The sequence below is a fragment of the Streptomyces kurssanovii genome (assembly GCF_040677245.1).
Taxonomy (GTDB): Bacteria; Actinomycetota; Actinomycetes; order Streptomycetales; family Streptomycetaceae; genus Streptomyces; species Streptomyces kurssanovii.
Genome location: NZ_JBFAQK010000021.1, coordinates 57672 through 115342 on the forward strand (window position 1 = coordinate 57672; position 57671 = coordinate 115342).

Annotated in this window: 46 protein-coding genes (2 of these 46 cut by a window edge); 20 read left to right on the forward strand and 26 right to left on the reverse strand. The window is 72.2% G+C overall.

The annotated features are described in order from the left end of the window. The 4 genes from AB0K36_RS17280 to AB0K36_RS17295 all read right to left on the reverse strand — a co-directional run. A protein-coding gene (locus tag AB0K36_RS17280) for a glycoside hydrolase 5 family protein (protein ID WP_364594582.1) crosses the window boundary here: on the reverse strand, positions 1 to 1171 show its 5' portion. It extends 116 nt beyond the left edge of the window; 1171 of the gene's 1287 nt are visible here — the first part of the coding sequence; the start codon lies at positions 1169 to 1171; its stop codon lies off the left edge, out of view. A gap of 121 nt (positions 1172 to 1292) precedes the next feature. Beyond that, a complete protein-coding gene (locus AB0K36_RS17285; RefSeq protein ID WP_364594585.1) occupies positions 1293 to 2153 on the reverse strand; it encodes a carbohydrate ABC transporter permease in 861 nt (286 codons plus the stop codon). Further along, positions 2150 to 3133 carry a carbohydrate ABC transporter permease gene (locus tag AB0K36_RS17290; RefSeq protein ID WP_364594588.1) on the reverse strand — a complete coding sequence of 328 codons (984 nt, stop codon included), beginning with the start codon at positions 3131 to 3133 and terminating at the stop codon, positions 2150 to 2152. The genes AB0K36_RS17285 and AB0K36_RS17290 overlap by 4 nt, the downstream gene beginning before the upstream one ends. A 12-nt stretch (positions 3134 to 3145) precedes the next feature. Beyond that, on the reverse strand, positions 3146 to 4429 hold the full coding sequence (locus AB0K36_RS17295; protein WP_364594591.1) for an ABC transporter substrate-binding protein: 1284 nt from the start codon (positions 4427 to 4429) through the stop codon (positions 3146 to 3148). Between the two features lie 404 nt (positions 4430 to 4833). On the opposite strand from AB0K36_RS17295, the gene AB0K36_RS17300 reads away from it, so the two are divergent. The 6 genes from AB0K36_RS17300 (at position 4834) to AB0K36_RS17325 (ending at position 10460) form a co-directional block, all read left to right on the forward strand. Further along, on the forward strand, positions 4834 to 5835 hold the full coding sequence (locus AB0K36_RS17300) for a LacI family DNA-binding transcriptional regulator (RefSeq protein WP_364594705.1): 1002 nt from the start codon (positions 4834 to 4836) through the stop codon (positions 5833 to 5835). Positions 5836 to 5856: 21 nt separating this feature from the next. Then, on the forward strand, positions 5857 to 6849 hold the full coding sequence (locus tag AB0K36_RS17305; RefSeq protein ID WP_364594594.1) for an aldo/keto reductase: 993 nt from the start codon (positions 5857 to 5859) through the stop codon (positions 6847 to 6849). A gap of 135 nt (positions 6850 to 6984) precedes the next feature. Beyond that, entirely contained in the window at positions 6985 to 8109 is a 1125-nt protein-coding gene (locus tag AB0K36_RS17310) for a sensor histidine kinase (protein ID WP_364594597.1), read from the forward strand. After that, entirely contained in the window at positions 8106 to 8774 is a 669-nt protein-coding gene (locus AB0K36_RS17315) for a response regulator (RefSeq protein WP_364594600.1), read from the forward strand. Before AB0K36_RS17310 ends, AB0K36_RS17315 begins: the two co-directional genes overlap by 4 nt. Before the next feature lie 159 nt (positions 8775 to 8933). Next, positions 8934 to 9998 carry a non-homologous end joining protein Ku gene (ku, locus tag AB0K36_RS17320; protein WP_364594603.1) on the forward strand — a complete coding sequence of 355 codons (1065 nt, stop codon included), beginning with the start codon at positions 8934 to 8936 and terminating at the stop codon, positions 9996 to 9998. Positions 9999 to 10067: 69 nt separating this feature from the next. Beyond that, entirely contained in the window at positions 10068 to 10460 is a 393-nt protein-coding gene (locus tag AB0K36_RS17325) for a DUF6479 family protein (RefSeq protein ID WP_364594606.1), read from the forward strand. Between the two features lie 29 nt (positions 10461 to 10489). Here the strand turns inward: AB0K36_RS17325 and AB0K36_RS17330 are convergent, their stop codons facing one another. Genes AB0K36_RS17330 through AB0K36_RS17340 form a run of 3 tightly spaced genes read right to left on the reverse strand, consistent with a single transcriptional unit; the run spans position 10490 to position 11673 of the window. Next, complete coding sequence (locus AB0K36_RS17330) at positions 10490 to 11113, reverse strand: DUF6328 family protein (protein ID WP_364594609.1); 624 nt, start codon at positions 11111 to 11113, stop codon at positions 10490 to 10492. A gap of 13 nt (positions 11114 to 11126) precedes the next feature. Continuing rightward, positions 11127 to 11486 carry a DUF3040 domain-containing protein gene (locus AB0K36_RS17335; protein ID WP_364594612.1) on the reverse strand — a complete coding sequence of 120 codons (360 nt, stop codon included), beginning with the start codon at positions 11484 to 11486 and terminating at the stop codon, positions 11127 to 11129. 34 nt (positions 11487 to 11520) lie between these two features. Then, the gene (locus AB0K36_RS17340) at positions 11521 to 11673 is read right to left on the reverse strand and encodes a hypothetical protein (RefSeq protein WP_364594615.1); all 153 of its coding nucleotides are present in this window, start codon (positions 11671 to 11673) and stop codon (positions 11521 to 11523) included. A 148-nt stretch (positions 11674 to 11821) separates the two neighbouring features. Between AB0K36_RS17340 and AB0K36_RS17345 the strand changes: the two genes are divergently transcribed. From AB0K36_RS17345 to AB0K36_RS17360, 4 genes are all read left to right on the forward strand, one after another. Further along, on the forward strand, positions 11822 to 13399 hold the full coding sequence (locus AB0K36_RS17345; RefSeq protein ID WP_364594618.1) for an FAD-dependent oxidoreductase: 1578 nt from the start codon (positions 11822 to 11824) through the stop codon (positions 13397 to 13399). Positions 13400 to 13478: 79 nt separating this feature from the next. Further along, positions 13479 to 14045 carry a (2Fe-2S)-binding protein gene (locus tag AB0K36_RS17350; protein WP_364594621.1) on the forward strand — a complete coding sequence of 189 codons (567 nt, stop codon included), beginning with the start codon at positions 13479 to 13481 and terminating at the stop codon, positions 14043 to 14045. After that, positions 14042 to 15049: an FAD binding domain-containing protein gene (locus tag AB0K36_RS17355; RefSeq protein WP_364594624.1), complete on the forward strand. Its 1008-nt coding sequence runs from the start codon at positions 14042 to 14044 to the stop codon at positions 15047 to 15049. The genes AB0K36_RS17350 and AB0K36_RS17355 overlap by 4 nt, the downstream gene beginning before the upstream one ends. Then, the gene (locus AB0K36_RS17360) at positions 15046 to 17166 is read left to right on the forward strand and encodes a xanthine dehydrogenase family protein molybdopterin-binding subunit (RefSeq protein ID WP_364594627.1); all 2121 of its coding nucleotides are present in this window, start codon (positions 15046 to 15048) and stop codon (positions 17164 to 17166) included. Before AB0K36_RS17355 ends, AB0K36_RS17360 begins: the two co-directional genes overlap by 4 nt. Here AB0K36_RS17360 and AB0K36_RS17365 read toward each other — a convergent pair. Further along, on the reverse strand, positions 17153 to 17920 hold the full coding sequence (locus AB0K36_RS17365; protein WP_364594630.1) for a uracil-DNA glycosylase: 768 nt from the start codon (positions 17918 to 17920) through the stop codon (positions 17153 to 17155). The genes AB0K36_RS17360 and AB0K36_RS17365 overlap by 14 nt on opposite strands. A gap of 107 nt (positions 17921 to 18027) precedes the next feature. Further along, positions 18028 to 20598 carry a SpoIIE family protein phosphatase gene (locus AB0K36_RS17370; protein ID WP_435877878.1) on the reverse strand — a complete coding sequence of 857 codons (2571 nt, stop codon included), beginning with the start codon at positions 20596 to 20598 and terminating at the stop codon, positions 18028 to 18030. 109 nt (positions 20599 to 20707) lie between these two features. Between AB0K36_RS17370 and AB0K36_RS17375 the strand changes: the two genes are divergently transcribed. Both AB0K36_RS17375 and AB0K36_RS17380 read left to right on the forward strand, forming a co-directional pair. Continuing rightward, a complete protein-coding gene (locus tag AB0K36_RS17375; RefSeq protein ID WP_364594633.1) occupies positions 20708 to 21631 on the forward strand; it encodes a MurR/RpiR family transcriptional regulator in 924 nt (307 codons plus the stop codon). Between the two features lie 329 nt (positions 21632 to 21960). Next, on the forward strand, positions 21961 to 22347 hold the full coding sequence (locus tag AB0K36_RS17380) for a hypothetical protein (RefSeq protein WP_364594635.1): 387 nt from the start codon (positions 21961 to 21963) through the stop codon (positions 22345 to 22347). Between the two features lie 30 nt (positions 22348 to 22377). Here AB0K36_RS17380 and AB0K36_RS17385 read toward each other — a convergent pair whose 3' ends face one another. The 6 genes from AB0K36_RS17385 to zwf form a co-directional block, all read right to left on the reverse strand. After that, positions 22378 to 25230 carry an NHLP bacteriocin export ABC transporter permease/ATPase subunit gene (locus tag AB0K36_RS17385; RefSeq protein ID WP_364594638.1) on the reverse strand — a complete coding sequence of 951 codons (2853 nt, stop codon included), beginning with the start codon at positions 25228 to 25230 and terminating at the stop codon, positions 22378 to 22380. A gap of 1 nt (position 25231) precedes the next feature. Continuing rightward, positions 25232 to 27349 (reverse strand): NHLP family bacteriocin export ABC transporter peptidase/permease/ATPase subunit, encoded by a 2118-nt coding sequence (locus AB0K36_RS17390; protein ID WP_435877880.1) that lies wholly within the window; start codon positions 27347 to 27349, stop codon positions 25232 to 25234. A 188-nt stretch (positions 27350 to 27537) separates the two neighbouring features. Further along, complete coding sequence (locus tag AB0K36_RS17395; RefSeq protein WP_364594642.1) at positions 27538 to 28344, reverse strand: HlyD family efflux transporter periplasmic adaptor subunit; 807 nt, start codon at positions 28342 to 28344, stop codon at positions 27538 to 27540. Positions 28345 to 28535: 191 nt separating this feature from the next. Beyond that, a complete protein-coding gene (locus AB0K36_RS17400; RefSeq protein WP_037775423.1) occupies positions 28536 to 28754 on the reverse strand; it encodes a hypothetical protein in 219 nt (72 codons plus the stop codon). A 538-nt stretch (positions 28755 to 29292) separates the two neighbouring features. Beyond that, entirely contained in the window at positions 29293 to 30240 is a 948-nt protein-coding gene (gene opcA / locus AB0K36_RS17405; RefSeq protein ID WP_364594644.1) for a glucose-6-phosphate dehydrogenase assembly protein OpcA, read from the reverse strand. After that, positions 30237 to 31772, reverse strand: a complete 1536-nt coding sequence (gene zwf / locus AB0K36_RS17410) for a glucose-6-phosphate dehydrogenase (RefSeq protein ID WP_364594711.1) — start codon at positions 31770 to 31772, stop codon at positions 30237 to 30239. The genes opcA and zwf overlap by 4 nt, the downstream gene beginning before the upstream one ends. A gap of 288 nt (positions 31773 to 32060) precedes the next feature. Here zwf and AB0K36_RS17415 point away from each other — a divergent pair, with 288 nt between their 5' ends. Beyond that, the gene (locus AB0K36_RS17415; protein ID WP_364594647.1) at positions 32061 to 33179 is read left to right on the forward strand and encodes an endo-1,4-beta-xylanase; all 1119 of its coding nucleotides are present in this window, start codon (positions 32061 to 32063) and stop codon (positions 33177 to 33179) included. A gap of 40 nt (positions 33180 to 33219) precedes the next feature. After that, entirely contained in the window at positions 33220 to 36411 is a 3192-nt protein-coding gene (locus AB0K36_RS17420; protein WP_364594649.1) for a glycosyl hydrolase 115 family protein, read from the forward strand. 61 nt (positions 36412 to 36472) lie between these two features. On the opposite strand, the gene AB0K36_RS17425 is transcribed toward AB0K36_RS17420, so the two are convergent. Genes AB0K36_RS17425 through AB0K36_RS17440 form a run of 4 tightly spaced genes read right to left on the reverse strand, consistent with a single transcriptional unit; the run spans position 36473 to position 41995 of the window. Next, positions 36473 to 38869, reverse strand: a complete 2397-nt coding sequence (locus tag AB0K36_RS17425) for a beta-xylosidase/alpha-l-arabinosidase (protein WP_364594652.1) — start codon at positions 38867 to 38869, stop codon at positions 36473 to 36475. Between the two features lie 51 nt (positions 38870 to 38920). Further along, positions 38921 to 39787, reverse strand: coding sequence for a carbohydrate ABC transporter permease (locus AB0K36_RS17430; protein ID WP_364594655.1), 867 nt, complete (start codon positions 39785 to 39787; stop codon positions 38921 to 38923). A gap of 4 nt (positions 39788 to 39791) precedes the next feature. Continuing rightward, complete coding sequence (locus AB0K36_RS17435; RefSeq protein WP_364594658.1) at positions 39792 to 40751, reverse strand: carbohydrate ABC transporter permease; 960 nt, start codon at positions 40749 to 40751, stop codon at positions 39792 to 39794. A 2-nt stretch (positions 40752 to 40753) separates the two neighbouring features. Beyond that, positions 40754 to 41995 (reverse strand): ABC transporter substrate-binding protein, encoded by a 1242-nt coding sequence (locus AB0K36_RS17440; RefSeq protein WP_364594714.1) that lies wholly within the window; start codon positions 41993 to 41995, stop codon positions 40754 to 40756. Positions 41996 to 42214: 219 nt separating this feature from the next. On the opposite strand from AB0K36_RS17440, the gene AB0K36_RS17445 reads away from it, so the two are divergent. Then, positions 42215 to 43273 (forward strand): LacI family DNA-binding transcriptional regulator, encoded by a 1059-nt coding sequence (locus tag AB0K36_RS17445; RefSeq protein ID WP_364594661.1) that lies wholly within the window; start codon positions 42215 to 42217, stop codon positions 43271 to 43273. 60 nt (positions 43274 to 43333) lie between these two features. Further along, positions 43334 to 44596 carry a Tm-1-like ATP-binding domain-containing protein gene (locus AB0K36_RS17450; protein WP_364594664.1) on the forward strand — a complete coding sequence of 421 codons (1263 nt, stop codon included), beginning with the start codon at positions 43334 to 43336 and terminating at the stop codon, positions 44594 to 44596. A 34-nt stretch (positions 44597 to 44630) separates the two neighbouring features. Here the strand turns inward: AB0K36_RS17450 and AB0K36_RS17455 are convergent, their stop codons facing one another. After that, positions 44631 to 45647 carry a DUF3048 domain-containing protein gene (locus AB0K36_RS17455; RefSeq protein WP_364594667.1) on the reverse strand — a complete coding sequence of 339 codons (1017 nt, stop codon included), beginning with the start codon at positions 45645 to 45647 and terminating at the stop codon, positions 44631 to 44633. Between the two features lie 72 nt (positions 45648 to 45719). Beyond that, complete coding sequence (locus tag AB0K36_RS17460) at positions 45720 to 48107, reverse strand: ATP-binding SpoIIE family protein phosphatase (RefSeq protein ID WP_364594670.1); 2388 nt, start codon at positions 48105 to 48107, stop codon at positions 45720 to 45722. Positions 48108 to 48350: 243 nt separating this feature from the next. Between AB0K36_RS17460 and AB0K36_RS17465 the strand changes: the two genes are divergently transcribed. Then, positions 48351 to 48737, forward strand: a complete 387-nt coding sequence (locus AB0K36_RS17465; RefSeq protein ID WP_364594673.1) for a VOC family protein — start codon at positions 48351 to 48353, stop codon at positions 48735 to 48737. 2 nt (positions 48738 to 48739) lie between these two features. Here AB0K36_RS17465 and AB0K36_RS17470 read toward each other — a convergent pair whose 3' ends face one another. Further along, the gene (locus tag AB0K36_RS17470; protein WP_364594676.1) at positions 48740 to 50392 is read right to left on the reverse strand and encodes a phytoene desaturase family protein; all 1653 of its coding nucleotides are present in this window, start codon (positions 50390 to 50392) and stop codon (positions 48740 to 48742) included. Beyond that, on the reverse strand, positions 50358 to 50831 hold the full coding sequence (locus AB0K36_RS17475) for an SRPBCC family protein (RefSeq protein ID WP_189474407.1): 474 nt from the start codon (positions 50829 to 50831) through the stop codon (positions 50358 to 50360). The genes AB0K36_RS17470 and AB0K36_RS17475 overlap by 35 nt, the downstream gene beginning before the upstream one ends. A gap of 201 nt (positions 50832 to 51032) precedes the next feature. Here AB0K36_RS17475 and AB0K36_RS17480 point away from each other — a divergent pair, with 201 nt between their 5' ends. Both AB0K36_RS17480 and AB0K36_RS17485 read left to right on the forward strand, forming a co-directional pair. Continuing rightward, a complete protein-coding gene (locus AB0K36_RS17480; RefSeq protein WP_364594679.1) occupies positions 51033 to 51926 on the forward strand; it encodes an SDR family oxidoreductase in 894 nt (297 codons plus the stop codon). A gap of 170 nt (positions 51927 to 52096) precedes the next feature. Then, positions 52097 to 53746, forward strand: coding sequence for a hypothetical protein (locus AB0K36_RS17485; RefSeq protein ID WP_364594682.1), 1650 nt, complete (start codon positions 52097 to 52099; stop codon positions 53744 to 53746). A 358-nt stretch (positions 53747 to 54104) separates the two neighbouring features. Here AB0K36_RS17485 and AB0K36_RS17490 read toward each other — a convergent pair whose 3' ends face one another. Then, positions 54105 to 54272 (reverse strand): hypothetical protein, encoded by a 168-nt coding sequence (locus AB0K36_RS17490; protein WP_364594685.1) that lies wholly within the window; start codon positions 54270 to 54272, stop codon positions 54105 to 54107. Between the two features lie 232 nt (positions 54273 to 54504). On the opposite strand from AB0K36_RS17490, the gene AB0K36_RS17495 reads away from it, so the two are divergent. Next, positions 54505 to 55269, forward strand: coding sequence for a 2OG-Fe dioxygenase family protein (locus AB0K36_RS17495; RefSeq protein ID WP_364594688.1), 765 nt, complete (start codon positions 54505 to 54507; stop codon positions 55267 to 55269). Here AB0K36_RS17495 and AB0K36_RS17500 read toward each other — a convergent pair. Next, a complete protein-coding gene (locus tag AB0K36_RS17500; RefSeq protein WP_364594691.1) occupies positions 55256 to 56368 on the reverse strand; it encodes a carboxylate-amine ligase in 1113 nt (370 codons plus the stop codon). The genes AB0K36_RS17495 and AB0K36_RS17500 overlap by 14 nt on opposite strands. Positions 56369 to 56444: 76 nt before the next feature. Then, positions 56445 to 57671: the 3' portion of a thiamine pyrophosphate-requiring protein gene (locus AB0K36_RS17505; protein WP_364594694.1), read on the reverse strand. The gene runs 615 nt beyond the window's last position; only the last 1227 of its 1842 coding nucleotides appear in the window; its start codon lies off the right edge, out of view; the stop codon is at positions 56445 to 56447.

The following is a 57671-nucleotide window of genomic DNA, read 5'->3' on the forward strand; positions in this document are numbered from 1 at the left end:
CCGTGGTGGGGCGGGCGCCGTCGGCGGTGAGCCGGGCGAAGGCCTCGAAGACGGGGCCGCCGGGAGCGCAGACCGAACGCCGCGGCGCGGTCTCGTCGTCGCCGGCGTCGACGACGAGGGCACAGGTGCGCGGGGCGGGCCGGTGCTCGCGGCCGCGCCACTCCTCGGCGATCCGGGCGACGGCCCGCCCGGCGGGCTTGACGCGGCGGTCGTTGGTCAGCAGGCCCAGGGTGTACTCGAGTTCGGGGAAGTCGGCGAGCGAGCGCGACACGTCGTGGGAGCACCACCAGGTGACGCCCCACAGGTCCGGGCAGTCGAGAGCGTTCGCGACGGTGGCCGCGGTGAACGCGGCCGCGTGCTCGGGCGCGATGTGCGGCGCGGGCGCCCCGACCTCCTGGAGCCACACCGGGCGGTGCGGCTCCAGCGCCCAGGCCTTCGACAGTTCGACGAGATAGGCGGCGTGGTGCTCGGTGGCCGTGGCGCCGGCTCCGTACCGCTGCGCGGTGCCGTTGAACACCCAGGAGTGCACTGCGGTGACCGCGCCGGTCCGGGCGGCGTGGGCGGGGGTGAAGGGCTGGTCGTCCTGGTACCAGGAGGCGTCGTACTCGGCGTGCAGGTGCGTCCGGCCCGGCGCGCCCTCCTCGCAGGCGGCCAGCAGGCGCTCGAGCCAGCTGCCGGCCTGTGCGGGGGTGATGCGGTCGGGATCGGGGTGCGGTGACGCGGCGAACTGCGCGATCTCGTTGCCGACGGTCATGCCGATGAAGTTGGGCCGGTCGGCGAGGGCCGCGGCGAGGGTCCTGAGGTACTCGGCCTGTCCGGCGACGACGTCGGGATCGGTGAAGATGTTCCGCCGGTGCCAGGTCCGGGTCCAGGCGGGCAGGAAGTCGAAGCTGGACAGATGGCCCTGGAGGCCGTCGACGTTGACGTCCAGCCCCCGCTCGGCCGCGGCGTCGGCGAGCTGCACGAGCTGTTCGACGGCGCGGGGGCGGACGAAGGTGCGGTTGGGCTGGAACAGCGGCCAGAGCGGGAAGACCCGGATGTGGTCGAGACCGAGGCCCGCGATCGAGTCCAGGTCGGCGCGCACGTGGTCGAGGTCGAAGTCCAGCCAGTGGTGGAACCAGCCCTGGCTGGGCGTGTAGTTGGCGCCGAAGCGCGGCGGGGCGGAGCTCATGAGGCGGCGACGTCCAAGGTCTCGTGGGGTGTCGGTCGGGCGGGCGGCGCGGCCGCAGGGTGCCAGGGGCCATGGTTCGCCCTGGGCCATGGGCCATGGGCCATGGTTCGCCGGGCCGGTGTCAGCCCTTGACGGCGCCTTCGCCGACGCCGCGGAAGAAGAACCGCTGGAGGCAGGCGAAGAGGACGATCAGCGGGAGCACGGCGATGATCGTGCCCGCGGCGACCAGGCGTTCGTCGTTGGCGAAGGTGCCGTGGAGGTAGTTGAGGCCGATGGTGAGGGTGAAGTTCTCCGGGTCGCTGAGCACGATCAGCGGCCACAGGAAGTCGTCCCAGGCACCCATGAACGCGAAGATCGCGACGACGGCGAGGGTGCCTTTGACCGAAGGCAGGGCGATCCGCAGGAACCGCTGCCAGACGTTCGCCCCGTCCACGTACGCCGCCTCCTCGACCTCGTCGGGCAGGTTCAGGAAGGCGTTGCGCATCAGCAGGACGTTCATGGCCCCGATGGAGCCGGGCAGCAGCACCCCGAGGAGCGTGTTGTTGAGGCCGAGGTCCCGCATGGTGGTGAACTGGGCGATGATGATGCCCTCGACGGGGACGAGCATGGCGAGGATGAAGGCCAGCGTGGCGGCCCTGCGGCCCCGGTAGCGCATGCGGGCCAGCGCGTAGCCGGCGAGGGCGGCTCCCACGCAGTTGGTGACGACGTTGGCGGTGGCGACCTTCAGCGAGTTGAGGGCGTAGTCCCAGACGGGGATGGTCTGCGCGACGCGTGTGTAGTTGTCGAGGGTCGGCTCGCCGGGAAGGAACTTCGGCGGGGAGCTGAAGATGTCCTCGTGCGGACCCTTGAGCGAGGTGGACAGCTGCCACAGGAACGGGCCGACGGTCAGCGCCAGCACGGCGAGCAGCAGCACGTAGCGCAGTACCAGCTGGGTGGCGGGGATCCGCTTGCCGTCGGCGTCGGTGACGTTGATGACGCTCACGCGTCCTCCTTGCGGTCGGCGCGCAGCACGAGCAGCATCAGCGCGACGGTGACGACGAAGACGACGACGGAGATGGCGGAGGCGTAGCCGACGCGGCCCGAGAGGCCGGTGCCGACGCGCTGGACGAGCATCACCAGCGTGGTGTCCTCGCCGGCCGGCCCGCCGGAGGGACCCGCCATCAGATAGACCTCGGAGAACACCTTGAACGCGGCGACGGAGGACAGGGCTCCGACGAGGACCATGGTGGAGCGGACGGCGGGGACGGTGACGGTGAAGAACCGGCGTACGGGCCCGGCGCCGTCGACGGCGGCGGCCTCGTGCAGTTCGCGCGGTACGTTCGCCAGCGCCGCCAGGTAGATGATCATGTAGTAGCCGAGCCCCTTCCACACCGTGACGCCCATCGCGCTCAGCAGCAGGAGCCACTGGTCGCTCAGGAATCCGACGCGGCCGACCCCCACCGCCTCCAGCACCGAGTTGACCAGTCCCCGGTCGTCGAGCATCCAGACCCAGATCAGCCCCACCACGACGATCGAGGCGACGACCGGGGTGTAGAAGGCGGAGCGGAAGAAGGTGATGCCGGGGATGTGGCGCTGGACGAGCATCGCCAGCAGCAGCGGCAGGATCACCAGCGCGGGGACCACTCCGAGCACGTACAGGCTGCTGTTGCGCAGGCCGATCCAGAACATCTCGTCGTCGAGCAGCTCGCGGAAGTTCGCCAGACCCACGAACTCGCCGGGAACGAGCGTGCGGCGGTCGGTGAACGCGTTGACGAGGGTGCTCAGGAACGGGTACAGGCTGAACGCGCCGACGACGAGCAGTCCGGGAGCCGCGAACAGCCAGGGACTGTACGGCAGATGGCGCCGGATGCCGCGGGGGGTGCGGCGCCCCGCGGGGCGCCGCCCGGGGCCGGGGCCGTGGACCCGCGGGCTCGCCGGGGCGGGGCCTGAGGTGATCGTGCCGGCGGCGGTGGGAGTCTTCATGGCAGGTGCCGATCAGCTCTGCCGGAGCAGCCGGTCGCAGGCCTTGACAGCGTTGTCAAGCGCTTCTGCCGGGCTCTGCTTCCCTTGCAGCGCCCGGGCCACGGCGTTGCGGAGCTCTGTCTTCATCTGCTCGCTGAACAGCACGGGCGTGTAATTGACGGCCGTCTTCAGGGACTTGGCGGCCGCGACCCTGACCCTGGTCTCGTCGGTGCCGTCCTCCTCGGTGAAGTAGGGGTCGTCGAGGGAGCCCGCGGTGCTGGGGAAGATGGCCACCTTCTTGGCGAACTCCATCTGGCGGGTGGCGTCGGTGACGAAGTGGGCGAAGGCGACGGCGGCGGGCTTCCGCTTGCTCTGCGCGTTCACCATGACGCCCATGACGTACATGTTGGCCTTGCCGGTGCTGGTGATCTGGTCGGTGATGCCGATGTTCTCGTACAGGCTCGGGGCCTGCTTCTTGAAGTTGGCGAGGTCGAGCGCGCTGCCCGGGTTCATGGCCACGGACTCGGTGAGGAACTTGTGCCCGGAGGACTCGGGGGTGGCGGTGAGCGCCTGCGGGTCGAGTGCCTTGGCGTCGTACAACTCCTTGTAGCGGGTGAGCAGTTCGACGCCCTTGGGGTCGTTGAAGGAGAAGGCGGTGCCTTCCTCGTTCATGAGCGGGACACCGTAGCGGCCGAAGTCCTCGATGGTGGGCACGTTGGCGAGAGCGGCGACCTTGCCCTTGCTCTGCCGCGCCATCTTCAACCCGGCGTCGAAGACCTCGCCGTACGTCGTCGGCGGCTTCTCGGGGTCGAGACCGGCGTCCTTCAGGAGCCGCTTGTTGTAGAACAGCGGGCCGGTGTTGAGGTACCAGGGGAAGGCGTAGACGCCCGCCGCCCCCGGTACGCGGTGCGCGTCCCAGGCCCCCGGCAGATACTCCTTCTTGTACTGCGGCGCGGCCTTGTCCAGGTCGAGCGCGAGGCCGGCCTTGGCCAGCGGCGCGACCAGGTCCGGCGACACGTTCACGACGTCGGGCAGGGTGCCGCCGGCGGCGTCGGCGCTGATCTTGTCCGCGTATCCCTCGGCCGGGCGGTCGACCCACTTCACGTCGGTGCCCGGGTGCTGCTTCTCGAAGTCGGCGATGAGGCCGTTGAAGTAGTCCTTGAAGTTGGCCTGGAGGTTCCAGGTCTGGAAGGTGATCTCGCCTTCCACCTTGCCGGAGGCGTCGGCGGAACCCGCCTCGGAGCCGCCGCAGGCACTCAGCGGCAGGACGACGGCGATGACGGCGGCAGCGGCGACTGCCCTGCGGTTGATGCGCACGGTGAACGGCTCCTTTGCTCGGACCAGACGCGTGACGGGCAGCGGCGGCCGGCGCCGCGGAAGCGGGCGGCGGCCGTTTGCCCAGCAGACCTTGCATTGCGTCGCCGGAGAAAGTCAACAGATACGCCGACCGAATCCCTTTCCCCCAGCATCACCCCAGGCCAGAGGCGGTCAACAGGTCTCTTGCATTGATCGACTAATGCGCTTTAGGCTCGGGGGACTCAAGCGCTTTAGTCCCGGGCGACGACCGTTCGACCTTTGCCCGGCGCAGGCCATAGGATGCTTTCCGGGCCCGGTCCGCCGCCGGGCCGGGGGAACACGGGAAGGGGGCCCGGGTGACTGCCAGCACCCCGTCCGCCAAGGACACTCCGCCGAGCAGACGAGCGCCCGCGCGGCGGCCGACGATGAAGGACATCGCCCGGCGCGCCGGGGTCTCGGAGAGCGCTGTCTCGTTCGCGCTCAACGACCGCCCCGGCGTCTCCGAGATCACCCGCGACCGGGTCCGCCGGGTCGCCGAGCAGCTGGGCTGGCGGCCGAGCACCGCCGCCCGCGCCCTGTCCGGGGAAGGCGCGGCGACAGTCGGGCTGGTCCTCGCGCGGCCTGCCACCACCCTGGGCGTGGACTCGTTCTTCCTCCAGCTGATCTCCGGCATCCAGGAGGTCCTCTCGGAACGCCAACTCGGCCTGCTGTTCCAGGTGGTGGACGACGTGGACGCCGAGTGCGCCGTCTACCGGCGCTGGTGGGCGGAGCACCGGGTCGACGGCGTCCTCGTCGTCGACCCCCGCACCGACGATCCCCGGCCCGCGCTGCTGGACGAGCTCGGCCTGCCCGGCGTCGTCATCGGCGGCCTTCCGGAGGAACACCCGAACCTGTCGCAGGTGCGGGCCGACGACACCGGGGCCATGGCCCACGTGGTGGGCCGGCTGCACGAGCTCGGCCACCGCCGGATCGTGCACATCGCCGGCCTGTCCTCGCTCGCCCACACCGACCGGCGCATCCGCTCGCTGCGCGCGGAGGCCGATCGCCGTGGCCTGGCCGAGGTCCGCTCGGTGCCCACCGACTACTCGGACACCCAGGGCGCGGCCGTGACCCGCCGGGTCCTCACCTCGGGCAGCCGGCCGACGGCGCTGGTGTACGACAACGACGTGATGGCGGCCGCCGGTGCGGCGGTCGTCACCGGCCTCGGCCTCTCGGTCCCCGGCGATGTGTCGGTCGTGTCGTGGGAGGACTCGGTGCTGTGCCGCATGGTCCATCCCTTCCTCACCGCGCTCTCCCGCGATCCGGTGACCTTCGGGCGGATCGCCGCCCAGGAGCTGACCGCCCTGCTGGACGGCGGCGCTGCCCGCTCCGTCCACGTGCCGCTGCCGGAGCTGATCGAACGGGAGAGCACCGCGGCGCCCCGCTGACCCGGCGGGCCGCCGCATAGGATGCGGCGCATGGAACAGCGGGTATTGGGCAGGACCGGCAGGAACGTCTCCGTGGTGGGACTCGGCACCTGGCAACTGGGCGCCGACTGGGGCGACGTGGCGGACCAGGACGCGATCGCCGTCCTCGACGCGGCCGTCGAGTCGGGCGTCACCTTCTTCGACACGGCCGATGTGTACGGCGACGGGCGCAGCGAGCAGCTCATCGGCCGGTATCTGAGCGAGCGGCCGGACGCCGGCGTGTTCGTGGCGACCAAGATGGGCCGGCGCGTCGAACAGCTCCCGGAGAACTACGTACTGGACAACTTCCGCGCCTGGAACGACCGTTCACGCAAGAACCTGGGCGTGGACACGCTCGACCTGGTCCAGCTGCACTGCCCGCCCACCGCCGTCCACTCGTCCGACGAGGTCTTCGACGCGCTGGACACGCTCGTGGCCGAACAGCGGATCGCCGCGTACGGCGTGAGCGTCGAGACCTGCGAGGAGGCGCTCACCGCCATCGCCAGGCCCGGCACCGCGAGCGTCCAGATCATCCTCAACCCGTTCCGGCTGAAGCCGCTCGAAGAGGTCCTCCCTGCGGCGGCCGAGGCGGGCGTGGGCATCATCGCGCGGGTGCCGCTCGCGTCCGGGCTGCTGTCGGGCAAGTACACCAAGGACACCGTCTTCGGCGCCGACGACCACCGCACGTACAACCGTCACGGCGAGGCCTTCGACCAGGGCGAGACCTTCTCCGGTGTCGACTTCGCGACGGGCGTCGAGGCAGCCGCCGAGTTCGCGGCGCTCGCGGGTCCGGACAGCACACCGGCACGCACGGCGCTGCGCTGGATCATCCAGCAGCCGGGCGTGACGAGCGTGATCCCCGGGGCGCGCTCCGCCGGGCAGGCCCGCGCCAACGCCGCGGCGGCGGACGAGCCGCCGCTGCCCGCAAGCACGCTGGACGCGGTCCGTGATCTGTACGACCGGCGGATCCGCGCCCAGGTGCACAGCCGCTGGTAGCGACGGGCGGAAAAGCGGCCGGACGGCCGGCTGCGGCGGACGCCGCAGGCGCCGCGCGGATACTGCGTACGCGGTAGCGGCCGCTGGTCCGCAAGGGGGACTCGCACCGCGGCGCCACCCGGCTAAGGTGCGCGCATGATGACAGTGCCGCCCGGTGTCCGAGCCGGTGTCACGGACTGGGCGATCGCCGTCGGCGTGGCGGCGACCCTGCTGGTCACCGGGTTGTCCGGGCAGCACACCGCCTCGGACCTCGACCCGCTCGGGTACGCCCTGCTGGCGGCCGGCGGCCTGGCGCTGGCCGCGCGCCGCCGGGCTCCGGTCCCCGTCCTCGCCGTTACCGGACTGTGCGCGGCGGGTCACCAGGCGGCCGGTTTCGACGTGCCGGCAGTCGCGTACCTGTTCGCCGTGTACGCGGCCGTACGGGCGGGACACCGCACCCTCACGGTGGTGGCGAGCGTGGCCGTGCTGGCCTCTCTCCCCCTCGCGGGCCTGGCCTCGGGCCTCCCCGTGGGCGAGGCGTTCGCGCAGGCCCGGGGCGCCCTCGAGATCGCCTGGCTGGTCGCCGCCGGTGCCGCGGGTGAGGCGTTGCGGCAGGCCGAGCGGCGGGCGGACGAGGCCGAACGCACCCGGGAGGAGACCGCCCGGCGCCGTGCCGACGAGGAGCGGCTGCACATCGCACGGGAACTGCACGATTCGCTCACCCACCAGATCTCGATCATCAAGGTGCAGGCGGAGGTCGCCGTCCATGTGGCCCGCAGGCGCGGCGAGCAGGTGCCGGAGGCCCTGCTGGCGATCCAGGAGGCCGGACGCGAGGCGACCCGTGAGCTGCGCGCGACCCTGGAGGCGCTGCGCGACGACGACACGACCCCGCCGCGAGGGCTCGACCACGTCACGGAGCTGGTGGAACGGGCCCGTTCCACCGGCCTGGACGCGACGCTGACCATCGAAGGGCAACGGCCCGACGTGCCCGCCGCGGTGGACCGGACCGTCTACCGGATCGTGCAGGAGTCGCTCACCAACATCGCCCGGCATGCCGCCGCCGGCACGGCGTCGGTTCGGATCGACTGCCGTCCGGACGCCCTGGCGATCCGCATCGACGACGACGGCAGGGCCGCACCGGGCGCAGCCCCGGTGCCCGGCGTCGGACTGCTGGGCATGCGCGAACGGGTCACCGCCCTCGGTGGCCGCCTGCGCGCCGAACCGCGCGGCGAGGGCGGCTTCACCGTCCAGGCCGAACTCCCTGTGGAGCAGACGTCATGATCCGTGTCCTGCTGGTGGACGACCAGCGGCTCCTGCGCAGCGGCTTCCGCGCGCTGCTCGACCTCGAGGACGACATCGAGGTGGTCGGCGAGGCAGGCGACGGGCTGGAGGGCCTGGCTCTGGCCAGGGAACACCTGCCGGACATCGCCCTCATCGACATCCAGATGCCGGTCGTCGACGGCATCGAGGCGACCCGGCGCATCGCCGCGGACCCGGCCCTGGCCGGCGTGCACGTCGTCATCCTGACCAACTACGGCTTCGACGAATACGTCTTCGAGGCGCTGCGCGCCGGCGCGGCCGGGTTCCTCGTCAAGGACATCGTGCCGGAGGACTTCCTCCACGCCGTACGGGTGGCCGCCCGCGGCGACGCCCTGCTGGCGCCCTCGATCACCCGCAAGCTGATCAACCGGTACGTCAACCAGCCGCTCCGGACCGCCACGGGCACCGGCACGGGGCTGGAGGAGCTGACCAACCGCGAGCGGGAGGCCGTCGCCCTGGTGGCGCAAGGCCTGTCCAACGACGAGATCGCCGACCACATGGTGATCAGCCCGCTCACCGCGAAGACCCACATCAACCGGGCCATGGCCAAGCTCCACGCCCGCGACCGGGCCCAACTCGTGGTCCTCGCCTACGAATCAGGCCTGGTCGCCCCGCGCGGCCGCTGAGCGCGACGGCCCGCGGACCGGCTCGCTCCCCGACCCGGTCGCCGTCACCAACTCGAACGCACGTTCACTTCCGTCCGTCACAGGTGGGGCATCGGCCGTGGGACGAGGACACTGGATCCGGGACCTTGCAGCCGCGTGGCGACACGGAGGTGACGGGCGATGGCCAGAGCGATGTGGACCGGGGTGCTCAGCTTCGGACTGGTCACCCTGCCCGTGGGCCTCTTCACCGCGACGGACGACCACACCGTCCACTTCCACCAGCTCCAGCGCGGCACCGGCGACCGCATCCGCAACAAGCGCGTGAACGAGCGCACCGGCCGTGAGGTCAAGAGCGAGGACATCGTCAAGGGCTACGACATGGGCGACGGCCAGTACGTCGTCGTCGAACCGGACGAACTCGACGACATCTCCCCCGGCCGTTCCAAGGTCGTCGACATCAGCGGATTCGTGGACCTGGCCGACATCGAGCCCGTCCACTTCGCCCGTACCTACTATCTCGCCCCGCGCGGCAAGGAGTACTTCAAGGTCTACGAGCTGCTCCGCAGCGCACTCCACCGTTCCCGGAAGGCCGGCATCGCCACTCTGACGATGCGCGGCAAGGAGTACCTGACCGCGGTGCGCGCGCAGGAGTCGGTGCTCGTCCTGCACACCATGCACTACGCCGACGAGATCAGGGATCCTCGGCGGGAGTTCGACCTGCCGGGGCGCGAGAAGATCGGTCCCGGCGAGCTCGGCACGGCCGAGAAGCTCGTCGAGGCGCTCAGCGTCGAGTGGAAGCCCGAGGACTACCACGACACGTACGAGGACAGGGTGCGCGAGCTGGTGGCCTCGAAACTCGAGGGCCGAGAGGTGGTCACGGAGGCCGGGCCTCCCGAAGCGACCAACGTCGTCGACCTGATGGAGGCGCTGAACCGCAGCGTCGAGCGGGCCCGCTCCGGAAAGGGACGGGGCGGAGCACGCACCACAGCAGCCGCCAAGGGCAAGCGCGCGAAGGACACCGGGGCGCGGGACACGAAGAGCGCCAAGGGCCGGAAGGCCGCCGAGCGGGCCGAGAGCACCGGCGGCAGCCGCCGTAAGGACGCCGGCAAGAAGCAGGACCTGGCCGCGCTCAGCAAGAAGGACCTCTACGCCCGCGCCACGGACCTCGGCATCCCCGGCCGCTCCTCGATGAGCCGGGACGAACTGCTGGAGGCCCTCACCGGAGCGGGCCGCGCCGCCGCCTGAACAGGGGGCCATACGGGGGTCCGGGCGCTCACCGGCGGATATCCCGGTCAGATTGGGTACCCGGTAGACATGGTCACTTTCAACGAGCCGGCGGGGGACGTCACCACTGTCCTCGCGGCCGGTGAGGGAGCACCCGCGGTCATCGTGTTCGGACTGATCGTGGTCGGTCTTCTCGTGCTGCTCGTCTACGTGGTCTGGCAGGTCGGCGCGCGACGGCGGCGCGACGCCCCGCCCGGGCCCGAGGAGCAGCCGGTGAGGCCCGATCACCAGACCCATTACGAGAGCCGCCTGGAGCCGGACGAGTTCGATCTCTCCGAGGGGCACGAAGTGCCCGGGCGACTGACACCTCACGAACTCCACGGCTACGGCAACATGGGCTCTCGGCCCGCGCCGGAGAGCAAGCCGCCCCGTGACTCCGACGAGAGCGGCGGCGCTTTCGGCAGTGGCGGTCACGGGGGCTGAGACCCGCGTGAGGAGTACCGCCGGCCCCCTCATGGCCGGCGGTACTCCTCACTGCCCGGGCGCGCATCCCGCGGCCCGTACTTCTCACTGCCCGGGCGCGCATCCGGCGGCCCGTGCCGGGGCGTCTCCGAGGCGTCCTGCCCGCGCTGCTCGGCCGCCGACGCGGGACCGCTCCCGCGACGCATCAGGACCGCCGGCACCAGCCAGCACAGCGTGAGCCCGCCGACGACGGTCACGTCCAGGATCAACGCGGTCCTGTCGCTCAGCGCGGTCACGGTGCGCAGCACGAGCAGCAGGCCGAGCGCCACCATGCAGAGCAGGATCGCCAGCCCGGCGATGGTGAACCGCGACGCCCACTTGACCGCCTCGTACTTCATCCCGCGGCCGGTGACCACGCGGTGGATACTCACCGGCGCCGTCAGCAGGCCGGTGGCGGCCGCACCGAGGAGCAGGCACACCACGTACATGAGCTTGTCGCTCTCGCCGAGACGCGGGAAGAGCGGAGTGAAGGCGACGGCGAGCAGAAAGACGAAAAGCAACTGGACACCGGCGAGGGCGACCCTCACCTCACGGAGAAGTTCGCCCCAGAGCCGGTCCAGTCGTTGTTGAGGGGTCTCCCGGCGTCTGCCGGGACCGGTCCTCGCTATCCCCATGGCCGGCCGCCGATCACGGCGGTCCCGCGCGCCGACGGCCCCGGGCGCGGCTGCGCTGCGCCAGCCGCTTGGACCAACGGCAGACGAGTGTGAGCAGTCCGACCAGGGTCAGGGCCCAGGTGGCGGCGAACGCCCAGATCAGGACGGGTTTCGACGTGGATGCCGCCATCGCGAGCAGGACGAACGTCAGCGCCGCCAGCACGCCCACGGCGGCGGCGAGCAGGTGCGACCGGAATCGGTGGGTCATCCGCGCGAGCGGCGGTCCGGGACTCATGGTCCGCAGCCGGCGGTCCAGGAATTCGTCGGCCCGCAGATCCTGCTCGATCTGCGCGAGGATCAGCCTTTCCGGTTCGGAGAGTCCGGATCCGTCCATGGCTGGCGCCTCCGTACGCTGTCAGACGGTCGGTTCAGTCCTCGCCCCGGAAGATGTTCGTTTCCGGGTCGCTCTCCCCCTGTCCGTCGGATTCACGTCCCGGCAGGACCGCGGGCCTGCAGGTGCGTATCCGTTCCTTCTCCGGGATGCGACCGGTGGATCTCTCGGTGTCGGCCCGGGTGTCCACGGCTGACACCTCCTCGTTCGTCGGTACCGGCAGGATTCGTGGCGCCGGATTTCTGTTCTCCCGGGTACCCCGTCGCTCTCCGGTCAGTCACCCGTGCCCGGCGAGGACCGACAGGCTTCACCGGCGCGTCGCCGGGCACCCGGACCGCATGTCGAACGAATCTCACGCCCCCCGCACGGCGGAGGACACGCACCCGCGCACGACGGATTCGCACTGGATACGCACCACCGACGCCACCGACCACCCCCCGCTCGCCGACGACATCACGGTCGACGTGGCCGTGGTGGGCGGCGGCATCGCCGGGCTGAGCACGGCGTGGGAACTGACACGGGAGGGCGGCCGCTCCGTCGCGGTACTGGAGGCCGACCGCATCGCGACGGGTGTCACCGGGTTCACCACGGCGAAGGTGACGGCACAGCACGGCCTGGTCTACGACCGGCTGCGCCGGACCAGGGGCCCCGAGGGGGCCCGGCTCTACGCCCGCTCCCAGCAGGCGGCGGTGGAACGCGTCGCCGAGGTGTCCTCCGCGCTCGGCATCGCGTGCGAGTTCGAGCGCGGCCCTGCGTACGTCTACTCCCGGGACGGCGAGCAGCGCTCCGCGCTCCAGGCCGAGGCCGAGGCCGCCGCGGAGGCGGGCCTTCGGGCCGAGTACGTCGAGGACACCGGGCTGCCCTTCGACGTCGCCGGAGCTGTGCGGATGGAGGAGCAGGCACAGTTCCATCCGCGCAAGTACCTCCTCGGTCTGGCACAGGACCTCACCGCCTACGGCAACAAGATCTACGAGCGGACCCGGGTCACCGCCCTGCACGAAGGCTCGCCCTGCCGGCTCACCACGGAGGGCGGCCGGACCGTGACCGCGCGGGATGTCGTGATCGCCACGCACTTCCCGGTGTTCGACCGGGCGCTGCTGTTCGCCCGGATGACGCCGCACCGTGAGCTGGTGGTGGCCGCGGCACTGCCCGCCGACCGGGACCCGGCCGGGATGTACATCTGCGAGGAGGGCGCCAAACGGTCGGTGCGCACGGCCCCGCTGGGCGACGGCCGCCGGCTGCTGATCGTGACCGGAGAGACCTTCACCCCCGGCACGGTGGACGTCCCCGAACGGATCGAGCGCCTCGACGAGTGGATGCACACGCACTTCCCGGTGGAGGAGACCATGTACCGCTGGGCGGCGCAGGACAACGACCCGAGCGACACCGTGCCGCTGATCGGGCCCTTCCACCCGGGCGCCAGGCACACGTATGTCGCCACCGGCTTCGGCGGCTGGGGCATGAGCAGCGGCGTGCTGGCGGGGCGGCTCCTGGCGGGCCTGATCTGTGCCGTGAAGGCCCCGTGGGCCGATCTCTACGATCCCCGGCGGATATGGAGCACGCTGCGGGAGGCCCCCACCCTGGTCTCCCAGCAGGCCGAGGTCGGCAAGCACTTCGTCGGGGACCGGCTGCGCACCACCCATGTGGACTCGGCCGCCGACATCGCACCGGGCACGGGCGCGGTCGTCCGTCTGAACGGGCAGCGCTGCGCGGTGTACCGCGACGACGACGGGGTGTGCCACGCGGTGTCCGCCCGCTGCACCCATCTGGGCTGCATGGTGGCGTTCAACGAGGCGGAGCGCAGCTGGGACTGCCCTTGCCACGGCTCCCGGTTCGGCGTCGACGGCTCCGTACTGCAGGGCCCGGCGGTGCGGCCCCTCGAACGGCGGAACGTGGACGGTCCGGAGGGCTCATGAGCGGCCGAACCGCGCATCGCACCGCAGGCTGGTAGGAAGTAGAGCGAACCACTGTCAACCGACGGGAAAGGGCTGCGGCGTGGAACCGACCAGCCGACCGGAGACCGCGGGCGCCACGACCGTCGCGGGCGACCATCGCTCCGCGGTCACACTGCACGTCAACGGCGTCAGTCACACGCTGACACTCGACCACCGCACCACGGTCCTGGACACCCTGCGCGAGCACCTGGACCTGACGGGTCCCAAGAAGGGGTGCGACCACGGCCAGTGCGGCTCCTGCACCGTCATCGCCGACGGGCGGCGGGTGAACAGCTGTCTGATGCCGGCCGTGTCCCACGACGGGGCGCACATCACCACGGCGGAGGGTCTCGCCCCCGGCGGTGAACTGCACCCCGTGCAGGAGGCGTTCGTCGCCAGGGACGCCCTCCAGTGCGGCTACTGCACCCCCGGGCAGGTCTGCTCGGCGGTGGCCGTGCTGGCGGAGGCGGCCGACGGCCGTCCGTCGCTGGTGACCGGGCGGCGGGAGGGGGCGGACGGGCCCGTCACCCTCACGCCCGGTGAGATCCGTGAGCGCATGAGCGGCAATCTGTGCCGCTGCGGCGCCTACCCCAACATCGTGGCGGCCATCGAGGACGTGACACCGTGAAACCCTTCGCCTATGTCCGACCCGGCACGGCCGCCGAGGCCGTCGCCGCGTACGCCGCGCACACCGGGGCGCAGTACCTCGCGGGCGGCACGAACCTCGTCGACCTGATGAAGCTGGGCGTCGCGACGCCCGACGTGCTCATCGACGTGAGCCGGCTGCCGCTCGGCACGGTCGAGGGCGTGCCGGGAGGCGGGCTCCTGATCGGCGCCGCCGTGCGCAACAGCGACCTCGCGGCCCATCCGGCGGTCCGGACGCGCTACTTCGCGCTGTCGCAGGCGCTGCTCTCCGGGGCCTCCGGTCAGTTGCGGAACGCGGCGACCACCGGCGGGAACCTGCTCCAGCGCACCCGCTGCACCTACTTCCAGGACATCTCCAAGCCCTGCAACAAGCGTGCGCCGGGCACCGGCTGCCCCGCGCGGGAGGGCGTCCACCGTGACCTCGCCGTGCTGGGCCACTCCGAGCACTGCGTCGCCACGCACCCCTCCGACATGGCGGTCGCGCTCGCCGCGTTCGACGCCACGGTCCATCTGCACTCCACCGACGGGGACCGGTCGCTGGCGGTCAGCGACTTCCACCGGCTGCCCGGGGACCGCCCCCAGGTGGACACCGAGCTGCGGCCCGGCGAGCTGATCACGGGCGTGGAGCTGCCGCCCGTGCCCACCGGTGCGCGGTCCGCGTACCGCAAGGCCCGCGACCGTGCCTCGTACGCCTTCGCGCTGGTCTCCGTCGCCGCGGTCCTCTCCGTCGAGGACGGCCGGGTCCGGCACGCGAGGCTGGCGTTCGGCGGCCTCGCCCATCGTCCGTGGCGTGCCCGCAGGGCGGAGGAACTGCTCGTCGGCGGGCCGGCCGGCCGCGAGGCGTTCGCCGCCGCGGCCGAGGCCGAGCTCGCGGCGGCGGAGCCGCTGCGGGACAACGGGTTCAAGGTGCGTCTCGCGCAAAATCTCGCCGTCGGCGTCCTCGCCGGGCTCGCGGACGGCGACGACCACGGCGAGGAGGGGTCATGAGCGGGCCGCCCGCCGTACTGGGTGCGCCCGCCGTGCGGCGCGAGGCGCGCGAGAAGGCCGCCGGCGCGGCACGCTACGCCGCCGAACACACCCCGTCGGGCTGTGTGTACGGCTGGCCGGTGCCCGCCGCGATCCCCCGCGGCCGGGTCACGTCGCTCGGCACGCCCGAGGTACTGGACATGCCCGGTGTGCTGGCGGTGCTCACCCACGAGAACGCCCCACGCCTCGGGCAGCCCGACGACCCGACGCTCCGTCTCCTCCAGGACGACCGCGTACCGCACAGGGGCTGGTACGTCGCCCTGGTCGTGGCCGACACCCTCGAGAACGCCCGCGCCGGCGCCGCAGCCCTGCGCGTCGGCTACGAGACCGAGGAACACGACGTACGCCTCACCGACGGCCACCCGGACGTCTACACGCCCGAGGAGGCCAACGGGGGCCACCCCGCGGTGCGCGAGAGGGGCGACTTCGAGGGCGCGTACGCGGCGGCCGAGGTCCGCGTCGACACCTCCTACCGGCTCACCGCTCTGCACAACCATCCGATGGAGCCGCACGCGGCCACCGCCCACTGGCACGACGGCCGGCTGACGGTCCGGGACTCGAGCCAGGGTTCCGGCCCGGTCAGGGACGCCCTGGCCCAGCTGTTCGGGCTGGACAGGAAGCAGGTCACCGCGGTGTCCGAACACGTCGGCGGCGGCTTCGGATCGAAGGGGACGCCCCGGCCGCCGGTGGTGCTGGCCGCGATGGCCGCACGCCACACCGGTCGCCCGGTGAAGGTGGCGCTGCCACGCCGTCAGCTGCCGGCCGTCGTGGGCCACCGGGCGCCGACACTGCATCATGTCCGCCTGGGCGCCGGCGCCGACGGCCGGATCACGGCCCTCGCCCACGAAGTGGTCACCCAGACCTCCCGGGTGAAGGAGTTCGTGGAGCAGGCCGCCGTCCCGGCCCGGGTCATGTACGTCTCCCCCAACAGCCGGACCGTGCACCGGGTGGTGGCCCTCGACGTGCCCACCCCGTCGTGGATGCGCGCCCCCGGCGAGGCCCCCGGAATGTACGCCCTGGAGTCGGCGATCGACGAACTCGCCGTCGCCACCGGGCTGGACCCGGTCGAGCTGCGGCTGCGCAACGAACCGGCGACCGAGCCCGACTCGGGGCTTCCGTTCAGCAGCAGGAACCTCGCCGCGTGCCTCCGCCGTGGCGCCGACGTCTTCGGCTGGCAGGATCGTGACCCTCGTCCGGGCGTCACCCGGGAAGGCGATCTGCTGCTCGGCACCGGTGTCGCGGCGAGCACCTACCCGGTGCTGATCGCCCCGTCCACGGCCACCGCCCACCTCGGGCACGACGGTGTCCACCGGATCCGGGTCAACGCCACCGACATCGGCACCGGCGCCAGGACGGTGCTCGCGCAGATCGCCGCCGAGGCGCTGAACACGCCGCTGGAGACGGTGACCGTCGAGATCGGCAGCTCCGACCTGCCGGAGGCGCCGCTGGCCGGAGGGTCGTCCGGTACGGCCTCCTGGGGCTGGGCCGTCCACAAGGCCTGCACTCTCCTCGCCAAGCGCCTCGCGGACCTGCGCGGCCCGCTGCCGCCGGAGGGGCTGACCGTGTCGGCCGACACCGGTGAGGAGACCGGCCGCGAGCCCGCCCACGCGCGGCACGCCTTCGGCGCCGTCTTCTGCGAGGCGCAGGTGGACACGGTGACGGGCGAGGTGGCGGTGCGCCGGATGCTCGGCGTGTTCGCGGCGGGCCGCGTCCTCAACGCCCGTACCGCGCGGTCACAGTTCATCGGCGGGATGACGATGGGCATCGGCATGGCGCTGATGGAGGGCAGCACCATGGACGAGCGCTTCGGGGACTACGCGGAGTGCGATCTCGCCTCGTACCACGTGCCCGTCTGCGCGGACGTGCACTCCGTCGAGGCGCAGTGGATCGAGGAGGACGACCCGCACCTCAATCCGATGGGCAGCAAGGGCATCGGTGAGATCGGCATCGTCGGCACGGCGGCGGCGGTGGCGAACGCGGTGCACCACGCGACGGGCGCCCGCCTGCGGGATCTGCCGCTGACCCCCGACAAGACGTTGCACGCGCTCGAGGAGGCGCGGGCCCTCAGCGGCCGCTGACCCCGGCGGCGTCGCGGAGCACGTCGACGAGCATCCCGAAGGTCATCAGCCGGGTGGAGACGTTGCGCCTGCTGGGGTGGTAGCTGCCGAACAGATGCAGTTCCGACCGGTCGCCGTCGCCGGGCAGGACGACATGGGCTCCGTGGCCGAACGCGGGCCGTGGCCTCGGCAGTCGGCGTCCGGTGGCCTCGAGGACGGGCAGCAGTGCCTGCCAACCGAAACCGCCGAGGACGACGATCGCGCGCAGGCCGGTCAGAAGTGACAGCTCGGTCGCCAGCCAGGGACGGCAGGTGTCCCGCTCGATGGTCGTCGGCCTGTTCTGCGGCGGGGCGCAGTGGACGGGCGCGGTGACGCGTACGCCGTGCAGGACCAGGCCGTCGCCGGGGTGCGTGGACGTGGGCTGCGAGGCGAGGCCGACGGCGTGGAGAGCGGCGAACAGCAGGTCGCCGGAGTCGTCCCCGGTGAACATGCGGCCGGTGCGGTTCCCGCCGTGGGCGGCGGGGGCGAGGCCGACGACGGCGAGCGACGCGTCGGCGGGGCCGAAGCCCGGCACCGGCCGGCCCCAGTACTCCCAGCCGGAGAAGGCGGCCCGCCGGTCCGCGGCCACCTGCTCCCGCCAGGCGACGAGTCTCGGGCAGGCGCGGCACCCGCTGACGGCGTCGTCCAGTTCACCGAGTCCGCCGCACCGGGGCGCGGTCAGTGCCGGGAAGCCGGGGTCGTCGGTCCGCGGGCCGGTCGTGTCGTGCCTGTCCATGGGGCCACGTTAGTGCTGGGCGGCGGGGAGGCCGGGGTGGGCGGTCACGCGGGTCCGGCGAGGCCTGACCCGGGCGCGCCGGCCGCGGGCGGCCGGGGCTGCGGACGTCACGGGGCGGGGTCGCCGTTCCCCCTTCCGGCGGTCTGGGACCACCGTGCCGCGAGCAGCAGGGCGATGTCGTCGGGGCGGTCGGGAGTCTGGCGGGCCTCGTTGATGAGGCGGTCGGCGGTGTCCGACAGTGGGGCGTATCCCAGCTCGGAGAACGTGTGCCGCAGTCTTTCGATGCCCAGGTCGATGTCCACGCCCGGCTGTTCGACAAGTCCGTCGGTGAACAGGGCGAGCACCGCGCCGGGCTCCAGGGTCAGTTCCGTGACGGGGTAGACGGCGCGGGCGTCCACCCCGAGGACCACTCCGCCCGGCAGGGCGAGCACGTCCGTGCGGCCGTCCGGGTGCCGCAGCAGGGGCTGGAGATGGCCGGCGCGGACGGCGTCGGCACGGCCGGTGGCCGGGTCGAGCACGATGTAGCAGCAGCTGGCGAAGAGGCCGGGGTCGAGGTCGATCAGAAGCCGGTTGGTGCCGGTCATCACTTCCACGGGAGTGTGGCCGCTGACGGCGAGGGCCCTTACGGCGCTGCGCAGTTGCCCCATGGTGGCGGCCGCCTGGACGCCGTGGCCCTGTACGTCCCCGATGATGAGCGCCATCCCCCGGCCGGTGTCGATGACGTCGTACCAGTCGCCGCCGACCTCCATTCCCTGGGTGCCCGGCAGGTGCCGCGCCACGGTGTCGAGCCCCTCGACGGCGGGCAGCCGGTGCGGGAGCAGGGCGTCCTGGAGGCCGCGGGCGAGCGCCGCCTCCGAGTCGTACCGGCGGGCCCGTTCGAGGGCCTGGGCGATGAGTCCGGCGAGCGCCGTGAGGACGGTGCGCTCCTCGGGGCTGAAGCCGCGGGGCTGGTCGAAGCCGAGGATGCAGGCGCCGACGGGGCGGCCGGAGGCGATCAGCGGCAGGAAGGCCCGGGCGCCGACGTGCGCGTCCATGGGGATGCCGGGGTAGGCGGCGGCGAGGTTCTGCATCGACTCGAAGAACAGGGGCCGGCCGGAGGTGAGGGTCTCGACGCCGGGCAGTTTCGTGTCGAGACCCACTCCGTCGAAGCGGTTGAGGAAGCCCCTGGGGAACCCGGTCTCCCAGGCCAGGTACAGATGACGGTTGCTGAGCATGTAGATCGCCAGCTGCCGGCCACCGAACGCGGGCAGCAGCTCCTCGGTGACCACGGCGGAGACCTGCCGGGCCGTGACCGCCTCGGTGAGCGCGATGGCGAGGGCGACCGGGCGGTACAGGGCCACGGCCCGGTCCGCCGGTGAGCCGACACCGGCGCCGGGCACGGCCAACGACCCCGGGGCGTAGGTGGGCTGTTCGCCCGCGTCGAGGGTGACGGTGAGGCCGTCGAGGCTCGAGTAGAGGGTGACGGACAGCCATTCACCGGTTCCCCTGAGCAGGAAATGGACCGGATCGGGCGAGAGCAGTGCCGCCCGGTAGTGGTCCTCGTGGGCCGGCTGGCCGAACGAGTCGACGGCCTCCCACAGGACCCGCCCGATCAGATCGGCGCGCGGCTGCCCGAGAAGCCTCTCCGCGTACTCGTTCATGTACGCGATGCGTCCGAGGCGGTCGACCGAGCAGATGCCCACCGGGAGCCGGTCGGCGGCCTCGGGGACAACCGGTCCGGCGCCGAGGTCGACCAGGTAACCGGTCAGGTGGGTCGCCGTCGCCTCGTCCGTGGGGCGTCTGCGGCGGCCGGTGAGTTCGAGCAGGTGCGGGCGGCCGTCGGCGCCCTGGAGGCGCAGTCTGCGGGTGACCGGCCGGTCCGACTCGGCGGACCGGCGGGCCAGCGCCCACAGCCCGTAGGCGTCCTCCGGTTCGATCCGCGCGGCCACCGCCTCCGCGGTGAGCGGCAGCCTCGAGGGGTCGGTGCCGAGGATGGCGCACCAGCCCTCGTCGCCGGTCACGGTGCCCGCCTCGAGGTTCCAGTCGAAGGCGCCGATGCGCAGGGGCGGCGCGGTCAGCGACTGCAGGGTCACGGCCAGCGGTTCGGCGTCCCACTCGATGCGAGGCCGGTTCGGTGCCATGGCGGCCAGCGTGGCGCCGAGCCGGTCACCCACTTCGTGGATGCGCCGCCGGTCGGCCTCGGAGACCGGCTGGCCGGGGGTTGCGGGGCGCAGCACGCCGAGAACCCCGAAGCATTCACGGTCGTGGGAGATCGGCACGTACAGCGATCCGAAGGGGAACGGCAGGCCGGCCATGAGCTGGGGGTAGCGGCGCATCGCCTCTTCCGCGTCGCCGAGGTAGACCGGCTGACCGGTGCGGTAGACGTCCGAGTGCGGGAAGGGCCGGTTCACGTGCATGCCCCACCAGTGCCGGAACAGCTTCGACGGCAGCCCGGCGATCACCGCCAGGCGCAGCAGTTCGGGTGAGGCGGACCGCAGGTAGAGGCCGCCCGCGAAGCCCCCGACTGCCTCGATGGCGCTCACCTCGGCCTGGGCGAGGACCATGACGAGCTCGTCCGCCTGCGGGTCGCGGCCGTGGGTGTGCACGGGGTCCGGGCCTTCCTGGGCGGGGGCCTCGGGCACGTCTTCGCCGTACCGGGTCACCCTGCCAGCATGCTCCCGGCCGGGCGGGCGGCGCATCTCCTCGACAGGGGCCCGCGGCGGGCGGTGCCCGCATGGACGGTCACCCTGACCGGCACGGCCGGTGGGCTATGTTGAGCAGGAGTTGGACATAGAAGGGGGCACACCGGTGCCATCAGGGCAGCAGGAACGCGCGCAGGCCGCCGCGATCACCCCGGGCGGACCGCCCGAGGAGCAGCAGCCCGCTCCCGCGGAGCGGGTACTCGCACTGCTCGGCGGCCACCGCCTCTCCCCTGGTCAGCGGCGCATCGCGCAGTACATCATCGACCATCTGACCGAGGCCGCGTTCCTGTCGATCACCGACCTCGCGGAGCGGGTGGGGGTCAGCCAGCCGTCGGTGACCCGGTTCGCGACGTCCCTCGGCTACAGCGGCTACCCGGCGCTGCGGGAGGCGCTGCAGCCGATCGCGCTGAGCGCGGTGGCCGGTTCTCCGGAGACCCGTGCGGAGATCCGCCGCAACGAGCTGCAGGCGGCCGTCGACGCCGAGATCCAGAACCTGGAGAACCTGCGGCGGGTGCTGGCGGACACCGACCGGGTGCTCGGCATCGGCCGTGAGCTTGCCCTGTCGATGCCGCTGACGGTTCTCGGGCTGCGGATCTCCGTCTCGCTCGCGGAGTACTTCGCGTACGCGGCGCGCCGTATCCACCCCGATGTGCGGCTGGTGACCCGCGGCGGCAGCGTGGCCTACGACGCGCTGCTGCAGTCCCGGGAGGCGGGCGGCACCTGGGTGCTGGCCTTCGCGATGCCCCGGCACGCCAACGAGACGCTCGCGGCGCTGCGGGCGGCCCGCCGCACCGGTCTGCGGGTCGCGCTGATCACCGATCTGACGCTGGGGCCGCTGGTGGACGAGGCCGATGTGACGCTGACCGCGGGGACGGGGTCGCGGCTGGTGTTCGACTCGTACGCGGCCCCTGGGGTGCTGTCCGCCGCGGTGCTGCAGGCCATGGCGGACGCCGATCCGGAGCGGACGCAGGTGCGGCTGGAGGGCTACGAACAGGTGGCGGATCAGCACGACTTCTTCCTGGAGGACTGAACCGCCTGGCTTTCGGTGCTCGAACCGGTCTCTTACCGGTATTTTTCATGCCCAGCGGTGCATGAAATTTTTCATACCCTTGCGTACTCGACGGTATATATATTTACTGCTCCTGGCGCCGGTGTCCTCCGTAGCCATGAGGGCCGCACCCGAGCCCTCCCCAACCGAACACCCGGGTACGGCGCTCCCTCCTCGCGCCGTCCTCCGGTGTTCAATCCGGGCTCCGCATTCCGCCGCGGACGCCCTCGGCGGTCCCGGTCAACCCCTGGGCCGGGACCGCCGCACATCTCTCGATCAGAGTTCATCGGCACCACCCGGAGCGACGACGAATGTCCCGAACCCTCTCCCCGGTCGATCCGGACTGGCCCTGCCAGGTGAAGGCCCCCGGCAGCCACGACTGGGAACGGACCGCCGCCCGCTGGCTGCGCGATCTGCTGCCCGCCCGTTACGCCGGCTACTCGACGCTCAACAGGCACCCCGTCCTGCTCGCCCGGCACGCGCAGCTCCAGATACAGCACGAGATGCGCGCGGTGCGGACGGCCCTGCAGACCTCCCGGTGCGAACTGCCGCCGCTGGGTGTGGCGGAGACCGTCATCGAGAACACGATCCGGCTGTACGCGGTCGAGCTCGAGCAGCTCGGCCGGCTGGCCCGCGGGGTCAGGCTCGTCGGCGACGCCCTCCTCACGGGCGGCGGCGGCACGCACCGCAGGCGGTAGCCCGCGCGCGGCGGGCCCACCGCCCGCCGCTCACGCGAGCTGCCGCCGTACCAGTCCGTGGAGCCGGCCGCCCGCGTCGGCGAGCAGGTCGGCAGGCCGGCCCTGCTCGACGACCCGGCCCTCCTCCATCACGATCACCCGGTCCGCGTCCATGACGGTGGACAGCCGGTGGGCGATCACGACCCTGGTGGCGTCCAGCCGGCGGGTGCTCTCGATGACGACGCGCTGCGTCTCGTTGTCGAGGGCGCTGGTGGCCTCGTCGAAGAAGAGGATGCGCGGCCGGCGCACGAGGGCCTGGGCGATCATCAGCCGCTGCCGCTGACCGCCGGAGATCGCGCCGCCGGACGAGATCAGGGTGTGCAGGCCCATCGGCATCCGTTTGATGTCCTCAGCCAGCCCCGCCATCTCCGCGGCCTCCCAGACCTCGTCCTGCGAGAACGTCTCGGCGCCGCAGATGCAGTCGAGGATCGATCCGGTGAGCGGCTGGGCGTTCTGGAGCACCACCCCGCACTGCCGGCGCACGGCGGCGGGGTCGAGCGCGGCCATGTCCTGGCCGTCGTAGAGGACCGTGCCGGAGGCGGGCCGGTCGAAGCCGATGAGCAGCCGCAGCAGGGTCGACTTGCCGCATCCGCTCGGGCCGACGATCGCCACGAACTCGCCCTGCCGCACCTCGAGTGACACGTCGTCGAGGACCGGCGGGCCGTCGTCGGCGTACCGGAAGGTGAGCTTCCTGGCCTCGATCGCACCGGACAGGGTGCCGGGCTGCGCGCTCGCTCCGCGCACCTCGGGGGCCTCGTCGAGGATGGGGCGCACCTGCTCGAACATGGGCAGTGCGGCGGCGGCCGACACCAGCACGCCGGTGACCTGGGTGACGGACGTCAGGAGCATGGTGACGGCGGTGCTGAAGGTGAGGAACTCGGCCGCCGACATGGAGCCCCGTGCCGGTCCTGCGAGCAGCATGAACATGATGAGCGAGCAGAGCGGCAGGTAGACCGCGTCCAGCACGGTGGTCAGGTTCTTGATCCGGCCCACCCGTTGCTGGAGTTCGCGGGAGCGGGCGAACTGTCGTGCCCAGGCCGCGTAGGCGAAGCTCTCCGCCGCTGCCACCCGCAACTTGGGCAGGCCGCGCAGGGTCTGGAACGCCTGGTTGTTGAGCTTGTTGGAGAGTTCGACCAGCTTGCGCTGCCAGCGGACCTGCCACAGCCCCATGCCGAGGAACACCGCGCCGATGACGAGCAGCATGCCGATGGCCGCGAGCGCCAGCGGAACGCTGTACCAGAGGAGCAGCACGACGTTCATCGCACCGACGGTGGTGGACTGAAGGGCCACGGGGCCGATGCCGGACAGGACGCGGCGCATCGAGCTGATACCCATGGCCGCGCTCGCCAGTTCTCCGGTCGACCGCTCCGCGAAGAACTTGGTCGGCAGCCTCAGGAGCCGGTCCCAGACGGCGGGTTGGAGGATGCTCTCGATCCGTCCCTCCATCCGCAGGACGGTGAGGTTCTGCAGCAGCATGAACGCGGCGGAGACGATGCTCGTGACCATGAGGGCGAGCGAGACCTGCACGATCAGGCCGGTCTCCGCCTTGGGCACGTACACACCCAGGATCTGTCCGGTCGCGATCGGCACCAGCGCGCCGAGCCCGACGGTGACGAGGCCGGCGAGGGCCAGGTTCCGCAGGTCCGAGCGGGTGCCGCGCAGGCTGAAGCGGGCCAGCCGCCAGATGCTCGCGGGCCGCTCGGGCAGCGGCCGGTAGAACATGACGGCGCGCTCCTCGAACTCGTCCGCGTTGTCGCTGCCGACCCGGGTGCGGGAGCCGGTGAGCGGGTTGACCGCTTCGTAGCGTCCACGGCGCCTGATCAGGGCGACGGGGGCGCCGGAGGCGGCCCGGTGGCCCACGAGCGGGCCGGCGTCGGTGCGCCACCAGCGGCCCTGGAGACGGACGGGCCGGGTGCGGATACGGGAGGCGACGGCGATGCGTTCGACAGGGCCGACGCGGTCGTCCGCCGGGCCGCTCCTCGGGGGTTCGGTGAGCGCGATCCCGGCGGCGTCCGCGACGTGCCGGCACACCGCCAGCAGCGTGTCGTCGCCGTCCGCGCCGCCGGCGCCGCGTGCGGCGCGGTCCGGCCTGCCGATGGAGGCGAGCAGCGCCTCGTCGGCCCGGGCGCGCACATCGGCGCCGGCCTTGATCCCGGCGGCCGTCCGGTCCTCGTGGGCCCGCTCCAGCGCTTCGATCCAGCCGTCGACCGCGGACAGCAGCCGGTACTGCTGGTTCACCATGCTCTGCCACATGGCGCCCTCGACGAGCAGGTCGCCCGCCGCCTCCGCGCTGTAGGACGCGCCGTACTGCACGCTGCCGGGCTCGACCTGCATCCACAGGACGTCGTCGTCGGCCATGGCCTCCTCGCCCGCCGGGCGGCCCTCGAGCGGCGCCTCGAAGAGCACCCCGAGACCGCGGCCCACGCCCAGCCCGAAGGCGTACTCGAGCTGGGTGGCCGCCGTCCGGCCGTACGGGTCCTGATAGGCGGGCGGGTACGCCTGGTCCGGTACATACAGCTCCCGCAGCGGGATCCGGCGGAGCACGCAGTCCTGCGAGGGCCGGCCCGTGAGGGTGTGCCGGGGGCCTTCGACCGGGCCGAGGAGCAGCGTGCCCGGTTCGAGCCGGCCGAGGAAGTGCCAGTGGCCCTCTTCCGCCGCGTCGACGGCGAACAGGTCCAGGGCGCCGCCCACGACGAGCCACATCACCTGCGGCCCCTCCAGGTGCAGGCTGCGCAGGCCGGTGGTGTCGACGGGCGCGCCGAGGCCGCCGAGCGCATGGAGGACCGCGTCGGACTGCTCGTGGGCCGGGTGGAAAGCGGTGGCCGCCGGGGGTACGGATGACACGTCAGTGCTCCTTGACGAGTTCGGCGTACGGTCCCTGGGCGGCCACGAGTTCCTCGTGGCGGCCCCGTTCGACGACGGATCCGTGGTCCAGCACCACGATCTCGTCGCTGTCGCGCACGGTGCTCAGCCGGTGGGCGATGACCACGCACGCGCAGCCCCGGCGGCGCAGGTTGTCGATGATGACGCGCTCGGTCTCCGCGTCCAGGGCGCTGGTGACCTCGTCGAGCACCAGGATGCTGGGCCGGCGCACCAGGGCGCGGGCGATCTCGAGGCGCTGGCGCTGGCCGCCGGAGAAGTTACGGCCGTCCTGTTCGACGCGGCTGTGGATGCCGTCGGGGCGGCGCATGATCACGTCGTGCACGGCCGCGTCCCGCAGGGCGCTCTCCACGGCCTCGTCGGGGATGGAGGGGTCCCACAGGGTCACGTTGTCGCGGACGGTGCCCTCGAAGAGGAAGATGTCCTGGTCGACGAAGGAGACGGAGGCGGCGAGCGCCCCGCGGGGGATGTCCGCCAGCAGCCGGCCGTCGATCCGGATGGTGCCCTCCCACGGCGTGTAGAGACCCGATATCAGCCGGGAGACGGTGGACTTGCCGCTCCCGGAGCCGCCGACGAGGGCGACCTGCCGGCCGGGACCGACGGTCAGCGAGAAGCCGCTCAGCAGCGGTGCGTCGAGCGGGCTGTAGCCGAACGTGATGTTCTCGAGCGTCACGTGCCCCTTGAGCCGGCGGCTGCTCGGGTCCGGCTCCTCGCGGGAGTAGAGGGGGTCGACGGGGAAGCTCTCGACGTCCTTGAGCCTGGCGACGTCCGCGGCGAAGTCCTGGATCCGGCCGGCCACTCCGTTCAGCCGGGTGATCGGTGCCGTGAAGCGGGCCACCAGCGCCTGGAAGGCGACAAGGAGACCGATCGATATATGGCCTTCCACGGCCCGCAGACCACCGATCCACAGGATGAGGGCGCTGTTGAGCGTGGCGAGGGTCGGGGCGACGACGGCGAGAGCCGCGCTGGGCACGCCGAGACGCTGCTGCACGTCCAGGGTGGTGGCGTGCTGGCCGGCCCACCGGCGGAAGAAGCCGTTCTCCCCGCCGGTCGCCTTCATGGTCTCGATCAGCTGCAGGCCGGTGTACGAGGTGTTGGTGAGCCGGGCGCTGTCGGCACGCAGCTTCTGGGTGTGGGTGGCGCGCAGTCTGATGACGATGCGCATCGCCACGACGTTGAGCAGCGCGATCAGGACGCCGACGACGGTGAGCTGGGGGTCGTAGCTCCACAGGAGCGCGGCGTACAGGATCACCACGACCCCGTCGACGGCGGCCGCCGCGAGGTCGCGCGCGAGGGTCTCCGCCACCGCGTCGTTGGACTGCAGCCGCTGCACCAGGTCGGCCGGGCTGCGCTGGGCGAAGAACGTGACGGGCAGCCGCAGGAGATGGCGCAGGAAGCGGGCGCTGCTCAGGGTGGAGGAGATGATCCGCCCGCGCAGCAGGTTCGCCTGTTGGAGCCCGGTGAGCACGGCCGTCAGCGCCACCGCCGCCGCCATGGCGGCGAACAGGGTCCCGAGCAGCGAGGTCTGCCCGCCGATCAGGAACATGTCGATGTACGTGCGGCTGAGCGCCGGCACGGCCGCGCCCACCGCGACGAGGAGGAGGCTCGCGAGGAAGGCGGCGAAGAGGGTGCCCGCGGTGCCGCGCAGCCTGGCGGGGATTGCCGCCATGACGCCCGGTTTGCGGCCGCCCTTGCGGAAGTTCCGGTCGGGCTCGAAGACCAGGGCCACCCCGGTGAAGCTGGTGTCGAAGTCCTCCGCGGGGACGAAGCGGCGTCCCTTGTCGGGGTCGTTGATGTGTACGCCGCGGCGGCCGAACCTGCGGGCCGTGCCCTCGTAGACGACGTAGTGGTTGAACTCCCAGAACAGGATCGCGGGCGGCTGCACCTCGGCGAGCGCGGTCGCCTCCATCTGCATGCCCTTGGCGGTGAGGCCGTAACTGCGGGCCGCCTTCAGGACGTTGCTGGCACGTGAGCCGTCGCGGGAGACGCCGCAGGCGATGCGGAGCTCCTCCAGCGGAACGTGGCGGCCGTAGTGGGAGAGCACCATCGCGAGCGCGGCCGCCCCGCACTCCACGGCCTCCATCTGGAGCACGGTGGGCGTGCGCACGGAGCGGGGCCTGCTGCCGCGCCGCTGCTGCTTGCGGCGGGGCGGCGGCGCCGCGCGGCGTGTGCCGCGGCGCCCGCCCTGAGCGGCCGCCTCCGGCCGGTGTCTGCCGCGGCCGGCCGGCGGCAACTGCTGCTGGGGCGCGTGCGCGTTGTTCTCGGTCCGGGTCACGGCAGCAGCCAATCGATCGGGCGCTGCTCGGCAAGGTGGACGGCGCCGCCGGTCAGGGTCATGGATTCGAGGGGGTACGGCGGCCCGTCGGACGACGACCACCGGTATCCCGACTCGGTGTCGCGAGCGGTGTCCAGTTCGACCAGTACGGACACGGGCTGGCCGGCGCGGGAGAACTGCTCGCCCAGCTGGCTGCTGCCGAGGAACGCGGTGATCCGCTGACTGCTCTGGGCGGTCCTGCCGACGGTCTTGACCCGGCCGCGCAGCACGCCGTACTTCCGCGTGGCCACGGACTGCACGCTGAGGTCGACCTCGGCGCCGACGGGCACGGTGGAGGCGTTCTCCGCGGGCAGGTACAGCACGGCCATCAGGGGATCGTCCGGCTTCTCGATCCGTTCGACGGCCGCGACGTCCGCGCCGGGGGTGACGACGGAGCCGATCGCGGTGACGAGGGTGGTCAGCCGGCCGGCGGCGATGGCGCGCACGACGGTGACGCCCTGCGGGGTGCTGACCTTCAGCAGGGGCGCGTCGGCGCGGAGCCTGTCGCCCTCCTGGGCGAGAACCTCCGTGACCTGGCCGGCGACCGGACTCTGCAGCACGTAACTGCCCTGGGCGTGGGTGAGGATGCCGGGCGCGTCCAGCGTGGAGGACACCTTGCCCATCACCGCCCACACGCTCGCGGCGATCATGACGACGACGGTGACGGTGAGGACGAGCAGCCCCTGCGGCCGGGCGAAACGGACCGGAAGGTCGATCTCTTCCGGTGACTGCAGTTTGGAAAGGGCCTGTTGGCGGAACTGCACGATGCTCTTCCCTCAACTGCCGGGGGTTACGGGGGAACTGGGCGCTGCCCGGACGCACTGCGTACGGGGACGGGCCCGCGCGCGGGGCGGTGGCGCCCGAACCACGCGCGGCCGTGTGCCCCGGAACCTGGCCGGCTCCGGGGCACACGGCTCGGCAATGCCGGCAGAGGGGTGCCGGCGAGCCGCGGGTCTTACAGGCCGGCGACGAGACCGGTGACCGGGCCGGTGATGGCCGCGGTGTTGATGCCGGTGGCACCCTCGACGACGCCCGTCACGGTGGCGACGGTGCCGGAGACCGGGGCGATGCTGTCAAGAGCGGCGGTGGCGTTGCTCACCGTGGCGCTGTGGAGACCGCCGGCGATGTTGTCCAGCTCGGAGTCGGCGATCTCCTGGGTGGGGACGAAGCTCATGAGAAGTTCCCTTCGGATGGATATTTCGATAACGCGGCGCCCGGCACGAAAAGAGCGGTACCGGCCGCCTGGCGGGCGTGGGGGGATTCCCGGATCCGGGAACCCTTCTTCGAATCCCGCGGTGCGAAGGATCAAAGCACGTAAGGCCGTTGAGCAGCCAATCACGCCGAGCGGATTCCTGGTGAGAACGGCACCTAATTACCGCCGCGTGGACGTCCCTACATGAATTGACGCCATCTCCTTCACGGGATCGCCAAATTCGCGCGCCGGGCACGGGGCCGGTCATCCCGCAGAGAACTGGACATTCCCGCACAGACACCGATAGTCGCAGGTCAGGACGGAGGCAGGGCGAAGCCACGGAGTTGGGAGACGGTGTGCCGCCTGAGCATTCGGTGTGCAGATTCATTGAAGGAGGAGGTTTTTTGACGGCACCTCACAAAGCCTTCACACCGCGGCGGGGCGGCGCCGCAAGAACACCCGGCGCAACACTCCGCAGTCGAGTTACCGAGCAATTGCGGAGAGTTGCGCCGGGTGTTGTTCAGGCGCTGTCCGGCCCCGATTTGGCCGCAGGGGCGGTGATTTGTGCGTGCAGCGCCGCGGCATAGGCCTCGTCCGGGTCGAGCCGGCGAAGTTCCTCCGCGATGAGCTCCGCGGTGCTGCGTACTTTCAGCGCGAGGACCCGGGAGGGCTGCCCGGGGATGGTGAGCCGGGCGACGGGCCCCTCCGGCCGGTCGATGTGGATCTCGCCGTCGGCGGTGCGGAGCCGGACCGCGGTGACGACCGGCCCCTCGGTGACGACCTGCTCGACCGGCACCTTCAGCCGGTCGGCGAACCAGCGGGCGAGCAGTTCGGCGCTGGGGTTGTCGGCCTCGCTCTCGACCACCGCGGAGACCACCTCGGCACGGGCCTGGTCCAGCGCGGCGGCCAGCATGGAACGCCACGGGGTGAGCCTGGTCCAGGCGAGGTCGGTGTCGCCCGGCTCGTATCCGGAGGCGCGGGCGTCGAGTTCCTCGATCGGCCGCTCCACCGCGTACGCGTCGGTGATGCGCCGCTGCGCGAGCGCGCCCAGCGGGTCCTTGGCGGGGACGGGCGGGGCGTCCACGGGCCACCAGACGACGACGGGGGCGTCGGGCAGCAGCAGGGGCAGCACCACCGAGTCCGCGCGGTGGGAGAGTTCGCCGTGCAGTCGCAGCAGCACGGTCTCGCCGGCTCCGGCGTCGCTGCCCAGGCGGACCTCGGCGTCGAGGCGGGTGTCGTGGCGGTCGCGCGGGGAGCGGGCGTGGCGCTTGATGACGACGAGGGTCCGGGAGGGGTGTTCGCGGGAGGCGTCGCCCGCCGCCTTGATGGCGTCGTAGGCGTTCTCCTCGTCGGTGACGATGACCAGGGTGAGCACCATGCCGACGGCGGGGGAACCGATGGCGCGGCGGCCCCGGACGAGCGCCTTGTTGATCTTGCCGGCCGTGGTGTCGGTGAGGTCGATCTTCATGGCCTTCGCCAGCTCCGTCCGTCTCGTGCGAGCATGTCGTCCGCTTCGGCGGGCCCCCAGGTGCCGGCCGCGTACTGCGCCGGCTTGCCGCTGCGGTCCCAGAACTCCTCGACGGGGTCGAGGATCCGCCAGGACTCCTCCACCTCCTCCGTCCGCGGGAAGAGGTTGGCGTCTCCCAGCAGCACGTCGAGGATGAGGCGCTCGTACGCCTCGGGGCTGGACTCCGTGAACGACTCTCCGTAGGCGAAGTCCATCGTCACGTCGCGCAGCTCCATCGATGTACCCGGCACCTTGGAGCCGAACCGCACGGTCACGCCCTCGTCCGGCTGGACGCGGATGACGAGCGCGTTCTGGCCGAGCTCCTCGGTCGCGGTGGAGTCGAACGGCGAGTGCGGGGCGCGCTGGAAGACGACCGCGATCTCGGTGACGCGCCGGCCGATCCGTTTGCCGGTGCGCAGGTAGAAGGGGACGCCCGCCCACCTGCGGTTGTCGATCTCCAGCTTGATCGCGGCGTACGTGTCGGTCCTGGAGTCGGGGGCGATGCCCTCTTCCTGGAGGTAGCCGGCGACCTTCTCGCCGCCCTGCCAGCCCGCCGCGTACTGGGCGCGCACGGTGGACCGGGCGAGGTCCGCCGGGAGTTTGACGGCCTTGAAGACCTTGAGCTTCTCGGTGACGAGGGACGCGGCGTCGAATGCGGCGGGCTCCTCCATCGCGGTCAGCGCCAGCAGCTGGAGCAGATGGTTCTGGATCACGTCACGGGCGGCGCCGATGCCGTCGTAGTAGCCGGCCCGGCCGCCGATGCCGATGTCCTCGGCCATCGTGATCTGCACATGGTCGACGTACGACCGGTTCCAGATCGGCTCGAACAGGGAGTTGGCGAACCGCAGCGCCAGGATGTTCTGGACGGTCTCCTTGCCCAGGTAGTGGTCGATGCGGAAGACCTCGTCGGGTGCGAACACCTCGTGCACGATCTCGTTGAGGTCGCAGGCGCTCGCCAGGTCGTGACCGAACGGCTTCTCGATGACCGCGCGCCGCCAGGAGCCCTCGGGCGCGTCGGACAGGCCGTGGTCCTTCAGCTGCTGGACGACCTCGGGGAAGAATTTCGGCGGCACGGAGAGGTAGAAGGCGAAGTTGCCGCCGGTGCCCTGGGCCCTGTCGAGGTCCTCGACGGTCGACCTGAGCTGCTCGAACGCGGCGTCGTCGCCGAAGTCGCCCTGGACGAACCGCATTCCCTCCGAGAGCTGCCGCCACACCTCCTCACGGAACGGCGTGCGGGCGTGGTCCCTGACGGCCTGGTGGACCACCTCGGCGAAGTCCTGGTCCTGCCACTCCCGGCGGGCGAAACCGACGAGCGAGAAGCCCGGTGGCAGCAGTCCGCGGTTGGCCAGGTCGTAGACGGCCGGCATCAGCTTTCTGCGCGACAGGTCCCCGGTGACACCGAAGATGACCAGTCCGGAGGGACCGGCGATACGGGGCAGCCGCCTGTCCAGCGGATCCCTCAGCGGATTGACCCAGCCGCTGTCCGGCGGCATCCGCCGGGTCCGCTGCCGCGAGCTCTCCTGCGACCTGTTCTGTGACATGGGGTCAGGCCTCCCTGCGCCTACGGCGTTCGGATGCGTCGCTTCCGAGCATCGCATCTCCCGCTGATCTTGCCGGGGCTCACACACCCGTCGGTGGGACTTCCGTGCAAGGGGATTGACCCATCGATTTGCCAGGCCCTAGGTTCCACAGAAAATTGCGGAGCTTGCTTCGAAAGTTTCGAAAACGGAAAGCCCTCCTGGGTCTTCCGGAAGGCTCCGCCCCACCGAAGGGGAACATCCGTGCTCAAGGTGACCCGTGCCCTGGCCATCAGCGCCGCAACGGCAGGACTTCTCGCCACCTTCACGCTGCCCGCCGCCTCCGCGGGCGCCCCGGCCGGCGCCGCGGGCGCCGGCGAGGAGACCGTGGCGCCCTCGAAGGGCGCCCCGGGCGACCCGACCCTCGGCGCACTCGGCAGGAAGGCCGGACTGCGGATCGGCACGGCCGTCGACACCTCCGCCCTCGCCACCGACAGCACCTACCGCGAGACGGTGGCCCGCGAGTTCACCTCGGTCACCGCGGAGAACGTGATGAAGTGGCAGCTCACCGAGCCCGAGCGCGGCAAGCACGACTGGGCCGCCGCGGACGGGCTCGTCGACTTCGCCCGCTCCCACAAGCAACTGGTGCGCGGCCACACCCTCGTCTGGCACAGCCAGCTCCCCGCCTGGGTGACAGAAGGCTCCTTCACGCCCGAAGAACTCCGGGAGATCCTGCGCCGCCACGTCACCGAGGAGGTACGCCACTTCAAGGGCCGGATCTGGCAGTGGGACGTCGTCAACGAGGCGTTCAACGACGACGGGACGCTGCGCGACAGCATCTGGCTGCGCAACCTGGGCCCCGGATACATCGCCGACGCCTTCCGCTGGGCGCACCAGGCCGACCCGGGCGCGAAGCTCTACATCAACGACTACAACATCGAAGGCGTCAACGCGAAGAGCACCGCCCTGTACGAGCTGGTGAAGCAGCTGCGCCAGGAGGGCGTACCGGTCCACGGCGTCGGCCTCCAAGGCCACTTCGCCGTTCAGTACGGCTTCCCCGGCGACGTCGCGGCCAACCTGAAGCGGTTCGACGACCTCGGCATGGAGAGTGCGATCACCGAGGCCGACGTCCGGATGCCGATGCCCGCCGACAACGTCAAGCTCCAGGCGCAGGCGCGCGGTTACAGCGTGCTGCTGGGGGCCTGCCTCGTCACCCGGCGCTGCACCGACTTCACCGTCTGGGGCTTCACCGACAAGTACTCGTGGGTGCCCGGCACCTTCGAGGGCGAGGGCGCGGCCAACGTCCTCGACGAGAACTACGCGGTGAAGCCGGCGTTCGACGCCCTCCGCCAGGACCTGACCCTCGCCGGCCGCCGTCGCTGAGTCCTCGGCGCGAGAAGACATTCGTCAAGGAAAGGGCAGCATGGAACGGCATTCTCCGGGCGGCGCGAGCCGCAGAACGGTACTGGGACTCGGTCTGGGACTGACCGCCCTGGCCACTCCCCTCGGCTCGGCGCTGCTGGCGCCCGGCGCGGCATGGGCCGCGCCGGGCGGCGGCCCGGGCCGGGCGACGGACCCCGGCTCGTACATCTCCTTCACACCGGAACCGGGCGGCTTCCCGCTCGTCCGGGCGGGCCGAGCGGTCCCCGTGGTGGTGAGCTCCGCCGACCACGAAGGCGTCGTCCGCGTGGCGGGCGATCTGCGGGACGACATCGAACGGGTCACCGGCGTACGGCCGGCGCTGCTCCAGGACGGCGTCCCGCGGCAGCGGGAGGTCGCGATCGTCGGCACCATCGGCCGCAGTCCGCTGATCGACGGGCTGATCGCGGCCGGCAAGCTCGACGTGCGCGGCATCGAAGGCGAGTGGGAGACGTCGCTGCAGACGGTCGTCGAGCACCCGATGCCCGGCGTCGACCGTGCCCTCGTGATCGCGGGCAGCGACCAGCGGGGCACGATCTTCGGCGCGTACGACGTCTCCCGCGGCATCGGTGTCTCCCCCTGGTACTGGTGGGACGACGTCGCGCCGCGCCACCGCGACGCGCTGTACGTGCGGCGCGGCCGGCACACCCAGGGCACCCCGGCGGTGAAGTACCGGGGCATCTTCATCAACGACGAGAACCCGGCGCTGGGCACCTGGGCGCCCGCCTTCTTCGGCCCTGGCAAGGCCCCCGGTTTCGAGGGCGGTTTCCACGCGGCCTTCTACGCCAAGGTCTTCGAGGTGATGCTCCGGCTCAAGGCCAACTACCTGTGGCCGGCGGTCTGGGGCCGGGCGTTCGCCGAGGACGACCCGCTGAACCACGCCACGGCCAAGGCGTACGGCATCGTCATGGGCACCTCCCACGAGGCGCCGATGATGCGCGGCATCGAGGAGTGGAACCGGCACGCCGTCCCCGCGGTGCGCGACCAGGACGGCACCATCACCACGCCCGGCCACGACCCCTACGGCGGCACCGGCGAGTGGTCCTTCCGGCGCAACAAGGAGGCCGTCAAGGCGTACTGGGCCGACGGCGTCCGCCGGATGAAGGACGAGGACTTCGAGGGCGTCATCACCCTCGGCATGCGGGGCAACGGTGACACGAGCCTGCCCGACGGCGACGCCATCGACCTGATGAGCGAGATCATCGCCACCCAGCGGACCATCATCGCCGAGATCACCGGCAAGGACCCGGCGGCGCTGCCGCAGGTGTGGACGCTGTACAAGGAGGTGCAGCGCTACTGGGACCGGGGGCTGCGGGTCCCCGACGACGTGACCGTCGTACTCACCGACGACAACTGGGGCAACGTCCGCAAGGTGCCCTCGCTCTCCACCGACGCCCGCGCCGGCGGCTACGGGCTCTACTACCACTTCGACTATGTGGGCGTGGGCCGCAACTACAAGTGGGTCGACACCACCACGCTGCCCAACATGTGGGACCAGCTCAGCCAGTCCTTCGCGTACGGCAACGACCGGCTGTGGGTCACCAACGTCGGCGACCTGAAGGGCAATGAACTGCCCACGCAGTTCTTCATGGACTACGCGTGGAATCCGCGCCGCTGGGAGCTGGACCGGCTCCCCGAGTGGGAACTGGGCTACGCCCGGCAGAACTTCGGCGAGCAGGAGGCCACCGCGATCGCCGCCGTACTGGACCGCTACGCCCGGCTCCAGTCCCGGCGCAAGCCCGAACTGCTCAACCGCAGGATCACCCTGGACCCGGCGAAGGACCTCGCCACGGACGAGAGCGCCGTCCTCTACGACGACGAGGCCACCCCGTTCAGTCTCACCGACTACCGGGAACTGGAGCGGGTCACGGAGGACTGGCGGCAGCTGGCCCAGGAGGCCCGGGAGATCGGCCGCCGGATACCGGCCGCCGCCCAGGACGCCTGGTACCAGCTCGTCGGCTACGAGGTCGAGGCCACCGCCAACGTGTACGCGCTGCGCGAGGCCGAGTTCACCAACCTCCACTACGCGGCCCAGGGCCGGGCCCTCACCAACGAGCTGGCGGCCCGGGCCGAAGCCCGGCTCGCCGACGACTTCGCGCTCTCCGAACGGTTCGACAACGAGGTCGCGGGCGGCAAGTGGCGCGGCTTCCAGACCCAGCCGCACATCGGCTACGGCGACGTCGCACGCTACGGACCCAACGCGCCGTGGCAGCAGCCGGAGCTGAACCACGTCGCGCTTCCCGACGAGATCTTCCCCGCCGTCAAACGCATCGAGCTGCCGGAGCGGCCGGAGATGGGCGTGGCGGTCGACGGCAGCGCGGCGTGGTGGCCCGGCGAGGAGCAGGAGCGGGAGCAGGGGCGGGCCACGCTGCCCGTCTTCAGCCCGTACCAGAGCCAGCCGGCCCAGTACATCGAGGTCTTCAACCGGGGCGGCGGGTCCTTCGACTACGAGGTACGCACCGGCGTCCCGTGGCTGAGCGCCGACCGGCCGCGCGGCCGGGTCGGAACGCAGCAGCGGGTGACCCTGCGCGTCGACTGGTCCCGGGCGCCCAAGGGCACCACCCGGCTGCCGGTGGAGGTCCGCGGCCCGGACGGCCGCACGGTGCGCGTCGATGCGGTGATCGACAATCCGCGGGTGTCGCCTGCGCGGCTGTCGGGATTCATCGAGGCGAACGGCTACGTCTCCATCGAGGCCGAGCACTACGCGAAGGCCGTGGGCAGCAGTTCGGTGACCTGGCAGCGCATCCCGGGCATCGGCCGCACCGGCGGCGGGATGGAGCCGTTCCCGGTGACGGCGGCGCGCCGCACCCCGGGCGACGGTCCTCATCTCCAGTACGAGCTGACCCTGTTCACCACCGGCCGGGTCACCGTGTGGGCGTATGTGTCGCCACGGAACAACGTGCTGGCGACGGACGGGCTGAAGTACGCGGTGTCCTTCGACGACGACCGGCCGCAGACGGTGAACATCACGAAGGCCACCGGGTCCGACGACGGCACCATGAACCGCCGGTGGGCGCGCACCACTTCCGACAACGTCAACCTCACCGGCACCGAGCACCGGATCGGCCGCGCGGGCCGGCATGTGCTCCGGTTCTGGATGGTCGACCCGACGGTGGTGCTGCAGAAGCTGGTCGTCGACACCGGCGGTCTGCGGCCCAGCTACCTGGGGCCGCCGGAGAGCATGCGGCTTCGCTGAGAAGCACGAGATCCCCGGGAGCTTTCCGCTCCCGGGGATTTCCGTGTGCCGTGCTCCGGGGTCAGCCGGCGACCGGTTCGACGACTGTGGCGCAGTGCAGCGTGCGGTCGTGGCCCGCCGTCCGCTCCGGGCCGGTCAGGCGCAGCGGTACCGTGTGCCGGACGTCGCCGGGCGCGCTGGACGTCGCGAACCGCAGCTCGAGGTCGCCCGGTTCGACGATCCGGTGCCCGCCGACGCCCGTGAAGGACGCCAGGTCGGCGTGGAAGCGGAAACGGACCTCCGCCGCGCGGCCCGCCGCGAGCTCCACCCTGGCGTAGCCGATCAGCCGGACCTGCGGCCGGGTGGTCTGGGCGACCGGGTCGTGCAGATAGAGCTGGACGACCTCGGCGCCGTCGCGGTCGCCGGTGTTGCGCACCACCACGCCGATGTCCGCGGACCCGTCGGTGGGGAGTTCCGCGGGAGCGGGCGGCCCGGCCTCCCACTGGAAGGTCGTGTAGGAGAGTCCGTGCCCGAACGGGAACAGCGGTGTGGGGTCGAGGTTGCTCACCCCGCCCGCGAGGCCCAGTGGCGGCTGGAGGTACGTCCAGGGCTGGCCGCCCGGCCCGTACGGCACACCGACCGGCAGCCGGCCGGACGGGTTGACGCGTCCGGAGAGCACCCCGGCCAGGGCGGGGCCGCCCTCCTCGCCGGGGAAGAACGCCTGCACCACGGCCGCGAGCCGGTCCGCCCAGCGGCCGAGCGCGTACGGACGGCCCGTCACCAGCACGGCCACCACGGGGATGCCGGTGGCCAGCAGGGCGTCCAGCAGCTCCGCCTGGACACCGGGCAGCGAGAGGTCGGACGCGTCGCAGCCTTCGCCGGAGGTGCCGCGGCCGAAGAGGCCGGCGCGGTCGCCGAGCACGGCCACGCACACATCGGCGTCCTGCGCGAGACGCACCGCCTCGGCGATGCCGGAGGTGTCGGGCCCGTCGACGTCGCAGCCGGCGGCGTGGCGGACCGCGGCGCCGGGGAACTCGTCGGTCAGCGCCGCGAGCACGGTCGGGATGTCCACGCCGAGGGGAACCTCGGGGTGCGAGACGCCGACGTGGCTGGGGAAGGAGTAGCAGCCGAGCATGGCCAGCGGATCGTCGGCACGCGGTCCGACGACCGCGATCCGGGCGGTGTCCCGGAGCGGCAGCACGCCGCCGTCGTTGGCGAGCAGCACACAGGACTGCTCGGCGACCAGACGGGCGGTCTCCCGGTTGGCGGGCGTATCGAGGTCGACGGTCCCGCGCACGCTCTCCGCCTCGCCGTCCGCCCCCCGGAGCACCGGGGGCAGCGGGGACCAGTCGGGGTCGAGCAGGCCCAGTTCGCACTTCTGGAGCAGGACCCGGCGCAGCGCGCGGTCGACGAGTGCCTCCGTCACCAGCCCGTCCCGTACCGCTTCGACGAGCGCGTCGCCGTAGGAGCGGACGGTCGGCAGTTCGACGTCGACGCCGGCGGTCAGGGCGAGCCGGGCGGCGTCGCCGGGCCCGGCGGCGATCTTGTGGAGGGTCTCCAGGAAGCCGATACCGAAGTAGTCGGCGACGACCGTGCCGTCGAAGCCCCAGGTCTCCCGGAGGAGTTCGGTCAGCAGCCGGGTGTCTGCCGCCGCCGGGACCCCGTCGATCTCGGCGTAGGAGTGCATCACGGAACGGGCGCCGCCGTCCCGCAGGGCCATCTCGAACGGCGGGAGGATGACGTCCGCGAGCTCGCGCGCGCCGGCGCGGACCGGGGCGAGGTTGCGGGCCCCGGCGGACGCCGAGTAGCCGGCGAAGTGCTTGAGTGTGGCGATGATCCCGGCGGACTGCAGGCCCCGCACATAGGCGGTGCCGACGGTGGCGACGAGATAGGGGTCCTCGCCGATCGTCTCCTCCACCCGGCCCCAGCGCAGGTCGCGGACGACGTCGAGGACGGGGGCGAGTCCCTGGTGCACGCCGACGGCGCGCATGTCCTCGCCGATGCGGCGCGCCATGCCGGCGACCAGGGCGGGGTCGAACGTGGCGCCCCAGGCCAGCGGTACGGGATAGGCGGTGGCGGACCATGCGGTGAAACCGGCCAGGCACTCCTCGTGGGCGAGGGCCGGGATGCCGAAGCGGTTCGCGTCGGCGATCTCCCGCTGGGCGCGGGCGAGTGCCACCGCGCCGGTCGCCGGGTCGACGGGAGCGGTACCGAACGGCCGGGTGAGCTGGCCGAGGCCGCGGGTGATGAGGCTGTCCCAGTCGACCGGGTCGACCATGTCGTTCTGGTGGGGCGCCACACCGTTGCCGTCGCCGTCGGCGCCCACCCACACGCCGTAGAGCTGGGCCGTCTTCTCTTCGAGGGTCATTCTGCCCATGAGGTCGTCGACCCGTGCCGCGGCACTGAGCGAGGGGTCGCGCCAGGGGCCTTCGGCGTCGGGGGCCGCGGTGGGCGCGTCCGGGGCATGCGGAATTGCCATCGGGCAGGGGTTCCTCTCGGTGGTGGCAAATGTGCGGGCTCGGCGGCGGGGCTACTTGCCGCCGACGCCCATCAGGCCGTTGACCAGGGCGCGCCTGGCGAAGAGATAGACCGTGAAGATGGGGATCACGGACAGCACGACGGCCGCGAGCAGCGCGGGGACGTTGAGCCCGAACTGGCCCATGAAGTTGAACAGGCCGAGGGTGAGCACACGCTGCTCCTCGGACTGGGTGAGGATCAGCGGGAACAGGAAGCCGTTCCACGCCTGCAGCGCCGAGAAGATCGCGACGGTGCTGATGCCCGCCCGCGACATCGGCACCGCGAGCTGCCACAGCATGCGCAGCGGTGTGGCGCCGTCCAGCCCCATCGCCTCGTACAGCTCCTCCGAGATGTCACGGAGGGTCGAGGTGAGCACCAGCACGGCCACCGGCATCGAGAACGCGGCGGTCGGCAGGATCACCGCTGCCAGCGAGTCGTACAGGCCCATCTCGGCGATGAGGAGGTACAGCGGCACGACGACGGCCTGGGCCGGGATCGCGACGCCGAGCAGGAAGGTCCGGAAGGCCATCGAGGACAGCCGGCTCCTGGTACGCACGGCCACGTAGGCGAGCGGCACGGAGAGCGCCAGCACGATGGCGACGGTGGCGACGGCCACGACGGCGGTGTTGATCAGCAGCGTGAAGAAGCCGCTGCTGAGCACGGTGTTGTAGTTCTCGAGCGTGGGATCGGTGGGGAAGGCCAGCGGGTTGCCGCTGAGGGCCTGGTCCTGCCGGGTCAGCGAGGAGGAGAGCAGGGTGTAGAGCGGCACCAGCACGATGACGAGCCAGGCCAGGGCTCCCAGGCCGACGAGGGGGTTGCCCTTCGGCCGGCGCCGGCGGGTCCCGCGCACGGTCCTCGCGGTGTTCAGCTGTGCGGACACGCGGTCACATCCCTTCCCTGGTGGAGCGCATGGACCCGAATCCGCTGAACTTCACCATCAGCAGGGACAGGGCGGTCGCCACCACGACGAGCGCCGTGGCGATGGCGCTGGCGTAGCCGAGGTCGTAGCTCTGGAAACCGGTGCGGTACATCAGGTAGGGCACGATCGTGGTGTCGGTGCCGGGTCCGCCCTTGGTCATGATGAGCACGGTGTCGAAGTACGTCAGCGAGCCGACGATCATCAGCACCGACGACGTGGTGATGGTGTTGCGCAGTTGGGGCAGTGTGATCGAGAAGAACTGCCGGACCGGTCCCGCGCCGTCGATCGAGGCCGCCTGGTAGAGCACCTGCGGGATCTGCCGGGTGCCGCCCTGGTAGATCAGGGTGTGGAAGGGCATGAACTGCCAGCCGCCGACGAAGGCCACGGTGAGCAGTGCTCCGGTGGACGAGCCCAGGATGTTGGGGTCGATCCCGAACCAGGGCCCGATCTCCTTGATCACACCGAAGTTGGGGTCGAGGAGCGAGTGGAAGAGCACCGCGATCGCCGTGGTGGACAGCAGCAGGGGGACGAAGAAGATCGCGGAGAGCACGGCACGGTTGCGCTGCCGGCCCGCCGCCCATACGCCCAGCATCAGCGCGATGGGCGTCTGGAAGGCCCAGCTGATGACGGTCAGCAGCAGGCTGAGCCAGCCGGCCTGGCGGAATTCCGGATCCTTGAACAGCCGCGTCCAGTTGTCGAGTCCGACGGGCGTCGGCGAGGTGAGGCCGTCCCAGGAGCAGAAGGACAGATAGACGGCCAGCGCCATCGGCACGATTGCGAAGAGCCCGAAGAAGAGGATGCCGGGCAGCGCCCAGGTGACGGAGGGTCGGCCGAAGCCCTGGCCCGCCGCAGTGCGGCGGCCGCGCTTCGTGGCGGCCGCCGCTCTGCTCCGCTGCTTCTCGAGCGGTGTGGAAACGTCTGTCATGGTTACTTGAGCGCCTTCAGGGCCTCGACGAACTGCTCCGGCGTGGACTTGCCCGCGAACAGCTTGTTGATCTCGGTGAGCATCGGGGTGGCCTTGCTCGCCTCCAGCGCCTGGTCCCAGGAGAGCGTGAAGCTCGGGGCCAGCTGGACCATCTTGTACTGGAACTCGGCGAACCCGGGGTTGGGCGAGGTCTCGAGCAGCTGGGAGGCGTTGGCGGTGGTGGGGATGTCGCCGTTGTCGACGAGGGCCTTCGAGTACTCCTTGGACGCCATCGTCTTCAGGAAGTCGATCGCGGCGTCCTTGTGCTTGGTGCGGGCGTTGACCGACCAGTAGTTGGTGGGATTGCCCACCACGTTGCCCGGGTCACCGGTGCCGCCGGCCACGGTCGGGAACGCGGTCCAGCCGAGGTCCTTCTTGGCGAAGTCCGGGGCCTTGCCCAGTTGGGTCGAGTACTCCCACGAGCCCATCAGGTGCATCGCGGCCTTGCCCTGGGCGAAGAGGGCGGGGGCGCCGCCGTTGGCGTAGGAGACCGAGTTGAAGTTCTTGCCGAACGCGCCGTCGTCGATGAGCTGCCGGGTCGTCTGCGCGGCCTTGAGGACCGCCGGGTCGCCCCAGGCGGAGGAGTCACCGTTCTGGATCTTCTTGAAGACCTCGGGGCCGCCGATGCGGTCGAGCAGGTACTCGAGCCACATGAGCTGGGTCCAGGCGTCCGTGCCGCCGAGCGCGAACGGGGTGATCTTCTTCGCCTTGAAGGTGCTGATGGCCTTCTGCAGGTCGTCCCAGGTCTTCGGCGGCTGGAGGTCGTTCTCGGCGAACAGGGCCTTGTTGTAGAAGAGCATCACCGGCTGCATGCCGCGCATGGGCACGCCGTAGACCTTGCCGTCGAGACTGCCCGCTTCGACGACGGACGGCAGGAACCCGCGCCGCAGGGTCTCGTCCTTCTGGAAGTGCGGGGAGAGGTCGACGAGCTGGCCGGCGTCCACGTACGGCTTGATGGAGCCGCCGCCCCAGTTGAAGAAGACGTCCGGGGCGTTGGGCGAGCCCATGGCGGTGCGGAGCTTGTTGACGTACTCGGCGCCGGGGACCGAGACCAGCTTGACCTTGACGTCCGACGTCTTGTTGAACTCGTCGACGGCCGCCTGCTGAACCTTCACCGCGTCGTCGCCGTAGACGTAGGCGGTGATGGTGCTGTTCGCGGCTCCGGTGCCGCTGCCGGAGCCGCAGCCGGCGAGGACCGCGGCCATCGCCGTCGCGGCGAGCGCCGCGGTCCATCTGGCCGTACCCGTACCTCTGCGGAGAAAGCCCGACCCCATAACTGCCCCTCATCGAATGTTTCGAATTGCTTGGCGAATGTTGCCGGAACGGTACGAGTGCGTTTCCGGCGCGTCAAGAGGTCCCGCGAAAGCTTTCCGCGATCAGTGGTCAGAGCTTGTGCACACCGTGCGGCGGGCTACGATCCCTGCATGAGACCCGCAGACGTCCAGTCCCGACCGGAGGATCCGTCCTCGGACGAAACGGTCGAGGGCGGTGCCACACTGGCCGAGATCGCCCGCGCGGCCGGCGTGTCGGCTCCGACAGTTTCGAAAGTCCTCAACGGGCGAGCCGATGTCGCCGCCGCCACCCGCACCCGGGTGGAGGAGCTGCTGCGCCGCCACGGCTACCGCCGGCGGCGCGGCGCCTCGCAGCAGTCCCGGATGATCGACCTCGTCTTCCACGAGCTGGAGAGCTCCTGGGCCATGGAGGTCATCCGCGGGGTGGAGAACGTGGCCCGGGAGGAGGGCCTGTCCCTGGTGCTCTCGGAGAGCGCGGGGCGGCTCATGCCCGGCCAGACGTGGGTGGACGGGGTCCTCGCCCGCCGCCCCGCCGGGGTGATCCTGGTCCTCTCCGACCTCGACCCGGCCCAGCGCGCCCAGCTGACCAGCCGCGACATCCCGTTCGTCGTGGTGGACCCCGCCGGCGACCCCGGTGACGACGTGCCCTCGGTCGGCGCCACCAACTGGCAGGGCGGCCTCGCCGCCACCCGGCATCTGCTCGAGCTCGGCCACCGACGCATCGGCGTGATCGGCGGCCCTTCGCGGATGATGTGCAGCCGCGCCCGCATCGACGGCTACCGTTCGGCGCTCGAGAGCGCCGGCGTACCGGTCGACGCGGAGCTGGTGCGGGAGGGCGACTTCCACCACGAGGCCGGCTACGCCGCCGGACTCGAACTGCTGCGGCTGCCGGAGCCGCCGACCGCCGTCTTCACCGGCAACGACCTTCAGGCCCTCGGTCTCTACGAGGCCGCCCGGGAGCTCGGGGTCCGGATCCCCGAGGACCTGAGCATCGTGGGCTTCGACGACCTGCCGCTGGCCCGCTGGGTGGGCCCGCCGCTCACCACCGTGCGGCAGCCGCTGACGGAGATGGCCGAGGCGGCAGCACGGCTCGTGCTGGACCTCGGCCGCGGCCGGCGGCCGGCCGCGACCCGGATCGACCTGGCGACCAGCCTGGTGGTCCGCAACAGCACGGCACCGCCCGCCGCCTGATCGGGGACGACCGGTCAGGCACTCTTGTCGACCGCCGGATTTCCGCGAACAGTACGTGTCATGGCGACAGTTGTACTGGTGGGCACGCTGGACACCAAGGGTGTGGAGTACGGCTGGCTGCGGGAGCGGCTGCTGGCCGCCGGGGTCGAGGTGCTGGTGGTCGACGCCGGCGTGGTGGGCGAGCCGCGGATCGAGGCCGACGTGCCGCGTTCCGAAGTGGCCCGTGCGGCCGGCGCCGACCTGGCCGGGCTGCGGGCGGCGGCCGACCGGGGCACGGCCGTGACGGCCATGGCCCGCGGGGCCGCCGCGAGCGTGCTGCGGCTGTACGAGGAGGGCCGGCTGCACGCCGTGCTCGCCGTCGGCGGCAGTGGCGGAACGTCGATCGCGACCAGGGCGATGAGGGAACTTCCGCTGGCCGTACCGAAGTTGATGGTCTCCTCGATGGCCGCCGGTGATGTGTCGCCCTATGTCGGGGCGTCCGACATCACCATGATGTACAGCGTCGTCGACATCGCCGGCGTCAACAGCGTCCTGGCACCGGTACTGGCGAACGCCGCCCACGCGGCGGCCGGCATGGCGAAAGGTTTCGAAACGCACCGAAAGGCGCTGCTCCCCACGGAGCTCGCCGCGGGCGGCAGGCCGCTCATAGCCGCGAGCATGGCGGGCGTGACGACCGCGGGTGTCGACGCGGCCCGCGAACGGCTGACCGGACTGGGCTACGAGGTCCTGGTGTTCCACGTCAGCGGGGCCGGCGGCCGGACCCTGGAGTCGCTGGCCGGGCAGGGGCTGTTCGCGGGCGTGCTGGACCTGACCCTGAGCGAGCTGGCCGACGACCTGGTCGGCGGGATCCTGACCGCGGGGCCCGACCGGCTGAGCGCCGCCGGACGCCGGGGCACGCCCCAGGTGGTGAGCCTGGGAGCCCTCGACATGGTGAAGTTCGGTCCGCTCGACACCCTCCCCCACCATGTGCGCGGACGCGATGTGCAGGTGCACAACCCGTCGATCACCGTGGTCCGCACGACGGCGGAGGAGTGTGCGGAGCTCGGGCGCCGCGTCGCCGCCAAGCTACGGGCGGCCACCGGTCCGGCCGAGGTGTGCGTACCGCTGCGGGGCCTGTCGACGCTCGGCGCGCCGGGCGGCCCGTACCACGATCCGGCCCTGGACGAGGCGCTGTTCGCCGCCCTGCGCGCCGGTCTTTCCGGCAGCGCCGTCGAAGTGGTCGAGTACGACACGGACATCAACAGCCCGGCTTTCGGCCGGGCCGCGGCGGACCGCCTGCACCGCCTGATCACCGCGGGCGGGGCCCCGGCCGGCCGCGCCTGACGCGTGCGGCACGCGGCAGGGCGCTGCGGGGCGCTCACCGGCCGGTGAGCAGCACCCACACCTGGCCGGGGGCGAAGGCGAGCCGCTCACCGGACGCGTCGGTGAAGACGGTGTCCCCGTCCGCACTCGTACGCTGCCAGCGGGCGTCGTAGGCACGTCCGTCGCGCAGCACCAGCGCCGTGCCCGAGCCGACCGTCTCCGTGTACGGCGACACGCTGCCACCGCGGTCGCGGAACGTGGAGGGCCTGACCTCCGTGTGCTGCACGACGACCGTCGAGGCCTCGAGCCGTCCCCCGTCCGTGGTCCGCGCGGCGGATCCGTCCATCGCCACCAGCCACCGCTTCTGCTCCGGCGACCAGCTGAAGGTGTACCGGGCCGAGGGATAGCGCACGGTGTGCTCCTCGAGCGGCCGGCCGCCCTCGGGCGCGGCGCCGAAGCGCATGCCGATGTCCGAGGCGTCACTCACGTCGCGGGCGGCGGCGAGGGCACGCTCGGGGCGCAGGTAGAGGTTGTGCGGCGCCGGACGGTCGCCCGAGCGGACGAAGGCGTCGGGCGCCTCCCCCTGGGGCAGCGCGGCGACGGGTGCGGCCTTGATCAGCGGCCGCAGCGCCGACTGCGCGCCGGAGTACGCGAGCGCCGGCCTGCCGAACTGCCGCAGCAGCTCGAGATCGGACTCCCGCGCGCTGCGCACCGGGCCGATCCGCGGCGGCAGGCGGGAGGAGAAGACGGCCAGTATCCGGCTGAGTCCCGACTCGACCTGCTCGACGTAGACGATGTCGGCGGACCCGAGCCCTGTGTGCGGGCGCGCCGGCCGGACGTTGTCGATCTTCACGGCGAGCACCGGCCCCTGCTCGGCCGGCAGCCCGGTGAAGTACGACGTCCCGCGCGCGGCGGACGAGGTGGAGGTCTCCTCCGGGCCGGGCTCCGGGCCGGTGCATCCGTAGAGCGACACGGTGAGGGCGGCAGCGGTCCATGCGGCGATCACGGCGCGTTTCCGCGCCCGCCGGCCACTGCGGTCGTCCTCGCGTCCCCGTCTGCGTCTCGCGTTCATCGGCCACGCTCCCCGTGGGTCAAGTGCACCACGTCAGGCGCCGCGCGGACAGTCCCCGGGCGCCGGTTCCGCTCAGGGCAGCAGCTGCTCCGTCCAGATCGTCTTGCCGGCGGCCGTGTTCCTGCTCCCCCAGCGGTGTGCCAGCTGGGCGATCAGGAACAGTCCGCGTCCGCCCTCGTCGGTCAGCCGTGCCCGGCGGAGATGCGGCTGGGTCTCGCTCGGGTCGGAGACCTCGCACACCAGCCGCTGGTCCCTGATGAGCCGTACCCTCACCGGGCCGCCGGCGTAGCGGATCGCGTTGGTGAGGAGTTCGCTGACGATCAGCTCGGTGGTGAACACCAGCTCGTCGAGCCCCCATACGGTGAGCCGCTCGGTCACCAGCGCCCGCGCGTCGGCCACGATCCGCACGTCGGCCGGGAACTCCCGTTCGACGACGGACCCTTCGGGCGACACGGACACCCGCGCGAGCAGCAGCGCCGCGTCGTCGTCCGGGGGGTGCGCCAGAAAGGGCACCAGCATGTCCCGGGCGATCTCGGGCACGGCTGCCGAGTCGCCCGTGCCCCGGGCATCCCGTAGATGGCCGATCACGTGATCGGCGCCGGACCCGGGCGCCTCGGAGAGGGATCCCGCGGTGAAGGCCAGCAGATCGCCGGGCGAGAGCGCCACCTCCACCGGTTCGAAGGGAGCGCCCTCGAGCCCCAGCGCCGGGCCGGGAAGCATGTCGACGGGCCCGGTCTCCCCGGAGGCCCGGGCCAGCACCGGCGCCGCGTGCCCCGCGCTGGCCATCAGGGCGCGGGCGCTGACCGGGTCGTAGACGGCGTACAGGCAGGTGGCGCCCCGGACGGTCCCCTCGGGCTCGCCCGGCTGCTCGTCGTCGGCGAGCCGCACCACCAGGTCGTCCAGATGGGTGAGCAGTTCGTCGGGCGGCGGGTCCAGGTCGGCGAGGGTGCGCACCGCCGTGCGCAGACTGCCCATCGCGGCGGCGGCGTTGAGGCCGTGACCGCGCAGGTTCCCGACCACGAACGCCACCCGGCTCGAGGACAGGGTGATGACGTCGAACCAGCTGCCGCCGGTGCCGGCCAGCGTCCTGCCGGGCACATAGACGCCGGCGGTCTCCGCCGCGGTCACCTTGAGCACCGGCCGGGGCAGCAGGCTGCGCTGAAGGCTCTCCGCCGTGCGTCGTTCGCGGGTGTAGCGGCGGGCGTTGTCGATGGCGAGGGCCGCGCGGGAGCAGATGTCCTCCCCGACCGCGGCGTCCCGTGCGTCGAACGGCGCCCGCTCACGCGAGCGCCACAGAGACACCGCGCCGAGGACGTGGCCGCGTGCCTGCAGTGGCACCACCATGTACGAGGCGGCGCCGGGCGCCAGCACCAGCCTCTGCCGCTCCGGGTCGTCGGCGATCCTGGGCCGCAGTTCGTCGAGGTCGGGCACGATGACGGCGGAGCCCCCGCGCAGCCGGTCGCTCTCGTAGGCCTTGACCCGGATGACGGAGCCCTGCGGATACAGCTGGTCCGGCCACTCGCCGCCGCCCGCGACGGCGGAGACCCGGCGCAGCGGTGCGCCGGTGACGAACTCCCCCGGCTCCTCGCCGACGAGCAGGGCCTCCGTGATGTCGACGCAGGCCAGGTCGGCGAAGGCGGGCACCAGCAGGTCGGCGAGCACCTGCGTGTTGCGGCCGACCTCCAGGGAGCGGCCCAGCGCGGAGGCGGCGGTGGCCACCAGCGACGCGCGGCTCCGTTCCCGTTCCTGCTCGGTCACGTCCGTGAACGTCACCGCGACACCGCGGGCCACGCCGTCCCGGCCGGCCATGCGCAGGGCCGACAGGGAGACGATCCGGTCACGTTCGGGAGCCTGGCTCAGCCGGGCCGTGGTGACGAAGTCGATCAACGGCTCGCCGGTGGCCACGACCCGGTGCAGGCGTTCCTCCAGGGCGTCCGCGTCCTCGGGCACCAGCAGTTCGCCGAGTCGGCGGCCCGCGAGCAGGGTGGCGGGGCGGGGGTCGCTGGGCAGCGAGATGCCTCTGATGAGCCGCAGCTCGCTGTCGTAGACGGCGAGACCGATGCCGGTCTGCGAGAAGAGCGCGCGGAGCAGCGCGTCGTTCTCCTCCCGCCGGTCGGCGACGGCGGCGGGCACGAGCCGCATCAGATACCGGGCGGTCAGCGGGCCGTCCACCGGCAGGAGGTCGAGCTGCACCCGGCGGGAACCGTCGGTGTGCAGCAGGGCCGTGCGCGCGGAGCGGGAGTGCCCGGCGGGGTCGTGGTCCCGCAGCGCGGACCAGACGCCGGGGTCCGTCAGCAGTTCCTCGACGGTGCGTCCCTGAAGCTCACCGGCGGAGAGGCCGGTCAACTCCACGGCGCCGCCGGTGCAGGCGAGCACCCGGCCGACGTGATCGAGTACGAGCAGGGCCGAGTCCTCCGGCCGCTCGGACCCCGTGTTCACGATGTGGCCGCTGGTGCTCACGCGTCGATCACTCCCAGATGGCGCTCCCGAGCTCCCTGTCCTGTGCCGCAGGTGCGGCAGGCGTACGGACCCCGCGCCTTCATTGAACTCCACACCGTCCGGGGCCGCCCGTCGGCGACCGGAATCGAATGTGACAGCGAACAGTGCCCCGTCCTAGGATCACCGGCACGGCATCGCGTGTCGGTCACCGACCGGGTGAGGCATGGAGGTGCCCGTGAGTTTGCCTTACGGAGGCATTCCACAGTGTCAGTAGAGCTGAACCACACCATTGTTCTGGCCCGGGACAACCGGGAGTCCGCCGAATTCCTCGCCCACGTCCTGGGGCTCGAGACCGGCCCGGAGTGGGGACCGTTCGTCCCCCTCACCCTCAGCAACGACGTCACGCTGGACTTCGCGACCGTCGACCACGAAGTCCCGTTGCAGCACTACGCGTTCCTGATCTCCGAGGAAGAGTTCGACCAGGTCTTCCGGCGCGTCCAGGACGCGGGCATCACCTACTTCGCCGACCCGCACGGAAAGCGGCCCGGCGAGATCAACCACAACGACGGCGGACGCGGCATGTACTTCCACGACCCGGCCGGCCATGGCATGGAGGTCATCACCCGGCCGTACGGCAGCGGCGGCAGCTGACCTCACCGCCCTCGCGTCTCCCGCCCGCCCGTTTCCGGCGGCTCACCGCCGCGGCCCCGGCGGGCGAGGACGCGCTGGGTCCGGCTCAGCAGCCGGCCCGGGGACAGCACCCGCAGCGCGGCCCGCGCCGCGTTCGCGCCCGGCGCCCCGTGCACACCCCCGCCCGGGTGCGCCCCCGCGGAGGCCAGATAGAGGCCCTCGACGGGGGTCTCCGGACGGCCGGTGCCGGGCATGGGACGGAAGAACAACTGCTGGTGGAGCGCGGTGGTACCGCCGTTGATGGCACCACCCGGCAGGTTGGCGTCGAGGGCCTCGAGCGTCGGCGGGGCGAGGATCCGGCGGGCGATGATCCGGGAACGGAAGCCGGGCGCGTACCGCTCCACCTGCTCCTCCATCCGGTCGGCCATCGCCTCCCGTTCACGCGGGTCCCAGCGGCCCGTGAGACCGTCGTCGCCCGCGTCGCCCTTGGTGCGGTGGGGCACGTGCGTGTACGCCCATGCCGATTCGGTGCCCGCCGGGGAACGGGTGGCGTCCGCGGTGGTCATCTGACCGAACAGCAGGAACGGCCGGTCGGGCACCTGCCCCGTGGCCAGCTGGGCGGCGAACCGGGTGAGCCCGTCGACGCCGTCGGCGAGATGGACGGTCCCGGCGCCGGCCGCGGCCTGGGCGGTCCACGGAACGGCGCCGTTGAGGGCCCAGTCGACCTTGAAGGTCGCGAAGTCCCACTGGAAGCGGCGCAGATCGCCCAGGAGCCGGGACGGCAGGTGGCGTTCGTCGACCAACTCCCCGTACAGCGAAGGCACGGACACGTCCGCCAGCACGGCACGGCGCGCGGGCACCGACTCGCCGTCCGCCGTCCGTACCGCCACCGCGCGGCCCTCGCGGACCACGACCTCCACGGCACGCCGGCCGCACCTGACCGCGCCCCCGTGGCGTTCCAGCCTGCGGACCAGCGCCTCGGTCAGCATGCCCGCGCCGCCGACGGGCACGGGAAAGCCGTGGCTCTGGCCCAGCATCGACATCAGCCAGCCGAAGCCCCCGCTGCCGGCCGCCTCCGGCGCCAGATCCGCGTGCAGCGCGTTGCCCGCGAGCAGCAGTCTGCCCGCCTCGCCGCCGAACTCCTCCTCGCCCAGGCGGCGTACGGGAAGCAGCAGGGTCCGCGCCAGCCGCAGTCCGCCGCCGGCCCGCAGCCGGGCGGCCAGCCGCATCGAGGGGATCACCGGCGGGAACGGTGTGAACAGCAGGTCGAGCATGTCCGGCCGCAGCCGCTCCCACACGTCGTACAGGTCGTGCCACGCCGCGCCGTCACCGGGCGCGAAGGTCTCCAGACCCGCCGCGGTGTCCTCGGCGCGACGCTCCAGGACGGCGCACCGGCCGTCGGCCAGAGGATGGGCCAGTACGTGGGGGGCGTGGCCCCAGCGCAGCCCCTCGCGTTGCAGCCCGAGACCGGAGATCACCGGGGAGGCGGCCGCCAGCGGGTAGAACGAGCTGCACACGTCGCTGACGAAGTCGGGGTGCACGCCCCGGTCGCTGCGTACCGCGCCACCCGGTTCCGGCTGCGCCTCGAGGACCTCGACGCTCCAGCCGGCGTCCGCGAGGAGGTTGGCCCCGACGAGACCGTTAGGCCCTGCTCCGATCACCACTGCGTCCGGCATCGCGCTCTCCAGAGTTCTCGACGACGTCGGCCAGGCGGCTGAGCATGCGGCGGTGGCGCACCAGCAGGAACGCATCCAGCGCCGCGTTGTGGAAGGTGCCTCCGGGCCCCCTCAGCGGATGCTCGTCCAGCACGACCAGGGTGTCCTCGCCCCACGGGCGGATGTCGATGGCGATCCGCGCCGTGCCCAGCCGGCCGCTCTCCGCCTCCAGTTCGAGTGTCCGCGGCGGCTCGCAGTGCCGCACGATCGTTCTGCCGTGCATGGTCCAGGGCCCGACCCGCACGGTGTACTCGAGGGCCGCCCCGACCTCCGGCCAGTCGCCGTACGCGGGCCGGCTGTCGTCGGTACCGACGACCCAGTCGCTGTAGCGGTCCCGGTCACTGAGCACCGACCACACGGTGGCGGGCGGCTCGCAGATCAGCTGGTGGTGCACGGCCATGGGTCCTCCAGCGGCTGGAAGAGACTGTCGTCGACCTGCGAGTGCCCCTTCCCCGGTGATCTATGGCCGCGTGGCCGGAGGGGAGGCGCCGGCCGCCTCCCGACGGGCGAGGGCGGCGCGTCACCGGACCAATGGACGACCTCGAAGGGGGTATCCGGGTCTGGTGACCGGGAGGGAAGCCGACCGAGACGGAGACCGACCATGGCCGAGCAGCTTCCCCTTCTCGGCCGTACGGCGGTGGTGACCGGCGCGGCCCGGGGCCTCGGGGCGGCCATGTCCAGGACCCTCACCCGGCGCGGCGCCCGGGTCGCCCTGCTCGGCCTGGAGGAACCGCTGCTCGCGAGTGTGGCGGCGAGCCTTCCCGGCGCCGCGCACTGGCCCGTCGACGTCACCGACGAACAGGCAATGGCCCGCACCGCCGCCCTGGTGGAGGAGAGCCTCGGGCCCGTGTCCGTCGTGGTGGCCAACGCCGGCGTGGCGGCGGGTGGGCCGTTCCTGGAGACCGACCCGGCGACCTGGCGGCGGATCGTCGAGGTCGACCTCCTCGGCACCTGCCTCACGGCGCGGACGTACCTCCCCGGCCTGCTGCGCACCCGGGGCTACTTCCTGCAGGTCTCCTCCCTCGCGGCGATCGCGCCCTCGCCGATGATGTCCGCCTACTGCGCGGCGAAGTCGGGTGCGGAGGCGTTCGCGTACTCGCTCCGGGCCGAGGTGGCCCACCGCGGGGTGGGGGTGGGGGTGGGCTACCTCAGCTGGACGGACACCGAGATGATCCGGGCCGCGGACGAGCACCGGGTGATGCGGGAGCTGCGGGCGGCGCTGCCGTGGCCGGCCGGGAAGGTCCATCCGGTGCAGCCCGTGGCCGACCGTCTCGTCCATGGCATCGAGCGGCGCGCGCCCGCCGTGTACGCCCAGCCGTGGCTCCGTCTGGCACGGGCGGCACGGGGGTGGCTGCCGGGACCCGTCACCCTGCGGGCCCGCCGCGAACTCGGACGTCTCCAGGGCGAGGCCGGACTCGGACCGACCGGGCTGCTGGGCGCCGGCGGCGCGGCGGCCGCGCCGCACCGGTCCGGGAGCGGTGACACGGAGGGCTGAACGGCCCGGCTCCACAGGGGATTCCGCCTGGTGGCCCAGTGGTGGCGTTCCCGGATGGCGCAATATCACGTTATGCCCGTTAGATGTAACAAAGTGTGCGCGCTCAGGCGGCGCACGACGAACGACACGGTGTACGCCTACCCGGATGTTCCGCGAACGGAGCCCGCGCCATGAGCACCGACCCCAACACCCATTCCCCGTCCGACTACCAGGACGACCGCCCGCGGCCCCCTGACGGCACCACGGGCGCCGGGTACGCCGCCCCGGCGTTCCCGGCCCGCGCGGTCCCGCCGCTGCCGCCGATCCCTTCCCACCCGCCGGTCTTCCCCGCTGCCGCGGTTCCCCCCGGCCCCCTCGACCCCGTCCACCCGGAGCCCGGGACGCCGCTGCTTCCCGAGGAGCCGACCCCCCTCCGCGGGACGGCACCGGTCACGGGCACAGGTACGAGCACGGTCACGGGTGCCGGTGGGCCGGAGAGTCCCAGGCCGGCCCCGGCACAGGAACCGGCCCCCGTGCGCACCCCGGCCGGAAAGCCGCGGGTACCCCAGGCCGACGCGGGCGCCCCGGCGCCCTGGCCGGACACGGCCGATCACCCGGCCCCGTCCGGCGACCCGGACGACAGGCGGGCCCCGATAGCCGCGCCGGTCGACAAGCCGGGCCCCGTGCGCAGCGCCGTCTACGCCTGGAGGCCGGCAACGGCGGCCGCCAAGGACCCGGTCGTCGAGGACGCCGCCGCCAAGGACGTCGCCGACGCGCCGACGCCGGTCCGCGACGCGATCGAGGACCCGAGCCCGCTCCGCAAGGAGACGCCGGTCCAGGGGCCCGGCCAGGCCCCGGCGAACGGGTCCCTCGGCGAGCACCCCGCCGGCGACGCCGCCCGGGCCTGTGCCGCCGATCCCCCGGAGGAGGCGGCGGCCAACGACAGCGAGCAGCCCATCCACACGCTGCTGTGGACGGCCGCCACCGAGCGCCCGGTGGCCGAGGTCGCCGCCCTGGTGAGCCGGCTGAAGCGGACCGGAGAGGTCGACAGCCCCGGTGACCTGGCCCTGCGCGCGGCGGCGGTCTCCCGCCCGCTCGAGGAGGTCAGGCAGCTGGTCGCCCTGCTCAACGAGTACCCCCATCCTCTGCACGAGGCGGACACCACGCTGCGCGCCGCCGCGGTCGGCCGGCCCATCGAGGACGTCGTACAGCTGGTGAACATGATCGGCACCGACGCCAGTGAATGGCGGTCGGCCGCGAACGAGGCGGCCACGGGTGACGATCCCTCGCCGCCCGCCGGGGAAGACGTCGCCCGGCACGAGGCCCCCGCCGAGCCGCAGGCCCCCGCGGCCGCCGACACACGGCCGTCGAAGAAGACACCGTGGCCCATGGCGGCGCTGAACGGCGCCCTGGCCGCCGGCCCGGACGGCCACACCGTCTCACCGGCCATGCGTTCGGGACTGCGCTGGCCCGCCGCCGTCGTTCTCTTCGCGTGCGGCGTCATCCATCTGCCCACCGACGTGGCGGGCCTGCGTTCCGGCGGCTACGCCGAGACGCTCTCGATCGCCGTCACGGTGCTCTGCCTGATCGTCGCCGTATGGCTCGCGGTGCGTGACACCGCGCTGGTCTGGGCGGCCGCCGCCGGCCTGGCGGTCGGCGTCGCCGCGCTGCACGCGCTCGCGGGCGTCGGGACCATGAATCTGCTGCAGAGCAGCCTGGGCAACTCGTTCGGCTGGGCCAGAGCGGGCGCGGTCCTGTGCGCCGGGGCATGCGCGTTCCTCGCCGGGTCCGTACTGCTCCGACGCCGTCAGCCTGCCGCGGGTGCCACGCACAACAGCTGACACCCGACGCCCTCCCCACGCCAGCCTTCCGCGACGCCGGCCCCGGCCGACCGTGCGGAAGGCTCGCGGCGTTCCACCGCCGCGGGCCTGGGACAGTCGGCGGTCGGGGGCCTCGCCGAGGCCGCGCCACAACTCCGGAGAGACCATGCCGACGTCGGACGAAGGCGCGGGGGCAACGCCAAGGCCGGCCCGGAGCTTCGTCGGCCACGCCGGGCAGGCCCACGCCAAGGTCGCTCGAAGGCCCCTGGGCCACGCCGAAGCCGCGTCCGGAACGCGCCGGGCACCCTGGGACGGGCCGCGCCGGGGAGGGCCGCGGCCGTCGGTCCGTACGGGTCCCGGTCGCCAGTCCTCCCGGCCGTCAGTCCTTGGGGCCGCTCCGGTCCTGGGCGGGCGTGTCCTCCGTCCGCGGTTCGGGCTCCTCTTCCCGTTCCCCCTCCGCCTGGGACGGCGTGCTGCGCGGGAAGTTCGCGCGGACCTCGTCCTCTTCCCGTTCGCCCTCCGCCTGGGAGGGTGTCTGCTCGCTCATGGCCCACTTCCTCACCGTCGGAGCCGGATGTGCGTGCCTGTGCCGGACCCGGCACCGGATCCGCCGTGCCGTACAGCTCGCCGGGTTCCCGGCCGGAGGGGTGCCAATCATGAGCCGCGCTGCCCACGATCCGGCCACCTCCATCGTGCGGACGTGCGCCCCGTGCGGGGCCGCCCGATGATGGCTTGAGCCCGAGATCTCACCCCCACCGGAGAAAGGGCGGTGGCAGACCGTGGACACCGACACCGGTTTCCTCGACCCCGCGGACGAGAACGCGGCCGCCGCGCGGTCCGCCGAGGAGGCGGCCCGCACCGCACTGGCCGGCACCGGCGCGTACCTCATGCCCCCGGCCGACGTGCTGACGTGCCTGGGTGCCGACACCACGTCCTGGGCGCACTTCGCGGCCCACTGGCAGGACCTGACGGAAGACGAGTACGCGGCCCGGCGCGGCACCCGCAGACTGCGGCGCTACGGACACTTCTCCCTCTCGCCCGTGACCGGGGAACTACGGCTGCTGCCCCACACCGTGTTCGTCCAGCCCGACAACACCAATCCGCTCTACGAGTCGGTGGACCGCCACTTCGATCCGCTGACCGGCGCCTTCGTGGCCGATCCGGTGCTGCGCCGGGTCCTCGGTCTGCTGGGCAGGGTGGCGGGCGCGCTGGACGTGGCCGAGTGGTGGAGCGTCAAGGTCCATCCCTTCCGGGTCGTCGCCACGGCGGAGGGCGGAGGGGAGCCGACACCGGAGGGCAGGCACCGGGACGGCGTCACCCTGGTGTCCTCGCTGCTCATCGGCCGCGACAACGCGACCGGAGGCGAAAGCAGGGTCTACGGACCCGAGGGCGACGAGATCCTGTCGGCCACGCTGCACGAGCCGGCGAGCCTGCTGGTCTCCGACGACCGCGGCACCCTGCACGGCGTGTCGCCCATCCGGCCGGTCGACACCGCCCTGCCGGCCCACCGCGACGTCCTGGTGACGACCCTCACGCCGGGCTGACCGGGCCTGTCCCCGCGGTGGCGGCGACGAGGTCGTCGACGACATCGGCAGGCCGTGAGCGGCGGCTCCACGACGCCCGCTGCCGCTGCGCGCCGCACCCGTGCTCGTCCAGCCGCCGCAGGAACGCGGCGACCCGCTCGACGTCACCGCACTCCTCCAGCCGCGGCCGTACCCGGTCCACCAACCGCGCCGCCTGGACGGCGAACGGCAGCACGCGTTCGGTGAGCGCGTCGACGCCGCTGCCCGGCCAGCCGTCGCGGGCGGCCCGCCAGTAGGCGGCGCGCAGCAGTTCGCCGCAGGTGCGCGGCCCCTTGTCGCCGCGCCGGACCCGTTCGGCACCGTCGAGGACCAGCGCTCTGACGAGGGCGGTGAGCGCGGCGGTGTCCGCCACGTCCGACGGCACGTCCATGACGCGGATCTCCAGCGTCGGCACGCGGGGATTGGGCCGGACGTCCCAGAACGGGATGTTCGCGTCGAGCATCGCCTCGGACTCCTCCAGGGCGGCGGTCAGGCGTCGGTAGTGGGCGAGCGAATCGACGTACGGCGGGGCGCTGAGCGCCGGGAAGCGGCCCCGGACGACGGTCCGCCAGCTCGCGTAGCCGGTGTCGCGGCCTTCGAAGAAAGGCGAGTTGGCGCTCATGGCGACCAGCAGGGGAAGCCAGGGACGCAGATGGTTGGCCGTCAGCACGGCGACCTCCCGGTCCGGCACATGCACATGCACATGGACGGAGCAGACGGTGAAGTCGTCGAGCATGGTCCCGAACTGGCGCACCCCTGCCCGGTAGCGGGGGTGGTCGCCCAGGACGCGGGCTCCCGCGCCACCGATGACCGGCGTGCCCGTGGCGCACAGACCGAGCCCCTCCGCACCGCAGGCCTCACCGGCCGCCTTCCGTACCGCCGCGAGGTGCCGGTGCAGTTCGCCGGCGTCCTCGCACGGCGGGGTGCGCACCTCGAGCTGGCCCTCGTGGAACTCGCCGGACACCAGGTCGCCGACGGTGCGGCGGGCGCGGGCCACGACACGGCCGCCCGCCGGTTCGACGGACCGGTCGTCGGCCCGGACGAGGAAGAACTCCTCCTCCGCTCCGATGGTGGTGGTCATCTCCCCACGATCCTCCGGTGGCGGCCGGTGCGCGAACGGGAAAACATCCGGGTCTGCGGCACCCTGTGAAGGGCCGTCACCTGTCGTCGTCGGCGCTGTCCTTCGTCGCGCCGGGCCGGTCCCCGCGGTGCCGGGTGCCGGGAAGGAACTCCTGCACCTTGGCCTTGAAGCCCTGCCGGATCATCGATCCGCGGTCGCTGTCACCACGCAGGATCGCGGACGCGGCGGCCTCGATCTGGTCGAGCGAGGCGTGGGGCGGGATCGGCGGCACGGCGGGGTCGGTACGGAAGTCGATGACGAAGGGCCGGTCGGCGGCGAGGGCCTGCTTCCAGGCGGACTCGACGTGCTTGGGCTTCTCGACGCGGACGCCCTGCAGCCCCATCCGTTCGGCGATGTCGGCGTAGGGCAGGTCCGGGATGGACTGCGACTCCTCGAACTGCGGGGCACCGGACATGGCCCGCATCTCCCAGGTGACCTGGTTGAGGTCGCCGTTGTTCAGCACGGCCACGATCAGCCGCGGGTCGGACCACTCGCGGTGGTACTTCGCCGCGGTGACCATCTCCATCATCCCGTTCATCTGCATCGCGCCGTCGCCGACCAGCGCGATCGCCGGGCGGTCCGGGTGGGCGAACTTGGCGCCGATGGCGTACGGGACGCCGGGACCCATCGTGGCGAGCGTCCCGGACAGCGAGCCGCGCATCCGGCCGCGGAGCCGCAGGTGGCGGGCGTACCAGTTCGCGGCGGAGCCGGAGTCCGCGGTGACGATCGCGTCGTCGGGGAGCAGCCCGTCCAGGGCGTGGACGACGTACTCGGGGTTGACCGGGTCGGCGTCGACGGCGGCCCTGCGCTGCATGACCTCCCACCAGCGGTCGACGCTCTGCTCGATCCCGTCGCGCCAGGCGCGGCTCTCCTTGCGGTGCAGTCGTGGCAGGAGCCGCCGCAGCGTCTCGCGGGCGTCACCGACGAGGTTCACCTCGAAGGGGTAACGCAGCCCGATCATGTGCGGGTCGATGTCGATCTGCACGGCCCTCGCCTGGTCGAGCTCGGGCATGAACTGGGTGTACGGGAAGCTGGATCCGATCATCAGCAGGGTGTCGCAGCCCTGCATCATCTCGTAGGAGGGCCGGGTGCCGAGCAGGCCGATCGAGCCGGTGACATAGGGCAGGTCGTCGGGGAGGACGTCCTTGCCGAGCAGCGCCTTGGCGACGCCGGCGCCGAGGACGTCGGCCAGCCGTTCGACCTCGGCGCGGGCTCCGCGGGCTCCCTGGCCGACGAGCACGGCCACCTTCTCCCCCGCGTTGAG

Coding starts and splice junctions, on each gene's coding strand:
- AB0K36_RS17400 (WP_037775423.1), bottom strand. CDS start 28,754: ATGAGCTTCGTCCCCACCCAGGAGATCGCCGACTCCGAGCTGGACAAC.
- AB0K36_RS17380 (WP_364594635.1), top strand. CDS start 21,961: ATGTCCCGAACCCTCTCCCCGGTCGATCCGGACTGGCCCTGCCAGGTG.
- AB0K36_RS17360 (WP_364594627.1), top strand. CDS start 15,046: ATGAGCGGGCCGCCCGCCGTACTGGGTGCGCCCGCCGTGCGGCGCGAG.
- ku (WP_364594603.1), top strand. CDS start 8,934: ATGGCCAGAGCGATGTGGACCGGGGTGCTCAGCTTCGGACTGGTCACC.
- AB0K36_RS17500 (WP_364594691.1), bottom strand. CDS start 56,368: ATGACCACCACCATCGGAGCGGAGGAGGAGTTCTTCCTCGTCCGGGCC.
- AB0K36_RS17345 (WP_364594618.1), top strand. CDS start 11,822: ATGTCGAACGAATCTCACGCCCCCCGCACGGCGGAGGACACGCACCCG.
- AB0K36_RS17300 (WP_364594705.1), top strand. CDS start 4,834: ATGAAGGACATCGCCCGGCGCGCCGGGGTCTCGGAGAGCGCTGTCTCG.
- AB0K36_RS17485 (WP_364594682.1), top strand. CDS start 52,097: ATGAGCACCGACCCCAACACCCATTCCCCGTCCGACTACCAGGACGAC.
- AB0K36_RS17325 (WP_364594606.1), top strand. CDS start 10,068: ATGGTCACTTTCAACGAGCCGGCGGGGGACGTCACCACTGTCCTCGCG.
- AB0K36_RS17335 (WP_364594612.1), bottom strand. CDS start 11,486: ATGGACGGATCCGGACTCTCCGAACCGGAAAGGCTGATCCTCGCGCAG.
- AB0K36_RS17420 (WP_364594649.1), top strand. CDS start 33,220: ATGGAACGGCATTCTCCGGGCGGCGCGAGCCGCAGAACGGTACTGGGA.
- AB0K36_RS17315 (WP_364594600.1), top strand. CDS start 8,106: ATGATCCGTGTCCTGCTGGTGGACGACCAGCGGCTCCTGCGCAGCGGC.
- AB0K36_RS17440 (WP_364594714.1), bottom strand. CDS start 41,995: ATGGCCGCGGTCCTCGCCGGCTGCGGCTCCGGCAGCGGCACCGGAGCC.
- AB0K36_RS17470 (WP_364594676.1), bottom strand. CDS start 50,392: ATGCCGGACGCAGTGGTGATCGGAGCAGGGCCTAACGGTCTCGTCGGG.
- AB0K36_RS17390 (WP_435877880.1), bottom strand. CDS start 27,349: ATGGAGGCCGTGGAGTGCGGGGCGGCCGCGCTCGCGATGGTGCTCTCC.
- AB0K36_RS17450 (WP_364594664.1), top strand. CDS start 43,334: ATGGCGACAGTTGTACTGGTGGGCACGCTGGACACCAAGGGTGTGGAG.
- AB0K36_RS17305 (WP_364594594.1), top strand. CDS start 5,857: ATGCGGCGCATGGAACAGCGGGTATTGGGCAGGACCGGCAGGAACGTC.
- AB0K36_RS17310 (WP_364594597.1), top strand. CDS start 6,985: ATGATGACAGTGCCGCCCGGTGTCCGAGCCGGTGTCACGGACTGGGCG.
- AB0K36_RS17425 (WP_364594652.1), bottom strand. CDS start 38,869: ATGGCAATTCCGCATGCCCCGGACGCGCCCACCGCGGCCCCCGACGCC.
- AB0K36_RS17365 (WP_364594630.1), bottom strand. CDS start 17,920: ATGGACAGGCACGACACGACCGGCCCGCGGACCGACGACCCCGGCTTC.
- AB0K36_RS17490 (WP_364594685.1), bottom strand. CDS start 54,272: ATGAGCGAGCAGACACCCTCCCAGGCGGAGGGCGAACGGGAAGAGGAC.
- AB0K36_RS17330 (WP_364594609.1), bottom strand. CDS start 11,113: ATGGGGATAGCGAGGACCGGTCCCGGCAGACGCCGGGAGACCCCTCAA.
- AB0K36_RS17435 (WP_364594658.1), bottom strand. CDS start 40,751: ATGACAGACGTTTCCACACCGCTCGAGAAGCAGCGGAGCAGAGCGGCG.
- AB0K36_RS17370 (WP_435877878.1), bottom strand. CDS start 20,598: ATGCGCCGCCCGCCCGGCCGGGAGCATGCTGGCAGGGTGACCCGGTAC.
- AB0K36_RS17455 (WP_364594667.1), bottom strand. CDS start 45,647: ATGAACGCGAGACGCAGACGGGGACGCGAGGACGACCGCAGTGGCCGG.
- AB0K36_RS17480 (WP_364594679.1), top strand. CDS start 51,033: ATGGCCGAGCAGCTTCCCCTTCTCGGCCGTACGGCGGTGGTGACCGGC.
- zwf (WP_364594711.1), bottom strand. CDS start 31,772: ATGCCGCCGGACAGCGGCTGGGTCAATCCGCTGAGGGATCCGCTGGAC.
- AB0K36_RS17475 (WP_189474407.1), bottom strand. CDS start 50,831: ATGGCCGTGCACCACCAGCTGATCTGCGAGCCGCCCGCCACCGTGTGG.
- opcA (WP_364594644.1), bottom strand. CDS start 30,240: ATGAAGATCGACCTCACCGACACCACGGCCGGCAAGATCAACAAGGCG.
- AB0K36_RS17445 (WP_364594661.1), top strand. CDS start 42,215: ATGAGACCCGCAGACGTCCAGTCCCGACCGGAGGATCCGTCCTCGGAC.
- AB0K36_RS17290 (WP_364594588.1), bottom strand. CDS start 3,133: ATGAAGACTCCCACCGCCGCCGGCACGATCACCTCAGGCCCCGCCCCG.